Annotated in this window: 54 protein-coding genes and 2 pseudogenes (1 of these 56 only partly in view); 24 read left to right on the plus strand and 32 right to left on the minus strand. The window is 72.7% G+C overall.

The annotated features are described in order from the left end of the window. Window positions 1-94: 94 nt before the first annotated feature. Window positions 95-883: pseudogene (locus ACGF12_RS23560) on the plus strand (fatty acid desaturase family protein); the annotation flags it as partial. A 60-nt stretch (window positions 884-943) separates the two neighbouring features. Here ACGF12_RS23560 and ACGF12_RS23565 read toward each other — a convergent pair. The 4 genes from ACGF12_RS23565 to ACGF12_RS23580 form a co-directional block, all read right to left on the minus strand. Beyond that, window positions 944-2,107 (minus strand): methyltransferase domain-containing protein, encoded by a 1,164-nt coding sequence (locus ACGF12_RS23565; RefSeq protein ID WP_393033550.1) that lies wholly within the window; start codon window positions 2,105-2,107, stop codon window positions 944-946. A 12-nt stretch (window positions 2,108-2,119) separates the two neighbouring features. Further along, window positions 2,120-2,278 carry a hypothetical protein gene (locus tag ACGF12_RS23570; RefSeq protein WP_393033380.1) on the minus strand — a complete coding sequence of 53 codons (159 nt, stop codon included), beginning with the start codon at window positions 2,276-2,278 and terminating at the stop codon, window positions 2,120-2,122. 127 nt (window positions 2,279-2,405) lie between these two features. Then, on the minus strand, window positions 2,406-3,248 hold the full coding sequence (locus ACGF12_RS23575) for a helix-turn-helix domain-containing protein (RefSeq protein ID WP_393033383.1): 843 nt from the start codon (window positions 3,246-3,248) through the stop codon (window positions 2,406-2,408). Then, window positions 3,245-3,997 (minus strand): DUF6879 family protein, encoded by a 753-nt coding sequence (locus tag ACGF12_RS23580; RefSeq protein WP_393033386.1) that lies wholly within the window; start codon window positions 3,995-3,997, stop codon window positions 3,245-3,247. Before ACGF12_RS23580 ends, ACGF12_RS23575 begins: the two co-directional genes overlap by 4 nt. 177 nt (window positions 3,998-4,174) lie before the next feature. Here ACGF12_RS23580 and ACGF12_RS23585 point away from each other — a divergent pair, with 177 nt between their 5' ends. Next, window positions 4,175-4,714: a DUF6879 family protein gene (locus ACGF12_RS23585; RefSeq protein ID WP_393033389.1), complete on the plus strand. Its 540-nt coding sequence runs from the start codon at window positions 4,175-4,177 to the stop codon at window positions 4,712-4,714. Window positions 4,715-4,736: 22 nt separating this feature from the next. Then, a complete protein-coding gene (locus ACGF12_RS23590; protein ID WP_393033392.1) occupies window positions 4,737-4,883 on the plus strand; it encodes a hypothetical protein in 147 nt (48 codons plus the stop codon). 222 nt (window positions 4,884-5,105) lie between these two features. On the opposite strand, the gene ACGF12_RS23595 is transcribed toward ACGF12_RS23590, so the two are convergent. The 4 genes from ACGF12_RS23595 to ACGF12_RS23610 all read right to left on the minus strand — a co-directional run bounded on the left by ACGF12_RS23595 (window position 5,106) and on the right by ACGF12_RS23610 (window position 7,718). Then, window positions 5,106-5,789 (minus strand): alpha/beta fold hydrolase, encoded by a 684-nt coding sequence (locus tag ACGF12_RS23595; RefSeq protein WP_393033394.1) that lies wholly within the window; start codon window positions 5,787-5,789, stop codon window positions 5,106-5,108. A 106-nt stretch (window positions 5,790-5,895) separates the two neighbouring features. After that, complete coding sequence (locus ACGF12_RS23600) at window positions 5,896-6,603, minus strand: carbon-nitrogen hydrolase family protein (RefSeq protein ID WP_393033397.1); 708 nt, start codon at window positions 6,601-6,603, stop codon at window positions 5,896-5,898. A 67-nt stretch (window positions 6,604-6,670) separates the two neighbouring features. Continuing rightward, window positions 6,671-6,880, minus strand: a complete 210-nt coding sequence (locus ACGF12_RS23605; protein ID WP_393033400.1) for a DUF397 domain-containing protein — start codon at window positions 6,878-6,880, stop codon at window positions 6,671-6,673. Next, window positions 6,855-7,718 carry a helix-turn-helix domain-containing protein gene (locus ACGF12_RS23610; protein WP_393033403.1) on the minus strand — a complete coding sequence of 288 codons (864 nt, stop codon included), beginning with the start codon at window positions 7,716-7,718 and terminating at the stop codon, window positions 6,855-6,857. The genes ACGF12_RS23605 and ACGF12_RS23610 overlap by 26 nt, the downstream gene beginning before the upstream one ends. A gap of 235 nt (window positions 7,719-7,953) precedes the next feature. On the opposite strand from ACGF12_RS23610, the gene ACGF12_RS23615 reads away from it, so the two are divergent. Beyond that, window positions 7,954-8,313, plus strand: coding sequence for an ATP-binding protein (locus ACGF12_RS23615; protein ID WP_393033405.1), 360 nt, complete (start codon window positions 7,954-7,956; stop codon window positions 8,311-8,313). Beyond that, window positions 8,313-8,591 carry a hypothetical protein gene (locus tag ACGF12_RS23620; RefSeq protein ID WP_393033408.1) on the plus strand — a complete coding sequence of 93 codons (279 nt, stop codon included), beginning with the start codon at window positions 8,313-8,315 and terminating at the stop codon, window positions 8,589-8,591. The genes ACGF12_RS23615 and ACGF12_RS23620 overlap by 1 nt, the downstream gene beginning before the upstream one ends. 167 nt (window positions 8,592-8,758) lie before the next feature. Here the strand turns inward: ACGF12_RS23620 and ACGF12_RS23625 are convergent, their stop codons facing one another. Next, window positions 8,759-9,010, minus strand: coding sequence for a hypothetical protein (locus ACGF12_RS23625; RefSeq protein ID WP_393033411.1), 252 nt, complete (start codon window positions 9,008-9,010; stop codon window positions 8,759-8,761). 242 nt (window positions 9,011-9,252) lie between these two features. Between ACGF12_RS23625 and ACGF12_RS23630 the strand changes: the two genes are divergently transcribed. Together ACGF12_RS23630 and ACGF12_RS23635 are read left to right on the plus strand one after the other, a co-directional pair. Then, window positions 9,253-9,480 carry a hypothetical protein gene (locus tag ACGF12_RS23630; protein ID WP_393033414.1) on the plus strand — a complete coding sequence of 76 codons (228 nt, stop codon included), beginning with the start codon at window positions 9,253-9,255 and terminating at the stop codon, window positions 9,478-9,480. Window positions 9,481-9,750: 270 nt separating this feature from the next. Continuing rightward, entirely contained in the window at window positions 9,751-9,963 is a 213-nt protein-coding gene (locus ACGF12_RS23635; protein WP_393033552.1) for a cold-shock protein, read from the plus strand. Window positions 9,964-10,120: 157 nt separating this feature from the next. Here ACGF12_RS23635 and ACGF12_RS23640 read toward each other — a convergent pair whose 3' ends face one another. Then, entirely contained in the window at window positions 10,121-10,708 is a 588-nt protein-coding gene (locus ACGF12_RS23640; protein ID WP_393033417.1) for a TIGR03086 family metal-binding protein, read from the minus strand. Between the two features lie 65 nt (window positions 10,709-10,773). Between ACGF12_RS23640 and ACGF12_RS23645 the strand changes: the two genes are divergently transcribed. After that, a complete protein-coding gene (locus ACGF12_RS23645; protein WP_393033420.1) occupies window positions 10,774-11,556 on the plus strand; it encodes a DUF6597 domain-containing transcriptional factor in 783 nt (260 codons plus the stop codon). A 1-nt stretch (window position 11,557) separates the two neighbouring features. Here ACGF12_RS23645 and ACGF12_RS23650 read toward each other — a convergent pair whose 3' ends face one another. From ACGF12_RS23650 to ACGF12_RS23670, 5 genes are all read right to left on the minus strand, one after another. Next, window positions 11,558-12,244, minus strand: a complete 687-nt coding sequence (locus ACGF12_RS23650) for a VC0807 family protein (protein ID WP_393033422.1) — start codon at window positions 12,242-12,244, stop codon at window positions 11,558-11,560. 102 nt (window positions 12,245-12,346) lie between these two features. Beyond that, window positions 12,347-13,324 carry an ABC transporter substrate-binding protein gene (locus ACGF12_RS23655; RefSeq protein ID WP_393033425.1) on the minus strand — a complete coding sequence of 326 codons (978 nt, stop codon included), beginning with the start codon at window positions 13,322-13,324 and terminating at the stop codon, window positions 12,347-12,349. A gap of 138 nt (window positions 13,325-13,462) precedes the next feature. Then, on the minus strand, window positions 13,463-14,296 hold the full coding sequence (locus ACGF12_RS23660) for an ABC transporter ATP-binding protein (RefSeq protein ID WP_393033428.1): 834 nt from the start codon (window positions 14,294-14,296) through the stop codon (window positions 13,463-13,465). Continuing rightward, the gene (locus tag ACGF12_RS23665; RefSeq protein WP_393033431.1) at window positions 14,296-15,369 is read right to left on the minus strand and encodes a FecCD family ABC transporter permease; all 1,074 of its coding nucleotides are present in this window, start codon (window positions 15,367-15,369) and stop codon (window positions 14,296-14,298) included. The genes ACGF12_RS23660 and ACGF12_RS23665 overlap by 1 nt, the downstream gene beginning before the upstream one ends. Continuing rightward, a complete protein-coding gene (locus tag ACGF12_RS23670) occupies window positions 15,366-16,412 on the minus strand; it encodes a FecCD family ABC transporter permease (RefSeq protein WP_393033434.1) in 1,047 nt (348 codons plus the stop codon). Before ACGF12_RS23670 ends, ACGF12_RS23665 begins: the two co-directional genes overlap by 4 nt. A gap of 99 nt (window positions 16,413-16,511) precedes the next feature. Between ACGF12_RS23670 and ACGF12_RS23675 the strand changes: the two genes are divergently transcribed. Continuing rightward, complete coding sequence (locus tag ACGF12_RS23675) at window positions 16,512-17,141, plus strand: HAD family hydrolase (RefSeq protein WP_393033437.1); 630 nt, start codon at window positions 16,512-16,514, stop codon at window positions 17,139-17,141. Here ACGF12_RS23675 and ACGF12_RS23680 read toward each other — a convergent pair. Then, complete coding sequence (locus tag ACGF12_RS23680; protein ID WP_393033440.1) at window positions 17,138-17,380, minus strand: hypothetical protein; 243 nt, start codon at window positions 17,378-17,380, stop codon at window positions 17,138-17,140. The two genes, ACGF12_RS23675 and ACGF12_RS23680, sit on opposite strands and share 4 nt — an antisense overlap. A 477-nt stretch (window positions 17,381-17,857) precedes the next feature. On the opposite strand from ACGF12_RS23680, the gene ACGF12_RS23685 reads away from it, so the two are divergent. Continuing rightward, on the plus strand, window positions 17,858-18,241 hold the full coding sequence (locus ACGF12_RS23685; protein WP_393033443.1) for a cold-shock protein: 384 nt from the start codon (window positions 17,858-17,860) through the stop codon (window positions 18,239-18,241). Between the two features lie 52 nt (window positions 18,242-18,293). Here ACGF12_RS23685 and ACGF12_RS23690 read toward each other — a convergent pair whose 3' ends face one another. From ACGF12_RS23690 to ACGF12_RS23705, 4 genes are all read right to left on the minus strand, one after another. Next, window positions 18,294-19,148 carry a 1,4-dihydroxy-6-naphthoate synthase gene (locus ACGF12_RS23690; protein WP_393033446.1) on the minus strand — a complete coding sequence of 285 codons (855 nt, stop codon included), beginning with the start codon at window positions 19,146-19,148 and terminating at the stop codon, window positions 18,294-18,296. Continuing rightward, on the minus strand, window positions 19,141-19,902 hold the full coding sequence (locus ACGF12_RS23695) for a futalosine hydrolase (protein ID WP_393033449.1): 762 nt from the start codon (window positions 19,900-19,902) through the stop codon (window positions 19,141-19,143). Before ACGF12_RS23695 ends, ACGF12_RS23690 begins: the two co-directional genes overlap by 8 nt. A gap of 10 nt (window positions 19,903-19,912) precedes the next feature. Continuing rightward, window positions 19,913-20,443, minus strand: a complete 531-nt coding sequence (locus ACGF12_RS23700; RefSeq protein ID WP_393033452.1) for a hypothetical protein — start codon at window positions 20,441-20,443, stop codon at window positions 19,913-19,915. A gap of 74 nt (window positions 20,444-20,517) precedes the next feature. Further along, the gene (locus tag ACGF12_RS23705; protein ID WP_393033555.1) at window positions 20,518-21,861 is read right to left on the minus strand and encodes an MFS transporter; all 1,344 of its coding nucleotides are present in this window, start codon (window positions 21,859-21,861) and stop codon (window positions 20,518-20,520) included. A gap of 560 nt (window positions 21,862-22,421) precedes the next feature. On the opposite strand from ACGF12_RS23705, the gene ACGF12_RS23710 reads away from it, so the two are divergent. Continuing rightward, entirely contained in the window at window positions 22,422-23,306 is an 885-nt protein-coding gene (locus ACGF12_RS23710) for a DUF3027 domain-containing protein (protein WP_393033558.1), read from the plus strand. A 287-nt stretch (window positions 23,307-23,593) separates the two neighbouring features. Continuing rightward, a complete protein-coding gene (locus ACGF12_RS23715; protein ID WP_393033455.1) occupies window positions 23,594-26,890 on the plus strand; it encodes a sacsin N-terminal ATP-binding-like domain-containing protein in 3,297 nt (1,098 codons plus the stop codon). Window positions 26,891-26,893: 3 nt separating this feature from the next. Here ACGF12_RS23715 and ACGF12_RS23720 read toward each other — a convergent pair whose 3' ends face one another. The 3 genes from ACGF12_RS23720 to ACGF12_RS23730 are packed head-to-tail and all read right to left on the minus strand — an operon-like array spanning window position 26,894 to window position 29,996. After that, entirely contained in the window at window positions 26,894-27,103 is a 210-nt protein-coding gene (locus tag ACGF12_RS23720; protein ID WP_387617775.1) for a hypothetical protein, read from the minus strand. A 40-nt stretch (window positions 27,104-27,143) separates the two neighbouring features. Beyond that, window positions 27,144-29,600, minus strand: coding sequence for an HAD-IC family P-type ATPase (locus ACGF12_RS23725; protein ID WP_393033458.1), 2,457 nt, complete (start codon window positions 29,598-29,600; stop codon window positions 27,144-27,146). Window positions 29,601-29,651: 51 nt separating this feature from the next. Then, the gene (locus ACGF12_RS23730) at window positions 29,652-29,996 is read right to left on the minus strand and encodes a DUF2530 domain-containing protein (protein WP_393033461.1); all 345 of its coding nucleotides are present in this window, start codon (window positions 29,994-29,996) and stop codon (window positions 29,652-29,654) included. 188 nt (window positions 29,997-30,184) lie between these two features. Between ACGF12_RS23730 and ACGF12_RS23735 the strand changes: the two genes are divergently transcribed. Continuing rightward, window positions 30,185-31,645 (plus strand): NCS2 family permease, encoded by a 1,461-nt coding sequence (locus tag ACGF12_RS23735; protein ID WP_393033464.1) that lies wholly within the window; start codon window positions 30,185-30,187, stop codon window positions 31,643-31,645. A 72-nt stretch (window positions 31,646-31,717) separates the two neighbouring features. Here ACGF12_RS23735 and ACGF12_RS23740 read toward each other — a convergent pair whose 3' ends face one another. Then, window positions 31,718-32,179 carry a VOC family protein gene (locus ACGF12_RS23740; protein WP_393033467.1) on the minus strand — a complete coding sequence of 154 codons (462 nt, stop codon included), beginning with the start codon at window positions 32,177-32,179 and terminating at the stop codon, window positions 31,718-31,720. A gap of 131 nt (window positions 32,180-32,310) precedes the next feature. On the opposite strand from ACGF12_RS23740, the gene ACGF12_RS23745 reads away from it, so the two are divergent. Together ACGF12_RS23745 and ACGF12_RS23750 are read left to right on the plus strand one after the other, a co-directional pair. Further along, window positions 32,311-33,234 carry a DUF4231 domain-containing protein gene (locus tag ACGF12_RS23745; RefSeq protein ID WP_393033470.1) on the plus strand — a complete coding sequence of 308 codons (924 nt, stop codon included), beginning with the start codon at window positions 32,311-32,313 and terminating at the stop codon, window positions 33,232-33,234. Between the two features lie 231 nt (window positions 33,235-33,465). Continuing rightward, entirely contained in the window at window positions 33,466-35,178 is a 1,713-nt protein-coding gene (locus tag ACGF12_RS23750) for a hydrogenase maturation protein (RefSeq protein WP_393033473.1), read from the plus strand. Window positions 35,179-35,307: 129 nt separating this feature from the next. On the opposite strand, the gene ACGF12_RS23755 is transcribed toward ACGF12_RS23750, so the two are convergent. Together ACGF12_RS23755 and ACGF12_RS23760 are read right to left on the minus strand one after the other, a co-directional pair. Then, a complete protein-coding gene (locus ACGF12_RS23755; RefSeq protein WP_393033476.1) occupies window positions 35,308-36,168 on the minus strand; it encodes an MHYT domain-containing protein in 861 nt (286 codons plus the stop codon). Between the two features lie 293 nt (window positions 36,169-36,461). Beyond that, complete coding sequence (locus ACGF12_RS23760) at window positions 36,462-36,947, minus strand: VOC family protein (RefSeq protein WP_393033479.1); 486 nt, start codon at window positions 36,945-36,947, stop codon at window positions 36,462-36,464. A 122-nt stretch (window positions 36,948-37,069) separates the two neighbouring features. Here ACGF12_RS23760 and ACGF12_RS23765 point away from each other — a divergent pair, with 122 nt between their 5' ends. Both ACGF12_RS23765 and ACGF12_RS23770 read left to right on the plus strand, forming a co-directional pair. After that, on the plus strand, window positions 37,070-37,504 hold the full coding sequence (locus ACGF12_RS23765) for a MarR family winged helix-turn-helix transcriptional regulator (protein WP_393033480.1): 435 nt from the start codon (window positions 37,070-37,072) through the stop codon (window positions 37,502-37,504). A gap of 354 nt (window positions 37,505-37,858) precedes the next feature. Beyond that, on the plus strand, window positions 37,859-39,148 hold the full coding sequence (locus tag ACGF12_RS23770; RefSeq protein ID WP_393033561.1) for an MFS transporter: 1,290 nt from the start codon (window positions 37,859-37,861) through the stop codon (window positions 39,146-39,148). A gap of 70 nt (window positions 39,149-39,218) precedes the next feature. Here the strand turns inward: ACGF12_RS23770 and ACGF12_RS23775 are convergent, their stop codons facing one another. Further along, a complete protein-coding gene (locus tag ACGF12_RS23775; RefSeq protein WP_393033483.1) occupies window positions 39,219-39,737 on the minus strand; it encodes a GNAT family N-acetyltransferase in 519 nt (172 codons plus the stop codon). A 46-nt stretch (window positions 39,738-39,783) separates the two neighbouring features. Here ACGF12_RS23775 and thpR point away from each other — a divergent pair, with 46 nt between their 5' ends. Then, window positions 39,784-40,371, plus strand: a complete 588-nt coding sequence (thpR, locus tag ACGF12_RS23780) for an RNA 2',3'-cyclic phosphodiesterase (protein ID WP_393033486.1) — start codon at window positions 39,784-39,786, stop codon at window positions 40,369-40,371. 217 nt (window positions 40,372-40,588) lie between these two features. Here the strand turns inward: thpR and serC are convergent, their stop codons facing one another. Both serC and ACGF12_RS23790 read right to left on the minus strand, forming a co-directional pair. Further along, a complete protein-coding gene (gene serC / locus ACGF12_RS23785) occupies window positions 40,589-41,707 on the minus strand; it encodes a phosphoserine transaminase (RefSeq protein ID WP_393033489.1) in 1,119 nt (372 codons plus the stop codon). A gap of 151 nt (window positions 41,708-41,858) precedes the next feature. Then, a complete protein-coding gene (locus ACGF12_RS23790) occupies window positions 41,859-42,959 on the minus strand; it encodes a citrate synthase 2 (RefSeq protein ID WP_387617805.1) in 1,101 nt (366 codons plus the stop codon). A 417-nt stretch (window positions 42,960-43,376) separates the two neighbouring features. On the opposite strand from ACGF12_RS23790, the gene pdxH reads away from it, so the two are divergent. The 6 genes from pdxH (at window position 43,377) to ACGF12_RS23820 (ending at window position 53,032) form a co-directional block, all read left to right on the plus strand. After that, on the plus strand, window positions 43,377-44,009 hold the full coding sequence (pdxH, locus tag ACGF12_RS23795; protein ID WP_393033563.1) for a pyridoxamine 5'-phosphate oxidase: 633 nt from the start codon (window positions 43,377-43,379) through the stop codon (window positions 44,007-44,009). 110 nt (window positions 44,010-44,119) lie between these two features. Beyond that, complete coding sequence (locus tag ACGF12_RS23800; protein WP_393033493.1) at window positions 44,120-45,508, plus strand: TIR-like protein FxsC; 1,389 nt, start codon at window positions 44,120-44,122, stop codon at window positions 45,506-45,508. Then, complete coding sequence (gene fxsT / locus ACGF12_RS23805) at window positions 45,505-49,401, plus strand: FxSxx-COOH system tetratricopeptide repeat protein (protein WP_393033496.1); 3,897 nt, start codon at window positions 45,505-45,507, stop codon at window positions 49,399-49,401. The genes ACGF12_RS23800 and fxsT overlap by 4 nt, the downstream gene beginning before the upstream one ends. 225 nt (window positions 49,402-49,626) lie before the next feature. Then, window positions 49,627-49,809, plus strand: coding sequence for a hypothetical protein (locus ACGF12_RS23810; RefSeq protein WP_393033499.1), 183 nt, complete (start codon window positions 49,627-49,629; stop codon window positions 49,807-49,809). 40 nt (window positions 49,810-49,849) lie between these two features. Then, entirely contained in the window at window positions 49,850-52,234 is a 2,385-nt protein-coding gene (locus ACGF12_RS23815; protein WP_393033502.1) for an FxsB family cyclophane-forming radical SAM/SPASM peptide maturase, read from the plus strand. Between the two features lie 21 nt (window positions 52,235-52,255). After that, window positions 52,256-53,032 (plus strand): aminoglycoside N(3)-acetyltransferase, encoded by a 777-nt coding sequence (locus ACGF12_RS23820; protein WP_393033505.1) that lies wholly within the window; start codon window positions 52,256-52,258, stop codon window positions 53,030-53,032. 84 nt (window positions 53,033-53,116) lie between these two features. On the opposite strand, the gene ACGF12_RS23825 is transcribed toward ACGF12_RS23820, so the two are convergent. The 3 genes and pseudogenes from ACGF12_RS23825 to ACGF12_RS23835 all read right to left on the minus strand — a co-directional run. Then, the gene (locus tag ACGF12_RS23825; RefSeq protein ID WP_393033508.1) at window positions 53,117-53,626 is read right to left on the minus strand and encodes a hypothetical protein; all 510 of its coding nucleotides are present in this window, start codon (window positions 53,624-53,626) and stop codon (window positions 53,117-53,119) included. Window positions 53,627-54,001: 375 nt separating this feature from the next. After that, window positions 54,002-54,643 carry a hypothetical protein gene (locus tag ACGF12_RS23830; protein WP_393033566.1) on the minus strand — a complete coding sequence of 214 codons (642 nt, stop codon included), beginning with the start codon at window positions 54,641-54,643 and terminating at the stop codon, window positions 54,002-54,004. A 115-nt stretch (window positions 54,644-54,758) separates the two neighbouring features. Beyond that, a pseudogene (locus tag ACGF12_RS23835) lies at window positions 54,759-54,849 on the minus strand (DUF3574 domain-containing protein); its annotated part runs 332 nt beyond the window's last position; the annotation flags it as partial.

Genomic DNA, 54,849 nt, shown 5'->3' on the forward strand with positions numbered 1-54,849 from the left:
CATCCGAACCAACGGAACGAGCCTGCCTACCTGGCGGCCACTTCACTCCTGACGTGCGGAAACGTGACCCTACGTCCGGATTGGTAATCGCTTCTCACACGATCTGGCGCACCGCCAGGTGTTCAGCCGGCGCCTGCCGAGCGAGATCGGTGGCCGGATCGCCGCCAACCTGCTGATGGGCATGAGCTACGGCTGGTGGATGAACAAGCACACCCGCCACCACGCCAACCCGAACCACGAGGAACGGGACCCGGACGTCTCGCCCGACCTCGTCGTGTGGTCCCAGCGGCAGGCCCGGCAGGCGAGCGGACTCGCCCGGTTCATCGGCCGCCGGCAGGCGTACCTGTTCTTCCCGCTGCTCCTGCTGGAGGGCCTCAACCTCAGCTTCAACAGCTTCCGCGCGTTGCGCAGCCCGGTGGTGAAGCGGCCGCTGCTGGAGGGCACGCTGCTGGTCGTCCACTTCGCGGCCTACTTCGGCCTCGTCTTCGCTGCTCTGCCGCCCGGCAAGGCGGTCGCCTTCCTCGCCGTGCACCAGGCACTGCTGGGCGTCTACCTGGGCTGCGTCTTCGCGCCGAACCACAAGGGCATGCTGATGGTGACCCCGGAGATGCGGCTCGACTTCCTGCGCCGCCAGGTGCTCACCTCGCGCAACGTCCGTGGCGGCCCGGTCCTCGACTCGGTGATGGGAGGCCTCAACTACCAGGTGGAGCACCACCTCTTCCCCAGCATGCCGACCTCCGCACTCGGGCGGGCCGCCCGGATCACCCGGGAGTTCTGCGCGGAGAAGGGCATCCCCTACTACGAGACGGGCCTGCTCCGCTCGTACCGCGAGATCCTCGGCCACCTGCACCGGACGGGCGAGCCGATCCGCTCCGGCGGTTGAGGGGGGTGCGCAGTGGGAAGTCGGCGGGGCCGACTTCCCACTCCGGCCGGGTCGGCGTCCTCAACCCCGGGAGGGCACCGGGTTGTTCGGACTGTCCAGCCACACCGTCTGGCCGTCGGGCGTGACGATGAGCCCGAACCGGTCGAAGCCCGGGCGGCCCTGGGCGTCCCACCAGCGCCAGGCGGCCTCCACCTGGCCCCAGAGGCTGCGGGGGCCGGACTGGACGACCTCGTAGTCAGTGCGGTCGGGCTCCCAGTCGACGGTGGCCCAGGACGTGACGGCGGTGTCGTGCAGCCACAGGGTGTAGGTGCCGTCGGCGTACCGCTCGATCAGCGGGAAGGCTTGCGGCACCTGCACCCCGATCGCGAACATCGCCAGCCAGCCGCCGACCTCCTCCGGGGGCAGGCGAGTTGACGACTTCGCGCCGTCGGCCGGCCACGGGCCGGATAGGTACTCCAGACTGCCGGGCCGGGCGGTGCGCTGCTGGCGCAGCCGCATGAAGGCGGAGGACGCGACGAAGCGGCCGCACGCCGTGCCGTCGCCGGCGACGGTGAGCCGAACCACGGCTTCCCCGCCGTACTCGGGGCCCCAGGGGGCAACGATCACCCCGCCGGGCTTCGTCTGGGCGACCCAGGCGTGCGGCACCCGGCGGACCGAGCAGGTGGCGATCACCCGGTCGAACGGCGCGCCCTCCGGGTGGCCCTTCGACCCGTCGCCGACCACGAGCGTCGGCGAGTGCCTGGCACGTGCGAGCCGGAGCTGTGCCTCGGCGGCGTTGTCCTTGTCGACCTCGACCGTGACGACGTTCCCGGAGCCGAGGCGGTGGGACAGCAGGGCGGCGTTCCAGCCGGTGCCGGTGCCGATCTCCAGCACCCGGTGGCTGTCTTCCACCTCCAAGGCGGCGAGCATGGAGAACACCATGGTGGGCATGGAGTTGGACGATGTCGGCATGGTGCCCCGGCCGTCCCCGGTGTGCTCGCCGTCGTCCCACTGGGTGGTGAGCGGGACGTCGGAGTAGACGGCGTTCCACCAGCTGGTCGGGTCCGCGTGCCGGTTGACCGCCTCGCCTTGCCGCACCCCGTCACCTTGGCCGGGCCAGATCTGGGCCGGGACGAACCAGTGGCGCGGCACGGCGTTGTACGACGCCAGCCAGTCGGAGACGAGGGACCCGTTCGCGATGAGCGCGGAGGCCAGCCGGTCCCGGCCGGCCTCCGCTTCGTGCATCTCGCTCACGCGTCAGCGACCCGTCGCCGGACCGCTGCCGTCCGAGGTGTTGCCGCCTTCGTCGCTGCCGCCTCCGCCGTGCTTGTTGCCGCTGCTGGAGTCGTCCTGCTGGCCGCCACCCTGGCCGTTGCCGGACCCGCCGCCGTGCTTGCCATCGTTGGACATGGGCATGTGCTTCCCCTTTCGCGGCGGCACCGAACGCCGCCCTCGACCAGCACGGTAGGCGGCCGGCAAGTGCCGACGAGCGGGTGATTCTCGAATATTCCGGCACCCAGCAGGCGAGGTTCGCGGGGATTCTTCAGACGGTCCCGAGAGCTCTGCGGCACCGCGTGATGACCTTGTGAGCATCCGAGCCGTAGACGGCTGCGCCGGCCAGCGTCTCCCACACGCGCAGGTACAGCGCCACATTGTCCGGCTGGTCGAGCCACAGCTCCGCGTGCCAGTCCTCGACGATGACGAGCCGTTCGTCATGGATCCAAAAGGCGTTGGCAGGAGGCAGCTTGAGGGAAGCCTCGAACGGCACGATGCCCAGTGAGACGGTGTCCAGTCCGATCACGCCGCTGAGTCGGTCGAGTTGCGCGGCCATCACGGCCGGTGGGCAGATCAGGGCACGCAGGGTCGGCTCCCATATGACGACGTGGTACTTCCTGCCCGGCCGGTACAGGAGCTCTTGTCGCCGCATGCGGGCTCGGACGGCATCCTCGACATCGCGCGGCGACTGGCGGAGATCGACAAACGCGCTGAAGATGTGCCGGGCGTAGTCGGCTGTCTGGAGCAGGCCGGTGATCGTGGAGTTCTGCCATGCGCGCAGGACGGTCGAGCGTTCGTACTCGGCAGTCAGCGTATCCTGTACCGGTTTGTGCCCGGCGGCCAACTGCCGTCGCCAAGACCGGGTTCCTGACTCGAATGCCCTTAGCCTGGCTGACAGTTCGGCCGCAGTGTGCGGCTGTCCCACGACCTCGGCCCATGCCTTGAGGTCGTCGTGGGTGGCCGTCTGTCGGCCGGTTTCCAGCTTGCTGACCTTGGATTGCGCCCAGCCCAGCCGGTCGGCCAGTTGCCGACCAGTGAAACCGCCCTCGGCTCGCAGCTCACGGAGCCGCTGGCCGAGGGCGATTCTGGCTTGCTGGAAGTCGGTGCTCACACAGCGGACGGTACCCCAGCGCCGAATTCACGGCTTGGTGTGGCGTAGTGCCAGGCAGCGTCCCGAACCTGGCAGGCACGGGCCACCTGCACCGGGTCGGTGATCAGCTCGATCTCGGTCAGGTCGTCGTCGGCGTCGAAGTGCAGCAGAGCGATGACGCGGGAGTCGAACAGCCAGGCGTCTTCGTTCGGCAGGCCCAGCCGCTCGGCGTCGGCACGCCAGAGGTAACGGTTGTCCTCGCCGACGGCGTTGTTTCGTTCGGCGTTGTTGAGCAGGTACCGCTGTCCCAGGGTGGGCGGGTTGTCCATGATCCGCACCCGCTCGAACCGCTTGCCCAGGGCCGATTGTTCGCGGCGCGAGCGGCACCAGGGGTCTTCAAGGTCCCATTCGGGGTCCAGCCCGGCAACAAACCGGCGGTAGGTTTCGTGCTGCTCGTCGGAGCGGTACTGGCGGCGGGTCTCCAGCCGGAAAGCCGTGTGGTGGAAGGTCCTGAACATGTTCTCGAACTTGTCGTAGCTGATCAGTACGCGTTCCCGGTTGACGTCACGCGGCGCGAAGTCGGCGAGCAGCGCGCGCGGCACGGTCACGAACCCCTCGCCGGGTTTGATGTTGCGGAGCTGGGCGATCTCGGCAGGGTCGGTCACCAGGTCACCCTGCACGATAACCGCGCCGGTCGCCTCGTCTTCGTAGAGCGTCGGACATCCGTCGTTGTCCGAAGTGCTTCCGATGTACCGCAGTCGTCGGCTCATGGCCGCTCCCTTCGCTGTCGGTCAGGCGGAATCAGGATGCCGTGGAACCGCTCCGGAGCGAGCGCCGATTCTCGAATATTCGCTTAAAGGGCCGTAGTTGGGTGGCCGATCGGGTGCCCGACCTACTTGGATGAAGCTCTCGTTGTCGTGGCGCGTCGAGCCGAAGGAGCTACGCCAGTGCCGGAGTTCGTGCCTCAGCAGAAGATCAGCGAGTTCATCAACGACGGATTCGAGCACACCGCTTGGCGGTTGGAGACCAGGACCGGCTACCTCTCCGACAAGCAGATGTCCTCCTACTCCGAGTTCCTTCGCACGGGGGACACGGCGGGCGAGGTCGGGCACCCGTGGTTCGAGAACGTGCGCCGCATGGTCGGCAAGGGCAAGAGGTTCGAGCGGGTGCGTCTGGTGGACAACCCGCCGACCGAGGGGCAGCGGTATCTGCTGGCGTGTGCCCGGACCAACGTGGCGGCCGGCGAGGACATCCGCTACATGTGGCGTTCGGACGCCGAGGCGGCGGGCCTGGCCGGCCTGTCGGACTTCTGGCTCTTCGACTCCCGCACGGTCGCGCGCTTCCACTTCGAGGGGGAGCGCACCGTGGGCATGGAGCTGGTCACTGACCCGCCGGAGGCCCTTCGCGCCTGCCAGGCCCGTGAAGCTGCCTGGCAGCACGCATCCCGCTACGCGGAGTTCCGGGCTCAGGTGCCTTCCGCCATGTGAGCACCGACTTTCCGCTCTGGCCATGGCGATGCTGACGCTCCTGACCGCGCAGACCGCCCGCCGCTACCACGTGAGCGAGCCGCCCAGACCGGAACCCAGCTACCGGCTCACCACCTTCGGAGGTCTCACACCCGTCGGCTTGCGCCTGCGCGCCACCTCGCGCGGCTGAGGGCGGTCCTGCTGTCGGCTGGATGTGGCCACCGGTTCGCAGGCACGGACGATGCACGGAGCAGGAAGTCGGCCGGGCCGACTTCCTGCTCCGACGTGTCATCTATAGGGGCGTCAACCGGCGCGGCAAAGGCACCGCCGATCCATCCGCAGCGAAAAGGGGATCCGCTGGGGCGGCGGATCACCACCGGCAGCGGCATGAACATCCGCCCCGGCCACAGCACTACGAGCCCGCGGCCTCCGCCAGGACGCGGGCGAGATCGCGGGGGCGGGTGGCCATCGGCCAGTGGCCCGAGTCGAGGTCCACGTACTCGAGGTGGGTGACACGGGCGAGGTCGGGGCTCTCGCCGGCGGCGATCCACTCCTCTGCCTGGGCAGGGGTGAACTCGGGGCAGACGACCACGACGGGGACGTCGAAGCGGCGCACGTCGGTCAGGCGCATGACTCCCCTGGCGACCCCCTCGGGGACGGGGATGGCGGCGGACGCGAGGCGGTGCCGGGTCTCCTGGTCCAGGTCGGCGGAGTCCGCTCCTTCGAAGGGGCCCCAGCCCGGGAAGGGCATGGCGCCGTTCTCGATCGCGAAGTGATCGGCATAAGCCCGCCCGTCGGCGGCGGGGAAGCCGCCGATCAGTGCGACCTTGGCGACCTTCTCCGGACGCGTGTCCGCAGCCAGCCAGGCCAGGCTCGATGCGGCGGAGTGCCCCACCACCAGGGGCTTCCCGGGCGCCGCGTCAACGGCGGCGACCACTGCTGCCAGCTGGTCGTCGAGCGTCGCGGAGGCGGCGCCGTCACCCTGGCCGGGGAGGGTGAGCGGCACTGGACGGTGGCCGAGCGCGGTGAGTTCGGACACGACCTCGTCCCATGCGGATCCGTCGAGCCACAGGCCGGCGATGAGCAGGATGTCCATGGTTGTCCTCCCGGAGATCAGTCGCAGCTGGCTGCCAGCACGCTATCGGGAGGCTCTGACAACGGGCTCAGGCCACCCCGATCCGGCGACCTTGCCGGTCAGAGCACTAGAGGATGTCGGCGACGGCCACCGTGGTGGTGTGGTCGTCGGCCTCGGTGAGGAGCGCGCCACCGGGGGCCCACAGGGCGGCGCCGCCGCAGCCGGTCCACGGGCCCGACGGGCCGACGTGGTTGGCGAGGACGACGTGCATGTTCGAGTCCTTGGCGATGCCCGGGTAGAGGGTCGCCCGTTCGTGGATGCCGTTGCCGGTGCCGTAGAGGGAGCTGGCCAGGTGCACGTGGCAGCCGTCGGCGGCGCCTCGGGCGGTGAGGTCGGGGAAGTGGTTGTCGAAGCAGGTGGCGAGCGCGAAGCGGAGGCCGCCCAGTTCGAAGCGGCCGTCCTGGTCGCCTGCGGTGAAGATGCCCTGCTCGTTCTCGTAGAGGTGCTGCTTGAGGTAAGTGGTGATCAGCTCGCCGTCGCTGCCGTAGACGTACGTTCCGATGGCGGGCCGGGATCCGTCGGTGGGGACGGCGCAGTTGACGACGACCGCGATCCCGGTGGAGCGGAGGGTGTCCAGGCGGGCGTCGTCTGCGGTCACCCAGAGGTCGGGATCGGCGGCCGTGGCTTCGAGCTCGTACCCGGTCAGGGTGAGTTCGGGGAAGACGATCAGCTCGGCGCCCTGCGAGCGCGCTTGTCCGGCGAGGGCGACGAGCTGCCGGACGTTGGCGGGGATGTCGGCAGGGACGCAGGCCAGTTGGGCTGCAGCGATCTTCATGGCGGTCAGCATGGCACGGGCTGGGAGTAGGAAGTCGGCGAGACCGACTTCCTACTCCAGCAGTGCGTCAGACGTGGTGGTCGAACTCGCCGGCCTTGATGCCGTGGAGGAGCGCGGCGAGGGCGGTGGGGGTGGTGCGGAGGATGGTGTGGGCCTGGTCGGACTCGCGGAGTTCGACCAGGCCATCGGCCCTGCGTAGCTCCACACACTCGTTAGAAGCCCCGCTGAAGCTGGACTTCTGCCAGTCGGAGTTACGCATACTTGCCTCGCATTTCATCCCCAATGGATCGAATGAACTCCCGCGACTTGGCCTCGGAGAGGGCGGAGGAGTCCAGGAGCTCGAACACGCCTTGATGGCGGGCCATGCTTGCCTGGGAGTCGAAGAACAGGCATCCCACCGCAGTATCCATCTGGAGCGTGGCGAGCTCAGGCACGGGGCCCTCGACGAACATGATGTTCTCTCCGCCGCCGGGAAAGGTGTCGAGGTCGAACGGCACTACGCGCACGGAGATTCGGCCAGCCAGCGAGTCGTTGATCAGATGGTCGAGCTGATCGGCGAGAACACGAGGCCCTCCGAACTGCATCCGCAGCGCTGCTTCGTGGATGAAGGACACGTAGGGCATTCCGCCTTGCCGGACAGCCTCCTTCCGTCGCATGCGGAAGGAGGTTCTGGCATCGAGGTCGTGGCTGGGGATCCCGGGGGCGGAGCGGGAGAACACCGCAGATGCGTAGTCCTCGGTTTGCTGCAGGCCTGGGATGTAGGTAGTGGCCCAGGTTGAGATGCTTCGTGCGTTCGCCTCAAGCTCGGCGATGTCCAAGAAGTCGATGGACAGCGTCCCGCGATAGTCCTCCCACCAGCCCTTGCCGCGTTCTGAGGTCATGTTGGCCAGCGCATCGATCAGCGGCTGGTTGGTGCACATGCACGCGGCGGCGATGGTCCGCAGTCGCTCGACGCTGATTCCGCTCTTCCCGGTCTCCATCTGGGTTACCTGGGCGGCGTGGATGCTGAGTTGGCGTGCCAGCTGGCTGCCGCTGAGGCCAGCCTGCTCCCGCATTCTCCGCAGCTCAGTCCCCACCCGCCGTTGGCGCAGGGTCGGGTTCGGTCGAAGGGCCATGGCGTCCTCTCTGCGGGTAGTGAGATCAGTGTGCCCCACGTTAGAGGGAAGTTTTTCGCGAAGGTCTTAATCAAAAGACCGTGTGCGCTATGGTCGTTCTCACATCGATCCGACGGATCGTCAGTAACGCCTGCTATCAGGCGCCGCAGAGCAGCCATGCCCATGTGCCTGGCCTGGTTCACGGCGACGTGTGTCCGCCGGATCTTCCTTCCCAACCACGCCCGGGAGAACTCCCATGCGTCACCTCAACACGCCCTCCTTCGCCCTCACCCGCCAGTCCCTCCGCGACGCGATGATCCGCTCCGGCTGGCACCCCTCCGCCACCTTCGACGCCGAACTCGCCCTCGGCGAACTCCTCGTGAACGCCTGGCGGCACGGCCACACGCCCGCGCCGATCGTCCAGATCCTCTTCCTCCACAAGGTCCTCCGGGTCTCCGTCTCCGACGAGAGCCCCGTCCTCCCCGGCCTCCAGCCCCTCGCCCTCCTCGCCGAGTCCGGGCGGGGCCTCCAACTCGTCGCCGGCCTCACCAACCGCTGGGGCGTCGACCCGCAGGAGCGTGGCAAGTGCATCTGGTTCGAGCTGGACGCCGCCTGATGCCCGTTCCCCGCCGCCCGATGAAGCCGACCGATCCCCGGATCCCGGCCTACACCGACGACCACATCCGCGCGCTGCTCGCCGAACTCCAGGAGCGCGGCAAGAAGTTCGGCCTCATCTGGCCCTCCGCCGACACCGACAAGACCCTCGACGGCCGCGTCCTCGTCCGCTTCAACACGGCCCCGGCCTCCACCCTCCTCAACCTCCTCACCCTGCTCCTCGACGTCGAGCGGAACCAGGGCCGGGACCGGGGCCGGGGCACCTCGTGCGATTCCTGATCGCGACCGCGCTTGCGGTCCTGCTCGCCCTCGCGCTCGCCACGGTCGCGCTCGGCGTCGTCACCGCCCTGCGCGCGACCCCGCCCGACGAGGACGGCTGAGCGGAGGCATGGTGCGGGGGTGGCAGCTCGGAGTCATCACGAGGCGCCACCCCCACCAATTGATCGTCAGTTCTGGCAGCCGGCGATGCTGTTCAGCGGGGTGCAGTTGTTGGGCGTGTTCCTGATGACGCGGCTGTCGTTGAGCGTCACGGTGGAGCCGGTCTGGTTGTTGATGCCGCCGCCGGATGTGGCGGAGTTGTGAGTGACGGCGCTCTTGTCGAGGGTCAGTTTGCCCGAGTTGAAGATCCCGCCTCCGAGATTGCTGGCGCCGCCGCTGACCTCGATGCCGTGGAGGGTGAGGTCACCCGTCGAGGCCACCTGGAGGATGCGGAACAGGTTGGACGGGGCGCTGGTGGACCGCGATCGTCCCGCCGGGCCCGTTGAGGTTGTTGACAGCCGTGACGAGCCCGGCAGTGTCACCGCACGCGACAGTGGTGGGTGGTGCCGCGAACGCGGTGGAGGGGACTGCGGCCAGGCCCATGGTCAGCCCGAAACCGATCGCGGATCCCCGGAGGAGCATGTTCTTTACTGGGAGTTTCTCTCTCTGACGGCGCAGGCCCGTGGAAGGCCGTGGCGGCTGGGTGGACATCGACGCCAGCTCCCCGGTGGCCCTGCTCCGCCTCGCCGTCCTCAGCGCCTCCTCCGCCCAGGGCGCCGGCCTGCGGGCCGTCCCACTCGCCGACGCCGCCACCTACGCCCGCCTCGGGCTCATCGCCCGCCGCGACCAGCAGTCCCCGGCTGTCCGGTTGCTCCGCGCCAGGCTCCGGGCGGCCCTGCGCTCCGACTGATCGTCGTACAACTCACTCGGACGCGTGATCCTGCCACTCCACATGAATGTGCGAAGCGTGCGCACGCTGTACGGACGTGTTGCTCTGGCCGACGCTGGCGCACCTGTCCCGTGTCGCCGAACGTCGATCACGTGCCAACCGGCCTTGATGGGTGCGAGTTCGTGTCATCCACGATTGATCACGCCGACCATTGGCTGCGGCGCTCAGGTAGCAGGGCGGAAAGTGGTGTGATTGGTGCTGACCATCACCCTCGGCGAGATCGGTGGAACCATGAGTGATCGACAGTCCGGCACCGTGAAGTTCTTCAATGACGAGAAGGGCTACGGCTTCATCACCCCTGACGGAGGAGGGGACGACCTGTTCGTCCACTTCAAGGCCATCGAGAGTGACGGCTTCAAGTCCCTCAAGGAGGGGCAGCGGGTGTCCTTCGTCGCTGCACGCGGGCAGAAGGGCATGCAGGCCGAACAGGTCCGCCCCGAATAGCCTCGCCGGCTCACGTGGCCGCGTCCGAGAGTCCCGCGGTTCTCCCGGACGCGATCGCGTACACCGTCGGACGCCCCGTGGTGCCGGCGGTCAGCCATCACGGCCCGCTCGCCGACAGTGGCGGCGGGCGGGCCAACTCCCCGTGCATGCCCGGCGCTCAGGCCTTCCAGCGCGGATCGCGCCCGGAGGCGGCCAGCGCGCGGTCCCACGCCGAGGCGCCGTCCGGCACCGCAACGGCCTCGGCGAAGCCCGCGTACTGGCGGTACAGCTCGGCGTTCTCCTCGACGATCTCCAAGGTCAACAGAGCGAGTTCCTCGTCGACCGCGATCTCCCCGCCGACCGCCCGCGCGACGTCCCAGCCGTGCAGCACCAGCTCCAGGATCAGCATCCGGGCGATCCCCACCGCCGGAACCGGCGATCCGCCGAGGTCGACGTCTCCCTCCCAGGTGGCCGGCTCGCCCCAGGCCGCGACGGCCCGCTCCAGCTGCGCCGCGTAGGCGGAGCGCCAGTCGGCGTCCACGGTGAAGTCCCGGGCGATCAGCTCCTCGGGCAGCTCGGCCCGCCTGGCCCGGTGCTCCAGGCCGTGCGAGGTGTAGAGCACCCAGTGGTTGATCAGCGCGCGCGTGTCGAACTCCCCGCAGGGCGTCGGCGCGTCCAGCCGCTGCCCGGCCGGGACGGCGGCGGCGACACCGGCCGCAGCGGAGGCGGCGCGGGCCAGGAAGGGGTGCATCGGGTGAGCGTTCATGCCCCGATCCTGCGCCGGGCCGCACCGCGAGGTCTTGAAGAAACGCGACGACTAGCCTGGCCGCCATGGACTCTCCCGATCTCGGCCGAGGCGTGCTCCACCCCGCCAGGGCCGCCGAGCTGATCAGCGTGGAGCGGCTCGCGCCCGCGCCCGCCGTGGCGCGCTTCGTGGAGTTCTACTGGCTGGTCCGCTGGGACCTGACCGGCCTGCCCCCGTACGAGCAGAAGGTGCTCGCCCACCCCAACGTCCACCTGGTCTTCGAGGCCCCGCAGGCCCGCGTGTACGGGGTGGACCGCTCGCTCTTCGTCCGCCGCCTGGAGGGTGCCGGGCACGTGCTGGGCGTGAAGTTCCGCCCAGGCGCCTTCCGGCCCTTCGCCGGGCACCCGGTGAGCGCCCTCGCCGACCGGTCCGTCCCGGCCGCCGAGTACTTCGGACCGGAGGCGGACCGGTGCAACGCCCGGATCCTCGACGCACCGAGCGCCGAGCGGGCCGAAGCCTTCCTGCTGCCCCGCCTCCCCGCGCCCGACCCGGTCGCCGAGGAGGTCGCCGCCGTGGTGGACCGGATCACCGGCTCCCCGGACCTGTTCCGGGTGGACGACCTGGCCCGCGAGCTGGGCGTGACCGTCCGCAGCCTCCAGAGGCTGTTCGCCGAGTACGTCGGCGCCTCCCCGAAGTGGGTGCTGCGCCGCGCCCGGCTGCACGAGGCCGCCGAACGGGCGGCGACGGAAGGGGGGGTGGACCTGGCGGCGCTGGCCGTGGAACTCGGCTACGCCGACCAGGCCCACCTCACCCGGGACTTCACCGCAGCGGTCGGCATCTCCCCGGCCCGCTACGCGAGTTCGCGCTGAATCAGGCGGTGGCCGCAGCCGCCTCGGCGGCGGCCCGGCCCCGGGCGCTGGAACGCTTTGCGTAGACCATGGTGAAGTACACCAGCCCGCCGAGCACCACGAACGGGAGGATGTTGTTGATCGCCACCACCGTGCCGTGCGAGAGGGTGTAGACGAACACGATCCGCAGCGCGGCCTCCAGGATGAAGGCGATGCCCCATACGACGGTCAGGTTGCGCTGGACCCGCCGGAAGTTCTCGTACTGCCACATGGAGTTCCACCAGGCGACCATCTCGGGCGTGCCGTCCGTGGCGAACTTGCGCCCGAAGAAGAACATGATCGGCTTCGGTGCGGCCAGCGACACCAGGTAGAACACGCCGAGCAGGCCGGAGACGAAGGAGTCCTTGGCCAGCAGCATCTTCGGGTCGGTCGGGCCGATCAGCGCGACGATCAGGCTCAGGGCGACGAAGACCAGCGAGACGATGGCGAACTCGTCGATCCGGCGGTGCCAGGCCAGGTAGATCGCGGTGTCGACGACCGGTCCGAGGCCGGAGAGCAGGATGGCGGTGGACTCGCTGTAGCCGTGGTCGTGCAGCTGGTTGTAGATCATGATCGGCGCGACCACGTTGAACGCGATGCTGATCAGCCAGCCGAGTGCGGCGGCCTTCCCCTTGCGGTCGGGAGCGGTCGGAGCTACCGCAGTTGACATGGTGTTTCCCCCGGGGTGGATGTGACGATGGCGGCCCATTGTGGCGGAAGCGACGGTTGGTCGCACAGCCCTCACTGAGTCGACTTGTCGTCAGTGGACGGACTACGCCCCGGGGAAGCCGAGGAAGCGCTGCAGCTCGTCCAGCATGAAGTTGGCGCCCGTGTACCCGATCCCCTGGAACCACAGTTGGTCGTCCACCGGGAACGCCCGGTGCGCCTTCACCGCCCCCAGCGCCTGCCAGCCCGGGCTCGCCAGCGTCGCGCTGGTGCCCGCCCGCTCCGGATCGCCGTAGGTCGCGTACAGCAGCAGGTCGCCGTCGGCCTTGCCGATCTGGTCCGGCGGAATCTCGAAGTCCGACTGGTCGACGTTCTGCGGATCCGGCCGCCCGACCCCGGCCTCGGCGAGCACGCTCCCGGGGAAGCTCTGCCTCCCGAACAGCCGGATCCCGCCGCCCTCCGTGAACCGCACCAGGCTCACCTTGCGCCCCGACAGCTTCGCCGCCGCCAGCGCCTGCGCCACCTGTCCGGCGTGCTTCTGGTACGCGGTGGCGAAGGCCGCGGCCGCCGCCACCCGGCTCAACGCCTGGGCGTGCAGCTGGAAGTTCGCCTTCCACGGGGCCCCGGTGGTCTGGGTGAGCACGGTCGGGGCGAGCGCGCTCAGCTGCCCGTACCGGTCGCCGTCGCGGGTCTGGTTGGAGAGGATCAGGTCCGGCCGCAGGGCCCGTACGGCGGCGAGGTCCGGTGCGCCGGCCGGGCCGACCAGCCGGATGTCCGCCGTACGGGAGACCGGCCAGTACTCCGGGAAGCGGGTGTCGGCGGCCGGGAGCGCGGCGCCGACCGGGGTGATGCCGAGCGTCAGCGCGGAGTCGAGCACATCGGTGTCCAACACGACCACCCGCAGCGGCTCGCCGGGCACCAGCACCGGCCCGGTCGCGGCGTTCACCGTGACCGGCGGCGCCGGGTTGGGGGAGGGGGTCCCGAGGTTGTCGGTGGTCGGCGGGGCCGACTGCCCGGACGTGCACGCCGCGAGCGCGGCCCCGCCGAGGCCGGCGAGGAACGTGCGGCGGGCGATCCGGGGCATCGGCGGGTCCTCCGGCGTAGGCGGTGCGGCAACGGGCGGGAGCGTGTCGATTATGTCCGAAATGATGCCTAAAGTGCTATTGAGCGGCCACGAATGGCGCAGGAGTCCGGACATGTCGTCAGGCGGCCACGCATGCCGTCAGGCGTCCGCAGCTTCCTCGAGGGCTTCCTCCGCCGCCACCCACGGAGCACCCGGAACGACCAACGGCGTGCCCGTCACCGGATCCGGCACCACCACCGACTCCAGCCCGAACACCTCCCGCACCAGCTCCGCCGTCACCACCTCCCCGGGCGCGCCCTGCGCCACCACCCGGCCGTCCCGCATCGCCACCAGGTGATCGGCGTACCGGGCGGCCTGGTTGAGGTCGTGCAGCACGGCGACGACCGTCCGGCCGCGCTCGACGTTCAGCCGGCGCACCAGGTCCAGCACCTCCACCTGGTGGGCGATGTCCAGGTAGGTGGTCGGCTCGTCCAGCAGCAGGATGTCCGTGCCCTGGGCGAGCGCCATCGCGATCCAGGCGCGCTGGCGCTGCCCGCCCGACAGCTCGTCCATGCTGCGCTCGGCCAGCTCCGCCGTGGAGGTGCGCTCCAGCGCCTCCGCGACCGCCGCCTCGTCCTCCGCCGACCACTGCTGCCACCAGCTCTGGTGCGGCTGGCGGCCCCGGGAGACCAGGTCCGCCACCGAGATGCCCTCCGGGGCGGTCGGCGACTGCGGCAGCAGGCCGAGCCGCTGGGCGATCCGCTTGGTGGGGATCCGCGCCAGCTCCAGCCCGTCGAGCAGCACGGCGCCCCGGACGGGCCTCAGCAGCCGGCCGAGGGCGCGCAGCAGCGTCGACTTGCCGCAGGCGTTCGGGCCGACGATCACCGTCACCCGGCCGTCGGGGATGCGGACGTCGAGGCCCTCGACGACCGTGCGCGCCTCGTAGGCCAGGGTGAGGCCCCGGGCCTCCAGGCGGTGCGTCCTCGGGGTCATCAGGAACCTCCACGGCGGATGGGGGTACCCCCGAACGGAGTTTGGGGGAGGATGAGCAGCCACATCAGGTACGGCGCGCCGACCATGCCGGTCACCACGCCCACCGGCAGCTCGGTCGGGGCGAGCAGACGCCGGGCGATCAGGTCGGCGAGCACCACGACGAGCGCGCCGGTCAGCGCCGAGCAGAACAGCGGGATCTGCGCCGAACGGGCCAGCCGCAGTGCGATCTGCGGGGCCATCAGCGCGACGAAGTCCACCGGCCCGGCGGCGCCGGCCGCGCAGGAGGCCAGCACGATGCCCAGCAGTGCCATGCCCAGCCGGATCCGGTCCAGCCGCAGGCCGAGGCCGACGGCGGTGGCGTCGTCGAAGGAGATCGACCGCTGGGCACGCGCCGCCCACAGCGCCACCGGCAGGGCCGCCAGCAGCACCCAGGCCAGCCGGCCGGCCTGGTCGTAGCCGGAGCCGTTCAGACTGCCGGTCATCCAGACCTTGGCGGCCTGTGCCTGGAAGCCGTCGCCCTTGGTGAGGAAGACCGAGGTGAGGGAGGACAGCGCCACGCTGATCCCGATGCCGATCAGCACGAAGCGCTGCGCGTGCAGCCCGCGCCGCCAGGCCAGCGCGTACACCAGCAGTCCGGCCACCAGCCCGCCGCCGACCGCCGCGTACGGCGCCTGCCCGGTGGAGCCGACCACCCCGTACGCCATCAGCCCGACGACGGTCGCGGTCGCACCCCAGGTCACGCCCACCACATCGGGGCTGGCCAGCGGATTGCGGGCGACGGTCTGGACCAGCGCCCCGGCCAGCCCGAGCGCCGCCCCGACCAGCAGCCCGACCACCACCCGCGGCAGCCGGAACTCCCCGACCACCAGCTCGTCGGGGCTCGGCCGACCGAGCACCACCTTGACCACCTCGCCGGGCGAGACGGTCGACTCGCCGAGGCAGAGCGAGGCGACGACGGTCGCGGCGAGCACGACGAGCAGCCCGACGGCGGCGGCCGCGGAGCGCCGGTGGAGGAGGAGGGACGCCCGCCCGGCCCGCACCACGGAGTACCCGCGCAGGGACACCGACGTCATGCCGCCACCACCTTCCTGCGCCGGACCAGTGCCACCAGCACCGGCACTCCGACCAGTGCCGTCATCACGCCGGCCGGGACCTCCGACGGCGGGAAGAGCACCCGGCCGAAGGTGTCGGCGAGCAGCAGCAGGGCCGGGCCGAGGACGGCGGAGAAGGCGAGGATCCAGCGGTGGTCGGCGCCGGCGACGGCGCGGGCGGCGTGCGGGACGGCGAGGCCGACGAAGGCGATCGGGCCGGCCGCGGCCACCGCGGAACCGGTCAGGACGGTGGCACCGAGGGCGCCGACCGCGCGGACCAGGCCGGTCTTGGCGCCCAGGCCCTTGGCGGTGTCCTCGCCGAGCGCCAGCGCGTCCAGGCCGCGGGCCACCGCGACCACCAGCAGGGTGCCGACCGCGAGGAACGGCAGCAGCTGCCGGGCGACGTCCGCCGTGCGCCCGGAGAGCGAGCCGACGTGCCAGAAACGGAACTGGTCCATGGTGGCCGCGTCCGTGGTCAGCACCAGGGCGTTGAGCGAGGCGATGAAGGCGGACATCGCCGAGCCGGCCAGCGCCAGCTTGATCGGGGTCGCCCCGCCCCGGCCGCGCCCGGCGAGGCCGTAGACCAGCACGGTGGCGATCACCGCGCCGGCGAAGCCGAACCACACGTACCCGGTGAGGGTGGAGACGCCGAAGCCGGAGATGGCGACCACCACGCCCGCCGCCGCGCCCTGGGAGACGCCCAGGATGCCCGGGTCGGCGATCGGGTTGCGGGTCAGGCCCTGCATCACGGCCCCGGCCAGGCCGAGCGCCGCGCCGACGGCCAGCCCGACGACCGTCCGCGGCAGCCGCAGCTCCCGGATCACCACGGCGTCGGCGCTGTCGCCGCCGTGCAGCAGCGCGTGGAGCGTCCCGGAGAACGGGATGGTGCGGCTGCCGACCGCCAGGCTCAGCAGTACCGCGACGGCCAGCGCGGCCAGCGAGGCGGCGAGCCACAGTGCTCGGCGGCGGGGTGCGCGCCGCGTTCCCGGTGGTGCGGTGGTGTGTGGTGCGGTGGTGTCGGTCATGAGCCCTCTCCGCAGACAACTCAGGTAAACCTAAGTTCCGTCCGGAAGCCGGGGCAAATTCCTTCGTCGCCCTCGGTGCCCGTTGGATAGCCTGGCGGCATGCCCGTGATCCCCACCGCCCCGCTCACCGTCGGTTTCGACCTCGACATGACGCTGCTGGACACCCGTCCGGGTATTCGCGCGACCTACGAGGCGCTCTCCGCCGAGACCGGAACGTACATCGACGCCGACCTGGTGGTCACCCGGCTCGGCCCGCCGCTGTTGAACGAGATCCGCAACTGGTTCCCGGAGGACGAGGTGGAGCGGGTCGTCGCCCGCTACCGCGAGCTGTACCGGGACCTCGCCTTCGCCCCGACCGTGCCCCTCCCGGGCGCGCACGCCGCCGTCGAGGCGGTCCGCGCCCACGGCGGCCGGGTCGCGGTGATCACCGGCAAGTACGAGCCGAACGCCCACCTCCACCTGGAGCACGCCGGGATGGCGGCGGACATCGTGATCGGCGACCTCTGGGCGGAGACCAAGGGCGAGGCGCTGCGCGCGCACGGCGCGAGCATCTACGTCGGCGACCACCTCGGCGACATCCGGGGCGCCCGGCACGCGGAGGCGGTCGCGGTCGGCGTGGCCACCGGCCCGTACGGCGCGGACGAGCTGCGCGAGGCCGGGGCGGACGTGGTGCTCGCGGACCTCACCGGCTTCCCGGAGTGGCTCGACCGGCACCTCGGGGCGAACTAGGCGGGCTGCCGGGGCTCCACCCGGCGGCGCTGCGCCCGGGCGTTCAGGAACAGCCCGGTCAGCGCGGACAGGAAGGCGGCCGGCATCAGCATGCTCAGCCAGTACATCGCCGTCGGCAGCGGCGTCAGGTGCAGGAACAGCGGGACGAAGGTGACCATGGTGGCGAGCGCGCCGAAGGCGAAGACGACCGTCCCGGCCTTGACGTACACGTCGCCGGGGTCGGCGCTCTGGCTGCTCACGACTGCTCACTCCTCCGGGGCTGCGCTGGGTGCCCCCAGTCTGGCAGAGCGGCCGCCGGGGCGGCCCACCGGAGCGGGTCGGTCACGTTGCGCAGTTTCCCGGCAGCGATGCGTTTTGATCCCTGCTGGGCGGGGGTATGCAGGGGGTGCCGAGGGGCGCTGCAGGTGCGTCCCGTGTCCTCAGACCCGGGGGTGTGAGCCGATGGACTGTGCCGAGAAGCGTCCCGGCCGTGCCAGTACCGGGTCGCCCGTGGCCGCGAGATCCCCGCGCTCCCGTCGCCCCGGGCGGGCCTCGGAACGCGACTCCTTCGCGGAACGCGGATGAGGCAGTGACGGGCCGTTAGTCTGCTCCCGACGACGCGCTGACCGTGAGCGCCCATGGGCGTCGAGCCGAGGTCGGCCGTCCTTTTTCCCACACCACCCAGTGATCCCCGGCCAGGGCCGGGATCCCTCACACCCATTCGAGGACTGTTCGAGATGCCCACCGGCCAGGTCAAGTGGTTCAACGAGACGAAGGGCTTCGGCTTCCTGTCGCGCGACGACGGTGACGACGTCTTCGTCCACACCAAGGCGCTGCCCGCCGGTGTCACCGTGCTGAAGCCGGGCCAGCGGGTCGAGTTCGGCGTGGTCGCCGGCCATCGCGGGGACCAGGCGATGGCCGTGCAGCTGCTGGAGGCGCTGCCGTCGGTGGCCGCCGCCCAGCGCAGGAGCGCCGACGACATGGCGCCGATCGTCCAGGACCTGATCACCACCCTGGACGCGGTGCTGCCAGGCCTCCAGCGCGGTCGCTACCCGGCCAAGCCCACCGGCCAGAAGCTGGCCGGCCTGCTGCGCGCGGTGGCCGACCAGTTCGACGTCTGAGGCGCCCCGGCGCCCTCGCGTTCGGGTGCCCTGGAGTCCCTGGAGTCCGGGGCTACCCGAACGCGAGCGCACCCGGGTCGAGCGGGGGCACCAGCCCCTCCGCGGCGGCCCGGGTGAGCAGCGCGCGGACGGCCTCGTAGCCCTCCTCGCCGAGGTCGGCGGTGAACTCGTTCACGTACAGCCCGATGTGCTGGTCGGCGACCGCCGGGTCCATCTCCTGGGCGTGCGCCAGCACGTACTCGCGGCTGGCCGCCGGCTCCGCCCACGCTTGGCGGACGGAGGCGCGGATCGTGTCGGCGAGGGCGCGCAGCCGCTCGGCGCCCAGTGAGCGCTTGGCGACGATCGCGCCGAGCGGGATCGGCAGGCCGGTCCGCTCCTCCCAGGCCTCGCCCATGTCGGCCAGGCTGTGCAGGCCGTACTGCTGGTAGGTGAAGCGGGCCTCGTGGATCACCAGGCCGGCGTCCACCCGGCCGTCCCGGACGGCGGGCATGATCTCGTGGAACGGCAGCACGACGATCTCGCCGAAGCCGCCCGGTACCGCCTCGGCCGCCCAGAGCCGGAACAGCAGGTAGGCGGTGGAGCGCTCGGACGGCACCGCCACCGTCTTCCCGGCGAGCTCCGCGGGCGAGCCCACGCCCGGCAGGGTGAGCACCAGCGGGCCGCAGCCGCGCCCGAGCGCGCCGCCGCAGGGCAGCAGGGCGTACTCCTCCAGGACCCAGGGCAGCGCGCCGTAGCTGATCTTCAGCACGTCCAGCTCGCCGCGCTCGGCCAGGCCGTTGGTGATGTCGATGTCGGCGAAGGTCACCTCGGGGACGTCCGCCCCGGGCACCAGGCCGTGCGCCCAGGCGTGGAAGACGAAGGTGTCGTTCGGGCAGGGCGAGTACGCGATGCTCAGCCGTTCAGCCACGGCCGGCCTCCTCGATCAGTTCGGCGACGGGCAGCGCGGCGAAGGCCCGCTCCAGGGCGGCCAAGGCCTCGCCGATCCGCCAGGCGGCCCGGTCGCGCGGGCCCACCGGGTTGGACACGGTCCGCAGTTCGAAGGCCGGCACGCCGTACCAGGCGGCGGCCTCGGCCACGCCGAAGCCCTCCATCGCCTCGGCGGCGGCGCCCGGATGCCGGGCGGCCAGCTCGTCGGCCCGCCCGGCGCTGCCGGTCACGGTGGAGACGGTCAGCACCGGGCCGGCCACGACGTCGATGCCCTGGGCGTCCAGCGCCCGGGCGGCCAGCGCCACGGCGGCCGGGGCAGGGGTGTGCCGGGTGGTGCCGAAGCCCAGCTCGGTGACGGCGGCGAAGCCCTCGGGAGTCTCGGCACCGAGGTCGGCGGCCACGATCGCGTCGGCCACCACGGTGGCGCCGACCGGGGCGTGCGGGGCGAAACCGCCGGCGATCCCGGCCGAGGCGACCAGCCCGTACGGACCGGCGGCCAGCGCGGCGGAGGCGCCCGCCGCAGCGGCGCCCGGGCCGACCCCGGCGGCCAGCACGTCCACCGGAGCACCGTGCGCCCGGTGCAGCACACCCCCCTGCAGCGGCAGGGCGGCGGCCCCGCCGGGCAGGCCGCGCAGGACGGCCTCGGCCTCGGCGGGCACCGCGACGACGACGAGCAGCCGGGCCCGCCCGGGGCCCGACCGCTCGGGGTGCGCGTCGGTGACGTGCGCGCTCATCGCAGGATCGTCAGCTGGTCTGGGTGTTCAGCTGGAAGTACCAGACGGCGATCGGGTTGTCCGAGTTCTTGTCGCCCTCGACCACGGTGACCACGGTCTTGCCGCTGGCGTTCAGCGCCTTGCTGGCCTGCTGGGTGCCGGAGAAGGTCGGGCCCTGGGCGTACGAGAACAGGCTGTAGCGGCCGCCCTGGCTGGTCGAGCCGCCGTTGGTGAAGGCCCACCAGCCGGACTTGGCCACGTTCGGGCTGACGCCGACGCCGAGCCGGTCGCTCGCCGTCACGTCGCGGGTCGGCAGGGTGCCGTTCTTCAGCGCCTCGGCGGCGTCGTCCTGGCACTTCTGCTGCATGTCCTCGGTGATCGGGCTGCCGCCGTTCCAGCACAGCGGGTCAGCGGTGATCGAGGAGTTGCCGACCGTCAGGGTGGCACGGTGGGAGTTGTGCTCGGTCTGGCCGGCGGCGATCGCGACGGAGGTGCCCACCGTGGCGGCGCCGACCACAACGACGGCGCCGATGGCGGCGATGGCACGGGCATTGAGGCTCATGCGTCAGAATCTACCGGGCCGGGCCGATCACGCTACGCGGGGGTCGGCCACCGCGTGTTGCCCCACCGCCGGATTCAGGCCACCCGTGGCGCGGCCGGGTGCCGCCACCGGCCCAGCCGCAGCAGCGAGTGGACCGTCCACAGCAGCACCAGACCGACCACCGCGGCCGCGATCGACAGGCCCAGCACCCCGTTCAGCGGCAGCAGGATGCCGACCCCGCCGCCCGCCACCCAGCACAACTGCATCAGGGTCTCCGAACGGGCGAACGCCGAGGTCCGCACCGCCTCCGGGACGTCCCGCTGGATCAGCGCGTCCAGCGCCAGCTTGCCCAGCGAGGCCGCCATCCCGGCCAGGCCCGCGACCAGAACCACCGTCACCACGCCGTACCAGAGCGCGGCCGCCGCCGTCACACAGGCCGCCAGCAGCAGCATCGCGGTGACCGTCGCCTCCGGGCCCCGGGTGCGCAGCCAGGAGCCCAGCACCGAGCCCAGCGCGTTGCCGACCCCGGCCGCCAGCGCCACCAGGCCCAGCGCCACGGTCGGCCGCAGGCCGCCGATCGGGTCGGTGCGCAGCAGGAAGGCCAGGAAGAACACCAGGAAGCCGACCAGCCAGCGCATCGCCGCCATCGCCCGCAGCGCCAGCACCACCGAGGGGCCGACGGTGCGCAGCGAGGCCTTCACCTTCGGCGGCTTGTGGTGGATCAGGTGCGAGCCCTCGCCGTGCACCTCGGCGTGCAGGACGGCCCGCTGCTCGCCCTTCGCCGAGTCGACCTCGTGCGGCAGGTGGAAGGCCATCAGGGTGCCGATCACGAACACCAGGAAGGCGCCGCGCAGCGGCCAGCTCGGCCCGATCAGGTGCAGCAGCCCGCCCACCGCGGCCGCCACGCCGGTGGCCAGCAGCCCGGCCAGGGTGACCCGGGAGTTCGCCTTCACCAGGGACAGCCGGCTCGGCAGCAGCCGGGGCACCACGACGCTGCGCACCACCCCGTACGCCTTGGACGCCACCAGCACGCCCAGCGCCTCCGGGTAGAGCGCGATACCGCCGCCGGAGATCACCCCGGCCATCGTCCAGGCCAGCGCGGCCCGGGCCAGCATCGACATCGCCATGGCCGCCCGGCGGCCGTGCGGGATCCGGTCCAGCAGCGGGCCGATCACCGGGGCCAGCAGGGCGAACGGGGCCATGGTGATCAGCAGGTAGAGGGCGACCCGGCCGCGGGCCTGGCCGGTGGGGACGGAGAAGAAGATGGTGGAGGCCAGCGCGATGGTGATCAGCATGTCGCCGAAGGAGTTCAGCGCGTGCAGCTCGATCAGCTTGGCGAGGCCGGACTCGCCGGCGCCCTCGGCGGAGGTGGCCCGGCGGATCCGGCGGCCGGTGCCGTGCACCAGCTTGCCGACGCGGATGCCGGTGGCGGAGGCGATGCGGACCAGGAAGTGGCGGCGGGGCTCGGGGAGCTCCTCGTCCAGGTCGTCGTCGAGGGTGGGGAGGTGACGGGTGCGGGCGTCGTCCGGAACGTCCTGCTTCTCCAGGCTGACCCGGGCGGTGGGCGCCTCGGCACCGTCCTCCGACCGCGGTTCGCCCGCAGCGGGAACAGGAGGTCGGTGTCGCGGCACGGCGTCCGCCTCGCCGGGGCTGACGGCCGGCGAGGGGCGCAGTGCGTGCTGCGACGGGTTGTCGTCCGCCACAAGGCCATCCTGCCCCAGATTCGCCGTGGCGACGCGGGATTCCGGTCCGCTCGGCGCGGTCGCGGAACGCTCGGCTCCGCCCCGGACTGTGCCGGGGTGCCGACCGGCGGGTAGCCTGCCCAAGGTCCGCTCGCCGGGGCGCCGGGCGCCGGCAGGCCGGTCGAGCGGCGCGGTCGGTACCCGCGGCGGCCCCGGGTCGCGCAGAATGGACGAGGGACTACCGAGCCGCGACGGAACAGGCAACACGCCGTGGGTGACAGAAGAACTGGGAGAGAATCGACGCCGTGAGTGCTGCGATGCGAAGCCGTACCCCCGACCGGCTCTGTGCCGAGGCCGTCGAACTCGCCCGTCAGGCTGCCGAGGAGGCCGTCGGACCCGAGGCGGTCGGCCCGCACCTGGGCGTCCAGGCGGACGCCGACCGCGTCGTCACCCACAGCTTCGACTGCCTGGACGCCGCCTACCGCGGCTGGCACTGGGCGGTCACCGTGGCGCGGGCGCCGCGGGCCAAGAACGTCACCCTCGACGAGGTCGTGCTGCTGCCCGGCCCCGACGCCGTGCTGGCCCCGGAGTGGGTGCCGTGGAGCGAGCGGCTGCGCCCGGGCGACATGGGCCCCGGCGACCTGCTGCCCACCGGCGCCGACGACGCGCGGCTGGAGCCCGGCTGGAGCGGCGAGGACGAGCCCGCGCCGAACTCCGCGGTCGCCGCCCTCGCGGCGGAGGAGGACGTGGTCGTCACCGACCCGCACGTCCAGCTCGCCCCGGCCCGCGCCCAGATCAACGCCGTCGCCGAGGAACTCGGCATGGGCCGCAGCCGGGTGCTCTCCCGGCTCGGGCTGCACCTGGCCGCCGACCGCTGGGAGAAGTCCCACGGCCCGCAGACCCCGATGGCCCAGGCGGCGCCCGCCGCGTGCGGCAGCTGCGGCTTCCTGATCCCGATCGGCGGCTCGCTCGGGCAGGCCTTCGGCGTGTGCGGCAACGAGTTCGGCCCGGCCGACGGGCAGATCGTCTCCTTCGCGTACGGCTGCGGCGGGCACTCCGAGGCGGCCGTCATCCCGGCCCCGCCGGCGCCGTCCGAGCTGATCCTGGACGAGCTGGTGGTCGAGCCGCTGCAGCTCCACCCGGACCGCGCCTCCGGCTCGGTCGAGCCGGACGCCCCGGCGGAGGAGCTCGGCCACTCCTGAGCCGGCACTGCCCTGAGCCCGGGCGTTCCTGAGCCCGCGTCGCTCGACGGCCCGTCCCACCGAACCGGCGGGACGGGCCGCGGCGTTCCCGGGCATCCCCCGTGCCGCGGGCGACCGGCCCCCTCCGCGCCCCGGCCTGCCGACCTGGGACGCCCCCGGCTCACGGCCGTTGGCCTGCGGATCTTCCGGGTACGGGCGCAGTCGGGCCGGGCCGTGGTCGGGAGTAGTCGGTGGGGCAGGGAAGAATGCCTCTACGACGTACAGGGCGGCGGAAGGCGGCAGGTCCAGTGGAACCTCGGATCATCGGCAGCGGCACGGACGAGCACCTCGCGGACCCGTTCGGGAGCGCCGCGCTGCGGCGCCGGGTGCTGGACGCCTGGGCCGCTTCGCCGGCCCGGTTCCGGGAGGACGCCAACGCCGAGGAGGAGCTGGCGCTCGGCGGCTACCGCGACCGCCTGGTCGTCGAGTTGGCGCAGAACGCGGCCGACGCGGCGGTGCGGGCCGGGCGCGGCCCCGGGCGGCTGCGGCTGACCCTGGCCGACGGCGTGCTGGCCGCCGCCAACACCGGCGCCCCGCTGGACGCGGCCGCCGTCGAGTCGCTGTCCACCCTGCGCGCCTCCTCCAAGCGCGGTGAGGAGCCCGCCGTCGGCCGGTTCGGCGTCGGCTTCGCCGCCGTCCTCGCCGTCACCGACGAGCCCGCCGTGCTGGGCGCCGCGGGCGGGGTGCGCTGGTCGCTCGGCGAGGCCCGGGCGCTGGCCGCGGCGCAGCCCGCGCTGACCGACGAGCTGCGCCGCCGGGACGGCCACGTGCCACTGCTGCGGCTGCCGTTCGCGGCCGAGGGTCCGGCTCCCGAGGGCTACGACACCGTGGTGGTGCTGCCGCTGCGGGACGTCGCCGCCGAGGACCTGACCCGCCGGCTGCTGGCCGGCATCGACGACGCGCTGCTGCTCACCCTGCCCGGCCTGGCCGAGGTGGTGGTGGAGACCCCGGACGGCACCCGGACGCTCACCCGCAGCGCCGCCGAGCCGCGCCCGGACGGCGTCACCGAGGTCACCGTCACCGACGACGCGGGCGGGCTGCCGCGGCGGACGGTCTGGCAGACCGTCGGCGCCTCCGGCCGGCTGGACGCCGAGCTGCTCGCCGACCGGCCCACCGAGGAGCGCACCCGCCCGTACTGGACGGTGACCTGGGCCGTCCCGGTCGCCGAGGACGGCGCCCCGCAGCGGCCCGCGATCGAGCCGGTGCTGCACGCGCCCACCCCCAGCGACGAGCCGATCGGCCTGCCCGCGCTGCTGATCGCCTCCTACCCGCTGGACTCCACCCGTCGGCACCTCGCCCCCGGCCCGCTCGCCGACTTCCTCACCGAGCGCGCCGCCGACAGCTACGCCGAGCTGCTGCGCGCCCGCGGCGCCGACCTGGGCTCACTCGGCCTGGTGCCGGGCCCGCTCGGGCAGGGCGCGCTGGACAACGCGCTGCGCGCGGCCGTGCTGTCCCGGCTGCCCGGCACGCCGTTCCTGCCCCACCCCGGCGTCGTCGAGGAGGGCACGCCCGCGCTGCGGCCCCGGGACGCGACGCTGCTGGAGGGCGCGGACGGCTCGGTGGTCGAGGCGCTGGCGCCGATCTTCCCCGGGCTGCTGCCGGCCGGGCTGGAGCGCCGCACCGAGCTGCGGGTGCTGAACGTGCGCCGGGTGCCGCTGGCCGAGGTGGTCGACCAGCTCGGCGGCCTGGACCGCGACCCGGCCTGGTGGCGCAACCTGTACGCGGCGCTCGGCGCGGCCGACCCGGAGGCGCTCGGCGCGCTGCCCGTGCCGCTCGCGGACGGGCGGACCGTCACCGGTCCCCGGCGGGTGCTGCTGCCCTCCGAGGACGCCGACTGGGCGGCCTTCCCCGGCTACCCCGAGACGCTGGCCGGGGCGCTCGCCGCGCTCGACCTGCGGCTGGCCCACCCGGAGGCCGCCCACCCGCTGCTGGCCAAGCTCGGCGCCGGCACCGCCACGCCCGCCGGGGTGCTGGACACCCCCGAGGTGCGGGCCGCCGTCGCCCGCTCGTACGAGCTGGCCGAGGACGACCTGGACGCCGCGCTCGAACTGGCCGACGCCGTCCTGGCCCTGGTGAAGGCCGCCGCCCCGGCGCCCGACGAGCACCCGTGGCTGGCCCGGCTGGCGCTGCTGGACGACGAGGGCGAGCCCGCCCGCGCGGGCGAACTCGTGCTGCCCGGCAGCCCGTTCGCCGCCCTCGCCCGCGAGGAGGACGCCGGCTGGGTGGACGACGAGATGCTGGAGCGCTGGGGCCCCGAGGTGCTCACGGCCGTCGGCGTGCTGGCCGACTTCGTGCTGGTGCGCGCCGAGGACGTGGTGCTCGACCCGGACGACCTGGAGCGCCTCGACCCGACCGCGCCGGCCGACCGGGCGGCCGGCGGTCACCCCACCGGCCTGCTGGACGAGGCGCCGGACGGGCTCGCCGACTGGGCCGAGGACGCCCTGGAGGCGCTGCACGCGGACGAGGTGGTCGGCGTGCCGCCGGTGGCCGCCGAGCTGCTGGCCGTGCGCGACCTCGACCTGGTGGACGACGACGCCTGGCCCGAGGCGCTGGCCGCGCTCGCCCGCCCGCCGTACCGGGAGGCCGTGGTCAACCCGGCGCGCACCCTGCTGCCGGACGGCTCCTACGCCGACCTGCCGCCGTACACCGCCTGGTGGCTGCGCGACCACCCGGTGCTGGGCGGCCGCGAGCCCGCCGGACTGCGCGCCGCCGGGGCCGACCCGCTGCTGCGCGGCCTGTACGACGAGGCGCGCACCACCCTGGACGAGCAGTTCCTGCACGCGCTCGGGGTGCGCACGACGCTGGCCGCGCTGCTCGCCGAGACCCACGGCCCGGACGAGGTGCTGGACCGGCTCACCGACCCGGACGCCGAGGTCGGGCACCGCCAACTGCACGGCATCCACAGCGCGTTGGCCCGGGTCGAGCGTGAGCGGATCGAACCGCTGGACGTGGTGCGGGCGCTGCCGCCGCTGGATCCGGACACCGGGCGCCGCCCGGACCGCACGGTGGTGGTGGACGCCACCGAGGCGGTCGTCGCCGACGCCCCCGACCTGGTCCAGCTCCTGCACCCGTACCCGCTGCTGCCGGTCGCCCCGGCGCTCGCCGCGGACCTCGCCGAGCGGCTGCACGTGTCGCTGGCCAGCGAGGTGGCCGGCGGCCGGGTGCTCTCCGAGGGCGTGCTGCACCGGGTGCCGGCCGTGGTGCGGGAGCTGCTGCCCGGCTGCCCGGTCGCCTACGAGGAGCACGAGGAGCTCCTGGTGGTCGGCCCGGACGGCGGGGAGGCCGCGGTGGACTGGCGTTGGGACCCGGAGGCGGACGCCCCGGAGCCGCCGTACGATCCGGAGCTGGCCGAAGCCGCCGACGAGGACGACGAGTTCGAGATCCCGCCGGTGCCCGGACTGCTGCACGCGGCCACCCCGGAGGGCCTGGCGGCCGGGCTCGCCTGGTCGGTCGGGCAGTGGCACCGGCGCTTCGAGGTGCTGGCCGCGCTCAGCGAGCCGGACCGGGCGTACGAGCTGTCCGCGGCCCGCGACTTCGAGGGCTGAGTCTCAGCCGTTGCGCGGCTTGAGCCGCAGGTAGACGGTGGTGGTGACGGTCAGCCAGACCGCGCCGAGCGTCACCATCGCCGCTGCCTTCAGTGCGGGCGTGGGCCTGACCGCCAGGCCGACGCCCGCCATCGCCAGCGCCGTCAGCCCGGCCGCCAGCAGCCCGCCCAGGAAGGCGATGAACGCCTCCAACTCCCCACCCCTGCGCGCCATTCGGCACCCCCTTTCAGGGAGATGCTAAGCGCAGGGGCGGTCATTCCATGCCGCGACGCTTCATCCAGCGCCAGGCGGACTCCAGCGCCACGCCGCAGATCAGCGCGATGCCGACGCCCGTCCACGGGTCGCGCCCGTTGACCAGGGAGAGCTCGAAGAAGTCGGACAGCGCCGGGACCAGCAGGACCAGGGCGAACGCGCCGCCCATGGTGGCGATCAGCAGCAGCCGCCACCAGTTGTACGGACGGGCGACGATGGCGAGCACCCAGATGGCGATCAGGAAGAGCGTCAGGGTGGCCACGCTGGTGTCGCCCTTGAGGTCGGTCGCGTGGTCGGAGCGGGCCAGCGCGTAGGCGACGAAGGTGCCGGTGCCGGCGATGACGCCGCCGGGGATCGCCAGCCGCAGGACGCGCTTCACGAAGCCGGTGCGGGCCCGCTCGTTGTTGGGGGCCAGGGCCAGGAAGAAGGCCGGCACGCCGATGGTGAGGGTGGACAGCACGGTGGAGTGCCGGGGCAGGAACGGGTACGGCGAGTGGGTGAAGATCACCAGCAGCGCCAGCAGCACCGAGTAGACCGTCTTCACCAGGAACAGCCCGGCGACCCGCTCGATGTTGCCGATCACCCGGCGGCCCTCGGCGACCACCGAGGGCATGGTCGCGAAGGAGTCGTTGAGCAGCACGATCTGGGCGACCGCCTTGGTGGCGTCCGAGCCGGTGCCCATCGCCACGCCGATGTCGGCGTCCTTGAGCGCGAGCACGTCGTTGACGCCGTCGCCGGTCATCGCCACGGTGTGGCCGCGGGACTGCAGCGCCCCGACCAGCTGGCGCTTCTGCTGCGGGCTGACCCGGCCGAAGACGCTGGTCCGGTCGGCCGTCTCGGCGAGCTGCTCGGGGTCCTCCGGCAGGGTGCGGGCGTCCAGCGGGCGGTCCGCGCCGGGCAGGCCGAGGTGGCCGGCCACCGCGCCGACCGAGACCGCCGCGTCCCCGGAGATCACCTTGGCCCGGACGTTCTGGCTCTCGAAGTAGCGCAGGGTGTCGGCGGCGTCCGCGCGCAGCCGCTGCTGGAGCACCACCAGGGCGAGCGGGGTGAGGTCGGCCGCCGGGTCGGGGGAGTCCAGCGGGACGGGCGTACGGCCGAGCAGCAGCACCCGCAGGCCCTGGGCGCCCAGCTCGTCCACCTCGGCGAGCGCCGGGTGCCCGGCGGGCAGCAGCACGTCGGGGGCGCCGAGCAGCCAGCTGGCCTCGCCGCCCTGCGGCTCCAGCAGCTGGACGCCGCTCCACTTGCGGGCGGAGGAGAACGGCATCGCCTCGATCACCCGCCAGCCGTTGCCGCCCGGGCCCCCGCCGTCGCCCCGCCCGTACGCGTCGATCACGGCCTGCATGGACGGGTTGGGGCGGGCGTCGGCGCAGGCCATCACGGCGAGCGCGTGCTTGATGGCGTCCGGCTCGACCGGGGCGGGCTCGCCGTTGGAGATCACCCGCAGGTCGATCACGTCCATGCCGCCCTCGGTGAGGGTGCCGGTCTTGTCCAGGCAGACGGTGTCCACCCGGGCCAGGCCCTCGATCGCCGGGAGCTCCTGGACCAGGCACTGCTTGCGGCCGAGCCGGATCACGCCGATCGCGAAGGCCACCGAGGTCAGCAGCACCAGGCCCTCGGGGACCATCGGCACGATGCCGGCCACCATCCGGCGGACGGCCTCGCGCCAGTCCCGGCCCTCGACGGCCAGCTGGCTGATGATCAGGCCGAGCGCGGTGGGGATCAGCAGGTAGGTGATGAACCGCAGGATGCTGTTGATGCCGCTGCGCAGCTCCGACTTCACCAGGGTGAACTTGCTGGCCTCCTCGGCCAGCTGGGCCGCGTAGGCCTCGCGGCCGACCTTGGTGGCGGTGAAGGCGCCCGCGCCGGCCACCACGAAGCTGCCGGACATCACCTGGTCGCCGGGCTGTTTGAGGACCGGGTCGGGTTCGCCGGTGAGCAGCGACTCGTCGATCTCCAGGCCGTCCGCCTCGGTGACGTCGCCGTCCACGATCACCTTGTCGCCGATGCCGAGCAGCACGGTGTCGTCGAGGACGATCCCGGAGACGGCGACCTGCTGGACGGCGCCGTCCCGGCGGACCTGGGGGCGGGCCTCGCCGATCAGCGCCAGGCTGTCCAGGGTCTTCTTGGCGCGCAGTTCCTGGAAGATGCCGATCGCCGTGTTGGCCACGATGACCAGGCCGAACAGGCCGTCCTGGATGGGGCCGACGACCAGGATGATCCCGAACATGACGCCGATGATCGCGTTGAACCGGGTGAAGACGTTGGCCCGGACGATCTCCTTGGCGGACCGGCTGGACCGCACCGGGACGTCGTTGACCTGGCCGTTCGCGACACGTTCGGCCACCTCGGCGGTGGTCAGTCCGCCGCGCCGCCCGGGCAGCAGCCCGAGGGGGTGCGCGCCGTCGGGGTGGTTTCCGTCGGGCGGCTGCTCTTCCGGGGGTTGGGCAGGCTCCGTCATGGCACCGACTCTACGGGTGCCTTATGTCCGATGCGTGTTACTAAAGGACTATTAGTCCGACTGGGCGGCCGGGCCGGTGTTGCCGCCGGTGTTGCCGTCGGTGCCCGTGCCGCCGCCGGTGCCGTCGCCGTCGGCCTCGCGCAGGGCGGCCTCGGCGGCGCGGCTGCGGGCGATCGCGTCCCGGCGGGCGCGGCAGTACCAGAGGCCGATCAGGCCGAGCAGGCCGCCGGAGAGGCAGATCCAGGGCCAGCTGCCGTGCTTGTGGTCGGAGAGGGTGCCTTGGAAGGGGAGCAGGACGAGGAAGGCGACGAACCACAGCACCGTGCCGCCGCCGACGATGGCGACGTCGTTGGCCTCCAGCGGAGGGGGCGAGGGGTGCGGCGGCGTCTTGGGCATGGGGCCTAGCGTACGGTGCGGCGGGGGCGCGGCGGGGCCCCTGGGGGCGCTCCGGGACTCCCTGCGGGCTCTACGCGCGAAGATAGCGCGTGTGCGATCCGGAAACCATACTTAAAGGTCCACGCCCGGCCACCGTCGCCACGGGCGGTCCCCCCTCTCCTCAGCACCCCCACAGAGGACGCCCAGCCATGCCAGTGGTCCAGCCGACCACCGAGTCGCCCGAACCCGCCGACGTCGCGCCCCAGCCCCCCACGGGCGCACTGGACCGCTACTTCCGGATCAGCGAGCGCGGCTCCACCCTGCCGCGCGAGATCCGCGGCGGTGTCGCCACCTTCTTCACCATGGCGTACATCCTGGTGCTGAACCCGATCATCCTGGCCAGCGCCACGGACATGACCGGGGCCCACCTGAACAGCGCCCAGCTGGTCACCGCCACCGCGCTCACCGCGGGTCTCACCACCCTGCTGATGGGCGTGGTCGGCAACGTGCCGATCGGCCTGGCGGCCGGCCTCGGCGTCAACACCATCGTGGCGCTGCAGCTCGCGCCCAAGATGACCTGGCCGGACGCCATGGGCATGGTGGTGCTGGCCGGCTTCGCGATCATGCTGCTGGTCGCCACCGGCCTGCGCGAGCGGGTCATGAACGCCGTCCCGCTCGGCCTGCGCAAGGCGATCGCGATCGGTATCGGCCTGTTCATCGGCCTGGTCGGCCTGGTCGACTCCGGCTTCGTCACCCGCATCCCGGACATCGCCCACACCACCGTCCCGCTGCAGCTCGGCGGCAACGGCCACCTGCTCGGATGGCCGGTGCTGGTCTTCGTCTTCGGCCTGGTGCTCACCCTGATCCTGGTGATCCGCAAGGTGCCCGGCGCGATCCTGATCAGCATCGCGAGCTCCACCGTGCTCGCCGTGGTGATCGACAAGGTGGTCGACATCCCGGCACTCAAGTGGGGCCTCACCGTCCCGACCTGGCCCGGCAACCCGGTGGCCGCCCCGGACTTCGGCCTGGTCGGCAAGGTCAGCCTGTTCGGCGGCTTCGAGAAGGTCGGCGTGCTCACCGGCCTGCTGTTCGTCTTCACCGTGCTGATGTCCTGCTTCTTCGACGCGATGGGCACCATCCTCGGCGTCGCCGACGAGGCCCACCTGCTGGACCGCAACGGCGACCTGCCGGGCATCAACAAGGTCCTGATGGTCGACGGCATCGCCACCGCGGCCGGCGGCGCCACCTCCGCCTCCGCCAACACCTGCTTCGTCGAGTCCACCGCCGGCGTCGGCGAGGGCGCCCGGACCGGCTTCGCCTCGATCGTCACCGGCCTGCTCTTCATGGTGGCGCTCTTCCTCACCCCGCTGGCCACCATGGTCCCGGCCCAGGCCGCCACCCCGGCGCTGGTCACGGTCGGCTTCCTGATCCTGGCGAACTCCGTCAAGGAGATCGACTGGGCCGACTACTCCATCGCGATCCCGGCCTTCCTGACCATCGTGATGATGCCGTTCACCTACTCGATCACCAACGGCATCGGCTTCGGCTTCATCGCCTTCTGCATCCTGCGCGTGGCCGCCGGCCGCGGCCGCAGCGTTCCGGCCCCGCTGTACGCGGTGGCGGCGGTGTTCGCCTTCTACTACCTGATGCCGGCCTTCGGCCTGCTCTGACGGCCGTACGGCCCGCTCCGCGGCCCCGTCCTCCGGTCCTGGAGGGCGGGGCCGCGTCGTGCCCGCGCCGGGTCAGTGGACGCAGAACTCGTTGCCCTCCGGGTCCTGCATGACGGTCCATTCGCCGGCCGGCTCCTTGACGTCCCGGAGCGCGGTGGCGCCGAGGGCTTCGAGCCGGGTGACGGTGGCCGTGCGCTCGCCCGGGCCGGGGTGGACGTCCAGGTGGAGGCGGTTCTTGCCGCGCCCGGTCTCCGGGACGGCCTGGAAGAGGACGCGGCGCCCGAGGCCGGTGTCCGAGGCGGGGTCGTACGGGTCCTCGGGGTGGCGGACGGCGGCGAGGGTGCGCCAGGCGGGGCGGCCGTCCAGCTCGGTGAGGTCCTCCGGGGTGATCGCGCCGGCGCCGAGCAGGCGGGTGATCAGGGTGCTGTGGTCCTCGACGGTGTAGTCGAGGGCGGCGCCCCAGAAGGCGGCCTGGCGGTGCGGGTCGGTGCAGTCGACGACGAGCTTCCAGTGCAGCGGCATGTAACTGTTCATATCGGTTACGAGACGGCGCGGGCAATCACCGACGGTCGGAGGATCGCGCCGAAGCTGTCAAAAAGGCGACCGTGTAGGGCAATTGGCGGTGGGCATACTGCCTGGACGGAGACGGGGAGGGGACTCGACCGATGGTGCAACAGGATCCGCCCGGGGGTGTTGAGGCGCGGCTGCTGCCGGAGTTGTTCTGGCGGGCGGACAAGGCCTCGCTGGACGGCCAGCGCGAGACGCTGCGCTGGCACCGCGGACTGATCGCGATGCTGGTGATCGCCGCGCTGATCGGGTCGCTCCCGGGCCCGGACCACAAGGGCGACAGCGATATCAAGCCACTGTTCTCGGTGGCCGCCTTCCTGATCGCCGGCTACTTCTGGTCCCGGCTGCGCCGCGGCAACCCACAGGGCCGCTGGTACGAGGCGCGGGCGGCGGCCGAGTCGGTCAAGACGCTGGCCTGGAAGTACAGTGTCCGGGCCCGGCCGTTCGGCGGCGAGGCCGAGTCGGTGGACGCCGACCGCGGCTACCTGCTCCAGGTCGAGGACGTGCTGCGGGCCTTCGAGGACCCGGAGATCGTGCCGCCCGGCGCCGTCCCGGAGATCACCGAGGAGATGCGGCGCGCCCGCGCCGACAGCCTGATCGCCCGGCGCACCCTCTACCTGCGCACCCGGGTGGAGGGACAGCGCACCTGGTACCGCTCGCGGGCCGAGTCCTGCGAGTCCCAGGCGGTCTCCTGGGGGCTCGGCATCGCGGCGCTGATCATCATCGGCGCGGCGGCGGCGATCGCCCAGGCCACCGGCGCCCTCGAAGTGCACATCTTCGGCGCCAGCTCGGCCGCGGCCGCCGCGATCATCGCCTGGACGCAGCTCAAGCAGCTGCGCCCGCTGGCCGCCGCCTACCAGCTGGCCGCGCGCGAGCTGGAGAACGTCGGCAACCAGCTCTCCGACCTCGACCTCAAGACGCCGGACGCCGAGGAGCGCTGGGCGCGGCTGGCCGCCGAGGCGGAGGACGCGGTCTCCCGCGAGCACACCACCTGGCGGGCCCGCCGGGCGTTCCCGCGCTAGGGGCGCCCGGGCGCCTTCCGGCCGGGCTGGTGGGGTCCTCCCGGCCGGGTCCGCCAGTCCAACTCCGGGAAGAGGCTGGGGAGATCCGGCGAAGCACGGGCCACGCCGGGGCCACAGGTGTGCGGGGTGCGTGAGGGTAGGGCGGCAAGGGCCGGACCGTGACCATTACGTGTCCATGCCCTGGTTTCATCGCCTCCGCGCGCACCCGAAGTACCTGCCCGGAGGCCCCCCTTGCGCATTCTCCTGATCGCGACCGCGTTCAACAGCCTGACCCAGCGCGTCCACACCGAGCTGCGCGAGCGCGGCCATCAGGTGGCCGTCCAACTCGCGCTCGGTGACGACCAGATGCGGGCCGCGGTGGCCCGGGTCGACCCGGAGCTGATCCTCTGCCCGATGCTCACCAAGGCCGTCCCGGCGGACATCTGGTCCACCCGGACGGTCCTGATCGTGCACCCGGGCCCGAAGGGCGACCGCGGCCCCTCCTCGCTCGACTGGGCGATCACCGAGGGCGCGCCGCGCTGGGGCGTCACCGTGCTGCAGGCCGTCGAGGAGATGGACGCGGGCGACATCTGGGCGTCCGTCGACTTCCCCGTCCCCGACTGCGGCAAGAGCGAGCTGTACCGGGGCGAGGTCGCCGACGCCGCCGTCGAGGCCGTCCTGCTGGCCGTCCAGCGGTACGAGGGAGGGCTGTTCACCCCCGAGCCGCTGGACTGCACCCGTCCGGACGTCCGCGGCGAGCTGCGGCCCCTCCTGCGCCAGGAGGTCCGCCGGATCGACTGGGAGCAGGACGACACCGCCACCGTGCTGCGCAAGCTGCGCGCCGCGGACTCCCAGCCCGGCGTCCTGGACGAGCTGTACGGGCGGGAGTTCTTCCTGCACGGCGGCCACCCCGAGGACGAGCTGCGCGGCCCGCGGCCCGGCGCCGTCATCGCCACCCGGGACGGCGCGATCTGCCGGGCCACCGTGGACGGCGCGGTCTGGATCCCGCAGCTGCGCCCGCGCCGCACCCCCGGCGGGCCGGTCACCTTCAAGCTGCCGGCCGCGACGGTGCTCGCCGACGAGCTGCACCGGGTCCGCGAGGTGCCGGTGACCCCGGTCGAGGCCGCCCGCCGGGACACCTGGTCGGAGCTGCGCTACCGCGAGGACGGCGACGTCGGCTACCTCGAATTCGCCTACGCGGGCGGGGCGATGAGTACCGAGCAGTGCCGCCGGCTGCTCGCCGCCTACCGGATGGCCGCCGGTCGCCCCACCTCGGTGCTGGTGCTCGGCGCGCCCCGGGACTTCTACTCCAACGGGATCCACCTCAACGTCATCGAGGGCGCGGCCTTCCCGGCGCTGGAGTCCTGGGAGAACATCAACGCGATGGACGACCTGGTCGAGGCGATCCTGACCACCGGTGACAAGCTGACCGTCGCCGCGCTGGCCGGGAACGCTGCGGCCGGCGGCCTGATGCTGGCGCTCGCCGCCGACGAGGTGTGGTGCCGGGAGTCGGCGGTGCTCAACCCGCACTACCGGCTGATGGGCCTGTACGGCTCCGAGTACTGGACGTACACCCTGCCCGCCCGGGTCGGTGCGGAGCAGGCCGAGCGGCTCACCACCGAGGCGCTGCCGGTCGGGGCCGAACACGCCCGTCGGATCGGCCTGGTGGACCGTACGACCGGCGGGGACGCCGCCGAGTTCCGCCGCTGGGTGGCCCGGGAGGCCGCCCGGCTGGCCGACTCGCCGGAGCTCACCGGGCGGCTGGTGGACAAGAAGCGCCGCCGCGCCGAGGACGAGGAGGCCAAGCCGCTGGCCGAGTACCGGGCGGAGGAACTGCGCCGGATGCACGCCAACTTCTACCGGGCGGGCGAGCCGTACCACGGGCTGCGGCGGGACTTCGTGCGCAAGGTCTGCCCGGTGGCCACGCCGGAGCACCTGACCGGGCTGCTCGGGCAGCCGGAGTAGTCGGAGCAGTCAGCCGGAGCAGTCAGCCGGAGGCTCAGCGGTGACGCGGCGACGCGGCGACGAACGAATCGACGTCCGGCCGGGGTGGGGGACCCGGCCGGACGTCGTTTCGTTCCTGGCTGCCCCGGTTCAGCGCCGGGCGCCCGCCTCGCCCACCGGCCGCCGCTGTTGCTGCGGCGGCACCCGGCCGGGCTGCCCGGCCTTCGGGGTGAAGGAGGCGCGCGGCGGCAGCGGGGCGGCCGGGCCGACCAGCAGCGGCTGCGCGGAGGTCTTGCTCGGCGAGACCGCGAAGGCCAGCGCGCCGAAGAACACGTAGCAGCCCAGTCCGACCCCGAGCGGGAAGATGAACTCCAGCGCCATCACACCGTCCGCGGTGGAGTGCGAGTAGTCCAGCTGGACCGACAGCGCCGCCATGCCGGTGTAGTGCATGGCGCACACCGCCACGCCCATCACCGGCGCGGCCGCCAGGACGGCGAGGGTGCCGCGGATGTTCAGCGCGGCCCAGAGCGCGGCCGTCGCCGCGACCACCGCGATGGCGATCGAGCCGGCCACGGTGAGGTGGTCGTAGCCGAGGTGGCCGGGCAGCACCATCGCGGCCATGCCGAGGTAGTGCATCGCGGCGACCCCGAGTCCGGTGGTCAGCCCGCCGATCAGCAGGGACAGGACGGGACGGCTGCGCCAGTACCCGACGGTGAACAGCCCGATGCCGACGACGGCGACGGCGACCAGCAGGCTGAGCACGGTCAGCCCGGGCTGATAGGTGATGTCGACGCCGCTGACCGAGAAGCCGAGCATGGCGATGAAGTGCATGGACCAGATGCCGGCACCGAGCGAGGTCGAGGCGAACAGCAGCCAGACGACCCGGCTGCGGCCCTTCGAGATGAGCGCCCAGCGGGCGCTGCGCAGGGCGACGAAGGCGCCGAGGCAGGCGACGAAGTACGAGACCGCCGGTGTCACCCAGCCGTGGTCGGCATGATGGATCTCACCCAAGAGAGCTCCCTGGACGGATGCGGGGATGCGGGCGCCAGGGCTCGGGCGGAGACGGGGGACCGGGGGACCGGGGGCGGGGGAACGCGCGGAGACGGGCGCGGAGGGGGCTCCGCCAAGGGGAGACCTGGCGTGTGGTGCCCCTGACAACGGGGACAGTATCCACTGCCCGGTGGTCGCACAAGGTTCGTGTTTTTCGTGAAGTCCCAGGTCAGCGTGGACCTTTACGTGTCCTGCAAGATCTTGGCACCAAGCCCTGACACCGCCTGCGCACGGCCCCCAGGCCCGTTTGTCGGTTACTCCAGCGGGGCTAGCCCGAACGGGTGGCCGGCCGGGTCGATCAGCACCTTGAGCGTGCGGCCGTGCTGGTAGCTGGGCTCGGTCGCGCCCAGTGCGAGGGCCTTGGCGGTCGCCTCGTCCAGGTCGTCGACGTAGAAGTCGAGGTGGAAGTGCTTGCTGCCGTCCGGCTCGGTCCACGGCTCGGGCCGGTAGCCCGCCACCCGTCCGAAGCCCAGCGGGCTGCCGCCCTCCGGGTTGTCCAGGATCGCGAAGTGCTCGTCCACGTGCCGGGTCTCCCAGCCCAGGAGCTCGCCGTAGAAGGAGGCCAGCGCGACCGGGTCGGCGCAGTCGATGGTGACCATGGCGAGCCGGGCGAAGCCGCTGTCGTCCTGCCCCTGCGGCCCGGACCGCCCGGGCTGCCCGGACGTGGCGGACTGCTCGTACGGCGCGGGCGGCGCGTACGGCACGTACGGCCCGGTTTGCTCGGCGGCGAGATCGGACATGGCTGGTCGGGCCTTCCTGGAGTCGGGAGTGGTGACCCATGACCAATATGGCACCGGGTCGATCTTCCGGCGCGGCGGGAACCCGTTTTTCCTTAGCGAGAGTAATGACGTAAGCTAAGGAGATGCCCGAGATGTCCGAGCAGGACCTCGCAGCGATCTCACAGCTGCGGTCGTCCACGATGCGCCTCTCCCGACGACTCAAACACCAGCGGGTGGAGGAGTCGCTGAGTCCCACCGAGATAGGGGTGCTGGGCACCCTCGCCCGGTGCGGGAAGGCGACACCGGGTGAGCTCGCCCGGAAGGAGCACGTACAGCCTCCTTCGATGACCAGGATCGTCGCGATGCTGGAGGAGAAGGGGCTGGTGCGGCGCGAGCCGCACCCCGAGGACCGCCGCCAGGTGGTCGTCAGCAGCACCGAGCAGGCCGAGGCGATCCTCGCGGAGAGCCGTCGGCGCCGAAACATCTGGCTCGCCGAGCTCGCCCAAGGGCTCGACGACGAGGAGTGGGCCGTCCTCCGGGAGGCCGCGCCCGTGCTCTACAAGCTCGCACACCTCTAGGCACACCGAACCCGGCCGGCCAAGCCGGGAGAAGAAGGAGTCCGCATCACCGCAGGACCGACCACCGACACCAGGAGCGCGACGGCCACCGCCAGGGCCGTCGCGCCGCGAGGGGAGACCACAGTGACACCGCCGGCCGCAGCCAGCGCCGCCGCCATCCGTACCGACGACCCGACCACCGACCCCGCCGCGGACAGTGCCGCGGCCGCCGACGCCCAGGCCCCCGCCCCCAGCGGACTGCCCGGCAGCGGCGACGACGACCCCGACGAACGCACCGCGGCGGACCCCGCCGCTCAGAGCCGAACCCAATCGGCCGCATCTCCGACCGGAGCCCGCTTCACGAGGCCCGGGGGGATGTTCTCCTCCCTGCGCGTTCGCAACTACCGCTACTACTTCGCCGGCCAGGTGGTGTCCAACACCGGCACCTGGATGCAGCGGATCGCCCAGGACTGGCTGGTGCTGAGCCTCACCGGCAGCCCGCTCGCGGTCGGCATCACCACCGCCATGCAGTTCCTGCCGATGCTGCTGCTCGGTCTGTTCGGAGGCGTGCTCGCCGACCGGATGCCCAAGCGCCGGCTGCTGATCTACACCCAGGGCGCGATGGGCCTGCTCGCCGCGGGCCTGGCCGTGCTGACCGTCGGCGGCATCGTGACGCCGTACTACGTGTACGGCTTCGCGCTGCTGCTCGGCCTGGTCACCGTGGTGGACAACCCGACCCGGCAGGCCTTCGTCTCCGAGATGGTCGGGCCCAAGGACCTCGCCAACGCCGTCAGCCTGAACGCCGCGAACTTCCAGGCCGCCCGCCTGGTCGGCCCGGCCGTCGCGGGTCTGCTGATCGCCGCGGTCGGCAGCGGCTGGGCGTTCGCCGTCAACGCGCTGTCCTTCGCCGCCGTGATCGGCGGGCTGCTCGCGATGCGGGAGAGCGAGCTGCGCCCGACCGAGCCGATCGCCCGCGAGAAGGGCCAGCTGCGCGAGGGCCTGCGCTACGTGAAGGAGCGGCCCGAGCTGCTCTGGCCGATGGTGCTGGCCGGGTTCATCGGCACCTTCGGCTTCAACTTCCCGACGCTGCTGTCCGGTTTCGCGTACGACACCTTCAAGGTGGGCGCCGGGCAGTACGGCCTGCTGAACACCGCGATGGCGGTCGGCTCGCTGGCCGGTGCGCTGCTCGCCGCCCGTCGGGGCGCGCCGCGGCTGCGCCGACTGGTCGGCGCGGCGCTGGCCTTCGGCACGCTGGAGGTGGTCGCGGCCTTCGCGCCCGACTACTGGACCTTCGCGCTGCTGCTGATGCTGATCGGGGTGTTCGGGCTGAGCTTCAACACCTCGGTCAACTCCACGCTGCAGCTGGCCACCGACCCCGAGATGCGCGGTCGGGTGATGGGCCTGCTGGTGCTGGTCTTCACCGGCGGCACGCCGATCGGCGCCCCGATCGTCGGCTGGGTCACCGCCTCGTACGGGCCCCGGCTCGGCCTGCTGGCCTGCGGCGTGGTGTCCGCGCTGGCGGCCGCCGCGGTCGGCGTGGTGCTGGCCCGCAGCGCGGACCTGCGGGTGCGCTTCGACCTGCACCCGGGTCGTGGCGGCCGGGTGGTGGCCGTCGTGCCGCGGGCCCGCACGGCGAGCAAGTCGGAGCTGGTTCCGGCCTGCTGACCGGTCGTCAGGAAAGTCGGGATCGCCAGGACCCCCGGGGGATTGCCCCCCCCGGGGGTCCTGCCGTGCGTCAGAGGCGGATGGCCAGCACCTGGCCCGGCCAGATGCCGGTCGGCTGCTCGACCTCGAAGGTCTCGGTCTCGGTGAAGCCGAGCGCCCGGTACTGGGCGACCAGCCTGCGGTCCGCGCCGCCGTAGCAGTCCACCCGCAGCAGGCCGATGCCGCGCCGGCGGGTCTCCTCGATCGCGTTGGCGATCAGCGCGGCGCCGATGCCGGAGCCTTTGCGGCTGCGGTCGGTGACCAGGTTGCGGACGTACAGCTCGCGCTCGTCCACGGCGGGGATCCACCGGCCGCGGTCCTCGGAGAGCACGCAGCAGCCGACCGTGCGGCCGTCGTCGTCCACGGCGAGGCGGATCAGGAAGGGCTCGGCGGCGTACGAGGAGACCTGGTCGACCCGGGCCTGGTTGGTACTGAACGGTTGGTCGCCCCACTGGCCGGTGCGGCCCTGGCCGGCCAGCCAGGACACGGCGCCGTCGAGCAGGGACAGGATGTCGGGGATGTCCGCGAGGCCCCCGTTGCGGATCTTCATGGATAACCGTTCTACTCCAAACGGCCGATCGAGGGAAGATTGGCCCATGAGGTTGTTCGTGGCGGTCCTCCCACCGGTCACGGCTCTGCAGGGGCTCGCCGACGCCGTCGCCCCGGTGCGAGGGCTGCCCGGGGCGGACCGGCTGCGCTGGACCACCGCCGAGGGCTGGCACCTCACCCTGGCCTTCCTCGGCCAGGTGCCGACCGAGCGGCTGCCCGAGCTGGAGACCGGCCTGGCCGCCGTCGCCGAGGTGCACCCGGTGCACCGGCTGCGGATCGCGGGCGCCGGCCGGTTCGGCGACCGGGTGCTCTGGGCCGGGGTGGAGGGCCAGACCTGGGCGCTGCGCCGGCTCGCGGAGGCGGTCGCCGAGGCCACCGACGAGGCGACCGGGGACACCGACGCCTTCGCCTTCCACCCGCACCTCACGCTGGCCCGGGCCGGCTCCCACCGCGGCCAGCGGCGGGCCGTCCAGCGGGTTGCCGCGGCCGAGCTGGACGCCCTGGCGGCGGCGCTGGCGGAGTACCAGGGGCCGGAGTGGGAGGCCGCCGAGCTGCACCTGATGGAGAGCCGCCAGGACGGGGGCGCCACCCACTACGCGTCGCTGCGTTCCTGGGCGCTGGCCGACTGGAGCTGAGGGCTAGGGTCGGCTCGCTGGTGAGCCGGAGGTACGCTCGTTGACCGTGGACCCAAAGACTCGCATGCGTATCGTGACCGGCACCCTGCTGCTCCTGCTGGTCATCGTGCTGATCAGCTCGCTGGCCGGCAAGTAGGACCGGAACGGCGTGAGGGCCACCGCCCGCAGGCGGTGGCCCTCAGTCGCGCTCAGGTGGCGCGTCGTGCTCGGGAGGCGGTCAGAGCTGCTCGACCACGTAGTCGATGCACTGGGTGAGCGCCTCGACGTCCGCCGGGTCGATCGCCGGGAACATCGCGATGCGCAGCTGGTTGCGGCCCAGCTTGCGGTACGGCTCGGTGTCCACGATGCCGTTGGCACGCAGTGCCTTGGCGACCGTGGCGGCGTCCACCGACTCGTCGAAGTCGATGGTGCCGACCACCTGGGAGCGCTCGGCCGGGTTCGCCACGAACGGGTTGGCGAAGGAGGACTTCTCGGCCCAGGCGTACAGCCGGGACGAGGAGTCGGCCGTACGGGCGACGGCCCAGTCCAGCCCGCCGTTGCCGTTCAGCCACTCCAGCTGGTCGGCCAGCAGGAACAGGGTGGCGATCGACGGGGTGTTGTACGTCTGGTCCTTCGACGAGTTGTCGATGGCCGTCGGCAGCGAGAAGAACGGCGGGACGTAGCGGCCGGAGCCGGCGATCTCGGCGGCGCGCTCCAGGGCGGCCGGGGAGAAGGTGGCCAGCCACAGACCGCCCTCGGAGGCGAAGGACTTCTGCGGGGCGAAGTAGTAGACGTCGGTCTCGGTGATGTCCACCGGCAGGCCGCCGGCGCCCGAGGTGGCGTCCACCAGGACCAGCGAACCCTCGTCCGCGCCCACCGGGCGCTTGATCGGCATCGCGACGCCGGTCGAGGTCTCGTTGTGGGTGAGGCCGTAGACGTCCACGCCCGCCTCGGCGACCGGCAGCGGGTGGGTGCCCGGGGCGGTCTTGATCACGGTCGGCTCGGCCAGCCACGGCGCGGCCTTGACCGAGGAGGCGAACTTCGAGGAGAACTCACCGAAGTCCAGGTGCTGGGACTTCTCCCGCACCAGACCGAAGGCGGCGATGTCCCAGAAGGCCGTGGAGCCGCCGTTGCCGAGGACGACCTGGTAGTCCTCCGGCAGCGAGAAGAGGCTGCTCACGCCCTCGCGCACGCGCTTGACCAGGTTCTTGACCGGGGCCTGGCGGTGCGAGGTGCCGAGCAGGGAGGCCTGGGTGGCGGCGAGGGCACTCAGTGCCTCGGGGCGCACCTTGGACGGTCCGCAGCCGAAACGGCCGTCTGCGGGCTTGATGTCAGCGGGGATCTGGATCTGAGCCACGCGCGCAGCCTACCGGCCGGGGGCTCGCCCGGGGTACGGTCGTCCGCCCGCTGAGACTGTGATCTTCGCTGCCTGCCGGACGCCGACAGCGGGTCCGGCCGAGGCCGGACCCGCTGGTCAGAGGTGGTGCACGGGGACGCGCTCAGCGCGTTCAGCGGGCGATGGCGTCCCAGCCCTCGATCTCCTCGGGGCGGCGCGGGCCGGGGCCCACGTAGCGCGCGGAGGGGCGCACGAGGCGACCGGTGCGCTTCTGCTCCAGGATGTGCGCCGACCAGCCCGCCGTGCGCGCGCAGGTGAACATCGAGGTGAACATGTGCGCCGGGACCTCGGCGAAGTCCAGCATGATCGCGGCCCAGAACTCGACGTTGGTGGCCAGCACGCGGTCCGGGCGGCGGTTGTGCAGCTCCTCCAGCGCGGCCTTCTCCAGCGCCTCGGCGACCTCGAAGCGCGGCGCGCCGAGCTCCTTGGCGGTGCGGCGCAGCACGCGGGCGCGCGGGTCCTCGGCGCGGTAGACGCGGTGGCCGAAGCCCATCAGCCGCTCGCCCTTGTCCAGCGCGTCCTTGACCCACTTGGTGGCGTCGCCGGTGCGCTCGATCTCCTCGATCATGCCCAGCACGCGGGACGGCGCGCCGCCGTGCAGCGGGCCGGACATCGCGCCGACCGCACCGGAGAGCGCGGCCGCGACGTCGGCGCCGGTGGAGGCGATGACCCGGGCGGTGAAGGTGGAGGCGTTCATGCCGTGCTCGGCGGCCGAGGTCCAGTAGGCGTCGACGGCCTTGACGTGCTTCGGGTCCGGCTCGCCGCGCCAGCGGATCATGAACCGCTCGACGACCGTCTCGGCCTTGTCGATCTCGCTCTGCGGGACCATCGGCAGGCCCTGGCCGCGGGCGGACTGGGCGACGTAGGACAGCGCCATCACGGCGGCGCGGGCGAGGTCGTCACGGGCCTGCTCGGCGGAGATGTCGAGCAGCGGCTTGAGGCCCCAGACCGGGGCGAGCATGGCGAGCGCGGACTGGACGTCGACCCGGATGTCGCCCGAGTGCACGGGGATCGGGAAGGGCTCGGCGGCCGGCAGGCCGGGGTTGAACTTGCCGTCCACCAGCAGGCCCCACACGTGGCCGAAGGAGACGTGGCCGACCAGGTCGTCGATGTCGACACCGCGGTACCGCAGCGCGCCGCCTTCACGGTCGGGTTCGGCGATCTCGCTCTCGAACGCGACGACTCCCTCAAGCCCGGGTACGAAGTCGGACATACGACGGCTCCTTCAGTTCTGCGATCGGTGCTCCGCCGTGGTGGGGCGGCGCGCCAGTGACCGAATCGTGGTTGGCACTCGGTGCCAGAGTGACAGGCACGGGGTGCATTGCGCCATACACCACCATGGTGATGTTGCCCGCGGGCCCGGTTGACTCTTCCGCCGAGGGTCGGTCGTGCCCGGGAGAGACCCGGAACCAAACACCTGGTTCCGGACAATTCCCCGTACGGCGGGCGGCCAAGCGGTGGCGAGTCACCATATCTCCGGCCGGGGTTTGTCCTGAGGTAGCGGTGCCGGTTGCTTGTCGTACGGGATGATGTTGGCGTGCAGACCCCGGAACGCGCCCAGTCGACGCCCCTGAGCCCCGCCAGCCGGACCCTGGCCGACGAGCCCCGCCCCGGTCCGGACCTCACCGTGATGCGCAAGCACTACACCCACGAGGGCCTGGTCGAGGAGCGGCTCGCGCCCGAGCCGATCGGTCAGTTCACCCGCTGGTTCCTCGACGCGGACGACGCCGGGGTGGTGGAGCCCAACGCCATGGTGCTCTCCACCGCCGACGCCGAGGGGCGGCCCAGCTCGCGCACCGTCCTGCTCAAGGGCTACGACGCGCGCGGCTTCGTCTTCTACACCAACTACGGCTCCCGCAAGGGCTCCGAACTCGCCGCGAACCCGCACGCCGCGCTGCTCTTCCCGTGGATCGCGCTGGCCCGCCAGGTGATCGTCCAGGGCCGGGTCGAGAAGGTCGGCCGGGACGAGACCGCCGCCTACTTCCGCACCCGCCCGCACGGCTCCCAACTCGGCGCCTGGGCCAGCGAGCAGTCCAGCCCGGTCAGCGGCCGGGACGTCCTCGAACAGCGCTACGCCGAACTGGAACGCCGCTACCCCGAGGGCGAGGGCGTCCCCGTCCCGCCGTTCTGGGGCGGCTACCGGGTGGTCCCGGAGAGCGTCGAGTTCTGGCAGGGGCGCGAGAACCGCCTGCACGACCGCCTCCGCTACACCGCCGACCCCTCCCGCCCGACGGGGTGGCGGGTGGAGCGCCTCTGCCCGTGAGGGCGGGGGCGGATTCGGCCACCCGCTTCGGTGCCCCACTCCGATTCCGGCCAACTCCCCGGTACGGTAGGCCGGTCGGCTGACCACGGGGTGTTGTGGACGGGGGTGCGGTGGAGCCGTTCTTCTTCTTCAGCTACGCCCATCGGGACCACCTGGCCGGTGGCTCCTTCGTGGACCAGTTCTTCAGCGATCTGAAGGACGAACTGGCCCGACTGGAAGCGACCGCAGGCCCCGACGGCCTCGGCTACCGGGACACCGAGCGGCTGCGCCTCGGCGACGACTGGGAGCAGCAGCTCTCCGGGACGGTGGCCGGCTGCCGCGCCATGGTCGCGCTGTACTCCCCGGCGTACTTCGCCAGCCCGTACTGCGGCAAGGAGTGGACCGCCTTCCACGAACGGGTGTTACGGCACCGGGAGTTGACCGGACGTACGGTCCCCGCACTGATCCCGGTGCTCTGGGAGCCGCTGCCCGAGGGGCTGCCGGCCGAGGTGCTGCGGATCCAGTACGTCCAGCACGACCTGGGCGAGGCCTATGCCGCCGGTGGGCTGCGGGCCCTGCTACGAGCGGATCCCTACGGGCCGGACTACCTGCGGGTGATCAAGGTGATCGCGGAGCGGGTGCGGGAGGCGGCCGGGCAGTACCTCGGCGAGCTGCCGTCCCTGGACCTGGGCACGGTGGAGGGCTGCTTCCCGGTGCCCGCCACGGAGCTGCCGCCGACCCGGCCGGGCCTGGTCCGGTTGTTCGTGGCGGCCGGGCGGGCCGGGCGTGGTGACGGTGCCTCAGGAGCGGGCGGAGGGGGCGGCTGGTACGGGCCGCGGCCCTGGGACTGGGCGCCCTACTACCCGCCGACCATGCCCTCGCTGGTGGTCCAGGCCCAGCAGGCGATCACCCGGGCCGGGCACATCACCACCCTGGACGAGGTCGGCCCCGGACTCGCCGGGGACCTCGACCGGGCCCGGGAGAACAACCAGGTCAGTGTGCTGCTGGTGGACCCGTGGTCGGCCGGACGGGAGCCGTACCGGCAGGCGCTGCGCGAGTACGACGACCAGAACCACCCGGTCACCGGCGTCCTGGTGCCCACCGGCACCGACGACCCGCCCGAGGGGCCGGCCCGCGCGCAGTTGTGGGGCGGGGTGCGCGCGGTGTTCCCGCGCAACTGGTTGCACCGTTCCGGGCCGGAACCGCTCTTCCGGGTGAAGGTGTCCCGGGAACGCTTCGAGAGCGAACTCCTGCGAGCCGTGACGGTCGCCCAGAACCGGCTGCTGGACGAGGCGGACGAGGGCGAGGACGGCGACCCGTACGCCGTCCGGGCCTCGTTCGGACTCGAACCGGGGGCGCCGACGATGCCCGGGCTGGCCATCCCGGCCGGGCGACCGGAGCCGCGGCCACTGCCGCCCCGGCCGAGCGCCCCACCGAGACCCGTCGTCAACCCGCCGAGGTCCGCCGCCGAACCCCGGTCCGCCACCAACCCGCCGAGCCGAGGAGAGCCGCAGTCATGACCGCCGACCAGGCCCTGCCGACGGCCGTGGAGGCCGCCGCCGCCCCGCCCGCGACCGGCTCGATCGTGACCTTCTACTCCTTCAAGGGCGGCACCGGCCGGACCATGGCGCTGGCCAACCTCGGCTGGATCCTGGCCAGCCAGGGCCTGCGCGTCCTGGTGGTGGACTGGGACCTCGAAGCCCCCGGCCTGCACCGCTACTACCACCCGCTGCTGATCGACCCCGAACTGCGCGGGACCCCCGGCCTGATCGACCTGCTGCGCGGCTACGTCGACCAGGCTCTGCCGCGCCCCGCCGACGCACCGGCCCTCGGACCGCGCGAGTGGCTCGGCGCACCCGGCCGGCTCGACGAGCACCTGTGCGGCCTCGCCCTCGACCTGCCGGCCGGCGGCCGCCTCGACCTGATGCCGGCCGGGCGGCAGGACGGCACCTACTCGGCGGCCGTCACCAGCTTCAACTGGCGCAGCTTCTACACCCGCAGCGACATCCGCGGGTCCGAGTTCCTGGCGGCCCTGCGCGAGCAGTGGACCAGTTCGTACGACTACGTGCTGATCGACAGCAGGACCGGGGTCAGCGACACCTCGGGCATCTGCACCGTGGTGCTGCCCGACACCGTGGTCGACTGCTTCACCCTCAGCGCCCAGAGCATCCGGGGCGGCGTCGACGCGGCGCACGCCATCGCCGAGGCGGACATCCGCGACATCCGGGTGCTCCCGGTGCCGATGCGGGTGGAGGAGACCGAGCGGGCCGGGCTCGCGGCCGGACGCGACTTCGTCCGGGAGGCCTTCGCGCCCTACCTGGACCGCTGGCTCGGCACCGAGCACACGGACGCCTACTGGCGGGACGTGGAGGTGCCCTACAAGCCCTTCTACGCCTACGAGGAGGTGCCGGCCACCGTCGCCGACCGGCCCCGGCAGCACCGCAGCCTGCTCGGCGCGTACGAGCGGCTGGCGGACTGGCTCACCGACGGCCGGGTGCGTGAGCTGCGGCCCGTCCCGGACCGGGTCCGCCGGCGGCTCTACGCGGCCTACCTGCGGCCCGGACGGTCCAGGTCCCGCCGGGTGTACCTGAGTTACGCCCCCGGGGACCGGATGTGGGCGGAGTGGGCCGCCGCGGTGCTGACCGGGTTCGGCTACCTGGCCACGCTCCACAGCGCCGCCGTCCCGCCGGACGCCTCCGGCGCGCTGCCGGAGGCCGACGGACCGCTGGACGGGGACGGGCGGATGCTGGCCCTGCTGTCGCCCGAGTACCTGGCCCTGCCGCGGGCGGGCGAGCTGTGGCGCCGGTTCGGCGACGGCGAGGAGGGCGCGCTGGCGGCGGTGTCGGTGGCCGCCGGGCCGCTGCCGGAACCCTTCGACGGGCGGGCGGTGGTCGAACTGGCCGACTGCGTGGCCGAATCGGCGGAGTCCCGGTTGTTCGAGCTGCTCGGACCGCCGCCCGGCGTCGGCCGCTGGGTCGAGTCCGAGGAGGAGCCGGCACCGCCCGCCCGCTTCCCCGGCGGCCGTCCGGCGGTGCACTCGCTGCCGCCGCGCGACCCCGCGTTCACCGGCCGCGGCGGCCTGCTCGAACGGCTGCGCGACCGCTTCACCGGGCGGCCCGCCGCCATACCGGTGCAGGTGCTGTACGGCATGGGCGGGGTCGGCAAGTCGCAGACCGCCGCCGAGTACGCGCACCGCTTCGCGGCCGGGTACGACGTCGCCTGGTGGATCCGGGCCGAGGAGCCCACCGACGTCCCGCGGCAGCTCGCCGAACTCGCCGCCACCCTCGGGCTGCCCGCCGACGGGAACGTCCAGCGCGTCGCCCGCGAGCTGCTGGTCCACCTGGACCAGGGGCGGCCGTACGGACGCTGGCTGCTGGTCTTCGACAACGCCGAGGACCCGGACCGGCTCGCGCCGTGGCTACCCGCGGGGACCGTGGACGGGCACGTGCTGGTGACCTCGCGCAACCGGCGCTGGGCCCGGCACTCCGGCCGCACCGAGGTCGACGTGTTCGACCGGGCGGAGAGCGTGCGGCTGCTGCGGCGGTTCAACCCCGCGATCCGGCCGGAGGAGGCGGAGCCGATCGCCGACCGGCTGGGCGACCTCCCGCTCGCCGTCGACCAGGCCGCGCGCTGGCTCCAGGAGACCCCGATGCCGGCCGCCACCTACCTGCAACTGCTGGACGGCGCGCTCACCGAGGTGCTCGACCGCCCCGTCCCGGGCGACGGCCCGGCCGCCATCGCCGCCACCGCCCGGATCGCCGGCGCCGACCTGCGCCGGATCAACGCCCCGGCGACACGACTGCTGGAGCTCTGCGGCTTCCTCGGACCGGATGCCATCCCGATCGAGCTGTTCTACAGCGAACCGGCCGTCGGGGTGATCCGGCCCCCGCGGGGCGAGGACGAACGGCTGGCGATCGGGGAGATCCTGCGCACCGTCAACCAGTACGGCCTGGTCCGCTACGACGCCGAGGGCGGCGGGACGCTCGCGGTGCACCGGATCGTCCAGGCACTGCTGCGCGACCAGGTGGCCGAGGCCGACCGGCCCACGGTCCGGGCCGCCGTGCACGGAGCCCTGGCGCTGGTCGGCTCCGGGAACCCGGACCGGGCGGAGGACTGGCCCGGGTTCGCGGCGCTGCTGCCGCACCTGGGGCCGTCCGGGGCGGTGGAGAGCGCGGACCCGGAGGTGCGGCGGTGGATCACCGCGTCGGTGCGCTACCTGCGTCACCGGGGGCTGCTGGAGGAGGCGTGCGAGCTCGCCGGGCGGGCGCTGGCCGATTGGGGCGGGGAGGAGCTGACGGCGCTGCTGCTGCGGGTCGAGCTCGGCAACGTGCTGCGGCTCCAGGGTGCGGCCCAGGAGGCGTACCGGATCGACCGGGAGGCGTGGGAGCGGCTCACCGAACTGCTCGGGCCCGACCACGTCCACACCCTCGCCGCGGCCGGCGGCCTCGGCGCAGACCTGCGCCAACTTGGCCGCTACACCGAGGCGCAGGCGCTCGACCGGCGGACGCTGGAGGCCGCCGAGCGGGTTCTCGGGCCGAACCATCCGCGCACCATGATGAGTCTCAACAACCTGGGCGTCTCCGACTTCGTGTCCGGCGACCTCGACCGCGCCTTCGAGGGCCACTCGACCGCCATGGCCCGGCAACGGGCGGCTTTCGGCGAGGACGACCTGTACCCCCTCCAGTCCGAGACCAACCGGGCCCGCGCCCTGCGCGAGGCCGGCCGGTACGAGGAGGCGCGGGCAGCGCTCTCGGACGTCGTCGAGCGCTTTCGAGCACGCTACGGCGAGGACCACGACAACACCCTCAGGGCCCTGCGCCACCTCGGCGGCGCCCTGCTGAGGCTCGGCCGGTACGAGGAGGCGCGGGCCGCCGACGAGGAGGCGCACCGTCGACTGCTGGCCCGGCACGGCGCCGACTACCCGGCGACCGCGGCCGCCGCCGGCAACCTCGCCGCCGACCTCGCCGAGCTGGGCGAGACCGGGCGGGCGGTCGAGCTGGCCCGGGCCGCGTTCGAATACCACCGGGACCACCTGGGCGAGGAGTACCCGACCACCCTGCTCGCCGCCGGCAACCTCGCGGTGCTGCTGCGGCGGGACGGCCGCACCGAGGAGGCCGTGGCGCTGTCCGGGCGGGTGCTGGAGGGGCTGCGGGAACGGCTGGGGGAGCGGCACCGGTACGTCGGGGCGGCGCTGCTGAACCACGCCAACTCGCTGCTGGCCGCGGGTGATGCGGACGGCGCGCGGGAACTGGACGAGCGGGCCGCGGCGGTGCTGACGGACTCACTGGGGCCGGACCACCCCGACACCCGGGCGGCGCTCGGCAACCTGGCCCTGAGCCGGGCGGGCCGTGAAGCCGGCGCCTCCGGCACGGCCGGACGGGCGGACATCTTCGTGGAGGCGCCACCGGTGTGATCGAGGTCCGACCTGGTGAGCGCCCCTGCGCCGGTCAGGTGCTTTCGCGCGACCGCCGAATGGATGAACTTTTGACGAGAGTTCGCTGTATGAGTGGGGTAACGGGCAGTTAGGGCTGTGTAAGGGAGCGCCGTGGCTTGCACGTCCGCAGTACCCTTGCGACCAAGCCGAGGTATATACCCGGCGGTGCTTCTCTCTAACCCCCATCGTGGAAGAGAATCGAACATGACACCCGCACTGGACACCACGCCACGCACCGAACTGACGGAGACCCAGGCGTCTCGGGTCGACGATCGGCCGTCACTGGCCGATTTCGCCCAGCTCGGCGCCGAAGAGCTCTATGCGACCATCCGACGAGCCCTCCCTGACGCCGGCGTGCCGGTCGCGGCCTTCAACTCCTGCATCTGATCGGCCGGCCATCCGTCACCTGAGCTGAATCCGATTGACCATGACGCCAACTCCCCGGCCCTTCAGCCAATTCGTGGTGAAGGTCCACAGCCGGTGTGATCTCGCCTGTGATCACTGCTACGTGTACGAGCACGCCGACACCAGTTGGCGGCGACGCCCCAAGGTCATCGATGAAGAAGTGCTGAACATCATCGCCGAGCGGATCAGCGAGCACGCGGCCGCCCACCGGCTGCCTGTTGTCCGGGTCGTCCTGCACGGGGGAGAACCCCTGCTCGCCGGCCCGGACCGGTTGCGCCATGCCGCCGAGGCGCTCCGGGCGGCACTGCCGCCCGGCTGCGCACTGGACCTGCGCATCCACACCAACGGCGTCCAACTCTCCGACGCCTACTGCGAACTCTTCGCCGAGCTGGGCGTGAAGGTCGGCATCTCGCTGGACGGCGACCGGGTCGCCAACGACCGTCACCGGCGTTTCGCCGACGGGCGCAGCAGCCACCCGATGGTGCTGCGGGCCGTTGAGCTGCTGCGCAGGCCCGAGTACCGACACCTGTTCGCCGGGCTGCTGTGCACCATCGACATCGAGAACGACCCGGTCGCGGTCTACCGGGCGCTGGTCGAGCTGGAGCCCCCGGCCGTCGACTTCCTGCTGCCGCACGCCACCTGGGAGGAGCCGCCGAAGCGCACCCCCGGCGGCGGCGAGGCCCCCTACGGCGACTGGCTGCTGGCAGTGCACGCGCGGTGGGAGGCGGACGGGCGCCCGTTCGCCGTCCGTACCTTCGAATCGGTGCACCGGACGCTGCACGGGCTGAGCAGCCTCACCGAGTCGCTCGGGCTGGAGCCCTCCGACCTCGTCGTCCTGGAGACGGACGGCAGCTTCGAACAGGCCGACAGCTTGAAGACCGCCTACGACGGCGCTCCCGAGACCGGGCTCGACGTCTTCTCGCACAGCCTCGACCAGGTGGCGCTGCACCCGGGCGTCGTCGCCCGCCAGTCCGGGCTGGCCGGGCTGAGCGCGACCTGCCGGGCCTGCCCGGTGGTGCGCAGCTGCGGCGGCGGCCTGTACGCCCATCGGTACCGGGCCGACACCGGCTTCGACAATCCCTCCGTCTACTGCGGTGACCTCATGAAGCTCATCACTGAACTGACCGACAGGACCGAGCCCGTGGTGCCTGCACAGAGCGGCGAACCGGTGCTGCCGGACGCCCTCGACGAGCGGCAGCTCGACCAGCTCGCGCGCGGCTACGGGGACGAGGAGACCGTGCGGGCGTTGTCCCGCTCCCAACTCTCGCTGACCCGGGCGATGCTGGCCGCCGCCTGGGACGCCTCCGGGCGGGGGCGGGCCGAGGCGTGGGGGTTGCTGTCGGAGCTGGACGGCGCGGCGCCCGCGGCCGTGGACGCGGTGCTGGCGCATCCGTACGCGCGGGCGTGGGCGGCGCGGCGGCTGGCTGGGGATCTGTCGGTCGGGCTGGGGGAGTTGGCGGCGCTGGCCGCCGCGGCGGCGGTGCGGGCCGGGCGCGGGGACAAGGTCGCGGTGCCGGTGCGGGGCGGGTGGCTGCACCTGCCGACGCTGGGGCGGATCGCGGTGCCGGACGGGGAGACGGTGGTCACCGGGCTGGCGGACGGGTTCGAGGTGCGGGCCTCGGACGGGTCGGTGTTCACGGCGCTGGACCAGCCGCTGCGGCGGGTCCGCCTGGCGGGCGGCTGGACGGTCGCGCTGGAGGACGTCGACCCGCTGCGGGACAGCCACGACCACGCCTGCGCCGAGCGGCTGTCGGACGGCGAACTGCTGGGCTGGACGGGTGCGTTGCGGGAGTCCTGGGAGCTGCTCGGGCGGGACCTGCCCAGGTACGCGGAGGGCATCCGGGCGGGGCTGGCGACGGTGACGCCGTTGCGGCCCGGGCCTCAGGGCCGGGACGTCAGCTCGGCGGCCCGGCAGGCGTACGGCGCGGTGGGCATCGCCCGGCCCGCGACGGCGCCGACGCTGGCGCTGCTGCTCGCGCACGAGTTCCAGCACGTGAAGCTGGGCGCGGTGCTGGACCTGTTCGATCTGTACGACCGGGCCGACGACCGACTGTACTTCGCCCCCTGGCGGCCCGATCCGCGCCCGCTGGAGGGGCTGCTCCAGGGGACGTACGCGCACCTGGCGGTGACCGAGTACTGGGGCACCCGGTCGGCCGCGTACGACGGGCTGCCGGGCGAGGCCGCCGACCGGGCGCGGGCGCAGTTCGCGCTCTGGCGGCGGTACACGGCGGAGGCGGTCGAGCGCCTGGCCGAGTCGGGGACGCTGACCGCGCTCGGTCGGCGTTTCGCGGACGGGATGCGGGAAAGTGTCTCCCCGTGGCTCGCGGTGCCGCTGCCGGCGGAGGCGGAGCGGGGCGCCGAGCGGGCGCGCCGGGAACGTGGTCAACTCCCGCTTGCCGGAGCCTGATCCGGATTCGAAGGAGCTGCTGTGCTGTCTGCCGCCGTCCTCGCCGATCGGTTCGCCCGGCTGGGTGTCCGTCCGGGCATGGTGCTGCACGTCCAGGCGTCGCTGCGAACGCTCGGGCCGGTCGAGGGCGGGGCGGGCGGTGTGGTCGACGCCCTGCTCGAAGTCCTGGGCACGGAGGGGACGTTGGTGGCCTACACCGCCACGCCCGAGAACTCCTCGACCTCGCGGATCTACCAGGCCGCCGTCGCCGGGCTGTCCCCGGCCGAGGCCGAGGCCTATCGGGAGCGGATGCCGCGCTTCGACCCGGCCGCCACTCCGGCCTCCCCGACCATGGGCGCGCTGTCCGAGGAGATCCGCACCCGGCCGGGCGCCCTGCGCAGCGGTCACCCGCAGACCTCCTGGGCGGCGGTCGGCCCGTTGGCCGCGGAGATCACCGCCCACCATCCTCTGACGTCCCACCTTGGCCCGGATTCCCCCCTGGGCCGCCTCTACGACCTCGATGCCCGGGTGCTGCAACTCGGCGTCGGGATGGCCCGCTTCACCGCTTTCCACCTCGCCGACCTGCGCCAGCCCGGTGTGCAGGTCCGTGAGTACCGCTGCGTCGCCCCCGAAGGCTGGACCACCTTCCAGGCCCCCGACCTGGACGATCTGCACTTCGCCGACCTCGGTACCCGCGTCCTCGCCGCCGCCACCGGCGTCACCTCCGCCCGTATCGGCACCGCCGACTGCCGCCTCGTGCCGGTCCGGGAGGCCGTCGACCTCGCCGACCGGTTCCTCCGCACCCCCACCGACACCTGATCCCGCCGTCCCCCGGTCACCCGTCGCCGTGTCGTGAAGAAGCCCCCGCCGGCCTTCACTGGGCGGGGGCGGAGCCAGGGGCAGTCAGTGGTCGAGGTCGACCGTGAAGCGCCTCGTACCCGGAGCGATCGTGTCGGCGTGGATCTGGCCGCGAGCCCGGTCGAACTCCCCGGTGCCTCCGGTGATCCCGTTGTCGAACGACGGGGGAGGGCCCGGGTTGAGGAACCCGAGGACGAACCCCTGCGAGGAGAGCTGGCCGCCCGGGAGGTTGTAGGTCACGGAGCACTCCTCGGCGCCGCCGTTGTCGACCCGGGTGGTGACGCAGGTGCCGCCGGTTTCACCGATCTGCTTGCCGTCCTGGTCGAAGAGGATCGAGCGGAAGACGGCCCGATCACCCTGGGCGGGGGCGCCGCCGGGGTTGACGGGGAAGTAGGTCTCCTCAGCGAGGTGGCCGATGAGTGTGAAGGTCCGGTCCTTGCCCTTGGCGGGGGCGGAATCGGTGTCCGTTCCGGCGGCGGCCGCGACGGGGGCGCAGGCGAGAAGAGTGGCCAGGGCAGTGGCCGTGCCGAGACAGGCTGCTCTGATGGGGCGCATCGTGGCTCCAGAGGCTGATGTTCACGGGTGGTCGGATGACGAGCGGTCATCCGATCGCATTCATAACCTCGCTTCTTCCGCCGCCCGGAACGTCCTGGCGCGACCCACCGGCAGGTCCGACCGATCGGACCAACCCGACCTTCTCCCGGCTGGTCGGCCTGTTCGTGCGCCCCGGCGACGCCGCCATAGCGTTCACTCTCAATCCATTGCAACGTGCGGGATGGGTGTCGTTGCATTTCCGACAGTTCCGTTGCAATGATTTATCGACTCTGAGCTGCGGCAATGGAAATGTGTTCTGCTGACCTCGGGCCTCACCCGGTTGCCCGTCGCCGCTTCGGCATCGTCGAAGCGGCGGTGTTGCTTCGAGTCCGAGGTTCAGTGGCCGGGCTTGTAGTCGCGGTTCCCGCCGACGACGGCGCCGAAGGCCTTCTCCACCCACTGGGCGCAGTTCTTGCAGGGCGGCGCGACCCTCTCGTTCACATCGACGGTCCTGAGCAGGTAGAACTTGGGGTTGAGCCCCTTGGTGACCATCTTCATGTAGAGGTGTGCCTCCGCGCAGTTGTGCGGCGGCCAGCCCTCCTGTCGCTCGATGTCCGCCCATGGCGGCCGCCACCCCTTGCCGACGGCGGACTCCTGGGCCGTTTCGGAGACTTCCTTGGCCTCCTGGGTGCCCCGCTGACCCCGCGAGAAGGTTTCGTAACCGCTGGTCGCCGTGATCGGCTCCTCGTCACGCTTCTTCCCGCCCTTGCCGCTCCTCGGCCTCAGCGGGGTCGCCGAGGCGAACTTCGTCGAGGGCTTCTGCGCGGCGACCTTGTCCATCTGGGCTCCGAGCGTCTTCTTCCTGCCCCTGGCACGCTGGAGCGCGTGGCCCACCGCGGTGTTGCCCACGGTTCGTTGGAGGGCGGCAGCCGCGGCCGGCGTCATGGGTGTGTCCCGGACGCGGGTTGTAGTGGCCTCGGGGCATCTGCGCAGCTGTGGCCGGGTCTTGGGCTCGGGCTTCCTGTCGTAGTCGCGCACGCCCACAAGGGTCATCGTTGGGACACGAGCAAGGGAAGGCCCGCGAGGGCAGCGTTGGCTGCCCTCGCGGGCCGGGGCAAGGAGATCCGACGGGTCTGCGCTGGAACGACGCCTCGACCGGCTCGTCCACCCGGCCCACGGACTCCTGTTGGAAGCGCTGGTCGTAGGCGCGGCGGATCTCCTCGACGGCGGCGCCCGCCGGCTTC

Origin of the sequence: Kitasatospora sp. NPDC048296, assembly GCF_043201815.1 — a bacterium.
In the GTDB taxonomy this organism is placed as follows: Bacteria; Actinomycetota; Actinomycetes; order Streptomycetales; family Streptomycetaceae; genus Kitasatospora.

Coding starts and splice junctions, on each gene's coding strand:
- ACGF12_RS23565 (WP_393033550.1), bottom strand. CDS start 2,107: ATGCACGAAGCGGAGGCCGGCCGGGACCGGCTGGCCTCCGCGCTCATC.
- ACGF12_RS23570 (WP_393033380.1), bottom strand. CDS start 2,278: ATGCCCATGTCCAACGATGGCAAGCACGGCGGCGGGTCCGGCAACGGC.
- ACGF12_RS23580 (WP_393033386.1), bottom strand. CDS start 3,997: ATGAGCCGACGACTGCGGTACATCGGAAGCACTTCGGACAACGACGGA.
- ACGF12_RS23590 (WP_393033392.1), top strand. CDS start 4,737: ATGGCGATGCTGACGCTCCTGACCGCGCAGACCGCCCGCCGCTACCAC.
- ACGF12_RS23595 (WP_393033394.1), bottom strand. CDS start 5,789: ATGGACATCCTGCTCATCGCCGGCCTGTGGCTCGACGGATCCGCATGG.
- ACGF12_RS23600 (WP_393033397.1), bottom strand. CDS start 6,603: ATGAAGATCGCTGCAGCCCAACTGGCCTGCGTCCCTGCCGACATCCCC.
- ACGF12_RS23605 (WP_393033400.1), bottom strand. CDS start 6,880: ATGAAATGCGAGGCAAGTATGCGTAACTCCGACTGGCAGAAGTCCAGC.
- ACGF12_RS23610 (WP_393033403.1), bottom strand. CDS start 7,718: ATGGCCCTTCGACCGAACCCGACCCTGCGCCAACGGCGGGTGGGGACT.
- ACGF12_RS23615 (WP_393033405.1), top strand. CDS start 7,954: ATGCGTCACCTCAACACGCCCTCCTTCGCCCTCACCCGCCAGTCCCTC.
- ACGF12_RS23620 (WP_393033408.1), top strand. CDS start 8,313: ATGCCCGTTCCCCGCCGCCCGATGAAGCCGACCGATCCCCGGATCCCG.
- ACGF12_RS23635 (WP_393033552.1), top strand. CDS start 9,751: ATGAGTGATCGACAGTCCGGCACCGTGAAGTTCTTCAATGACGAGAAG.
- ACGF12_RS23640 (WP_393033417.1), bottom strand. CDS start 10,708: ATGAACGCTCACCCGATGCACCCCTTCCTGGCCCGCGCCGCCTCCGCT.
- ACGF12_RS23645 (WP_393033420.1), top strand. CDS start 10,774: ATGGACTCTCCCGATCTCGGCCGAGGCGTGCTCCACCCCGCCAGGGCC.
- ACGF12_RS23650 (WP_393033422.1), bottom strand. CDS start 12,244: ATGTCAACTGCGGTAGCTCCGACCGCTCCCGACCGCAAGGGGAAGGCC.
- ACGF12_RS23655 (WP_393033425.1), bottom strand. CDS start 13,324: ATGCCCCGGATCGCCCGCCGCACGTTCCTCGCCGGCCTCGGCGGGGCC.
- ACGF12_RS23660 (WP_393033428.1), bottom strand. CDS start 14,296: ATGACCCCGAGGACGCACCGCCTGGAGGCCCGGGGCCTCACCCTGGCC.
- ACGF12_RS23665 (WP_393033431.1), bottom strand. CDS start 15,369: ATGACGTCGGTGTCCCTGCGCGGGTACTCCGTGGTGCGGGCCGGGCGG.
- ACGF12_RS23670 (WP_393033434.1), bottom strand. CDS start 16,412: ATGACCGACACCACCGCACCACACACCACCGCACCACCGGGAACGCGG.
- ACGF12_RS23675 (WP_393033437.1), top strand. CDS start 16,512: ATGCCCGTGATCCCCACCGCCCCGCTCACCGTCGGTTTCGACCTCGAC.
- ACGF12_RS23685 (WP_393033443.1), top strand. CDS start 17,858: ATGCCCACCGGCCAGGTCAAGTGGTTCAACGAGACGAAGGGCTTCGGC.
- ACGF12_RS23695 (WP_393033449.1), bottom strand. CDS start 19,902: ATGAGCGCGCACGTCACCGACGCGCACCCCGAGCGGTCGGGCCCCGGG.
- ACGF12_RS23700 (WP_393033452.1), bottom strand. CDS start 20,443: ATGAGCCTCAATGCCCGTGCCATCGCCGCCATCGGCGCCGTCGTTGTG.
- ACGF12_RS23710 (WP_393033558.1), top strand. CDS start 22,422: ATGCGAAGCCGTACCCCCGACCGGCTCTGTGCCGAGGCCGTCGAACTC.
- ACGF12_RS23720 (WP_387617775.1), bottom strand. CDS start 27,103: ATGGCGCGCAGGGGTGGGGAGTTGGAGGCGTTCATCGCCTTCCTGGGC.
- ACGF12_RS23725 (WP_393033458.1), bottom strand. CDS start 29,600: ATGACGGAGCCTGCCCAACCCCCGGAAGAGCAGCCGCCCGACGGAAAC.
- ACGF12_RS23730 (WP_393033461.1), bottom strand. CDS start 29,996: ATGCCCAAGACGCCGCCGCACCCCTCGCCCCCTCCGCTGGAGGCCAAC.
- ACGF12_RS23735 (WP_393033464.1), top strand. CDS start 30,185: ATGCCAGTGGTCCAGCCGACCACCGAGTCGCCCGAACCCGCCGACGTC.
- ACGF12_RS23740 (WP_393033467.1), bottom strand. CDS start 32,179: ATGAACAGTTACATGCCGCTGCACTGGAAGCTCGTCGTCGACTGCACC.
- ACGF12_RS23745 (WP_393033470.1), top strand. CDS start 32,311: ATGGTGCAACAGGATCCGCCCGGGGGTGTTGAGGCGCGGCTGCTGCCG.
- ACGF12_RS23760 (WP_393033479.1), bottom strand. CDS start 36,947: ATGTCCGATCTCGCCGCCGAGCAAACCGGGCCGTACGTGCCGTACGCG.
- ACGF12_RS23765 (WP_393033480.1), top strand. CDS start 37,070: ATGCCCGAGATGTCCGAGCAGGACCTCGCAGCGATCTCACAGCTGCGG.
- ACGF12_RS23770 (WP_393033561.1), top strand. CDS start 37,859: ATGTTCTCCTCCCTGCGCGTTCGCAACTACCGCTACTACTTCGCCGGC.
- ACGF12_RS23775 (WP_393033483.1), bottom strand. CDS start 39,737: ATGAAGATCCGCAACGGGGGCCTCGCGGACATCCCCGACATCCTGTCC.
- thpR (WP_393033486.1), top strand. CDS start 39,784: ATGAGGTTGTTCGTGGCGGTCCTCCCACCGGTCACGGCTCTGCAGGGG.
- ACGF12_RS23790 (WP_387617805.1), bottom strand. CDS start 42,959: ATGTCCGACTTCGTACCCGGGCTTGAGGGAGTCGTCGCGTTCGAGAGC.
- pdxH (WP_393033563.1), top strand. CDS start 43,377: ATGCGCAAGCACTACACCCACGAGGGCCTGGTCGAGGAGCGGCTCGCG.
- fxsT (WP_393033496.1), top strand. CDS start 45,505: ATGACCGCCGACCAGGCCCTGCCGACGGCCGTGGAGGCCGCCGCCGCC.
- ACGF12_RS23810 (WP_393033499.1), top strand. CDS start 49,627: ATGACACCCGCACTGGACACCACGCCACGCACCGAACTGACGGAGACC.
- ACGF12_RS23815 (WP_393033502.1), top strand. CDS start 49,850: ATGACGCCAACTCCCCGGCCCTTCAGCCAATTCGTGGTGAAGGTCCAC.
- ACGF12_RS23825 (WP_393033508.1), bottom strand. CDS start 53,626: ATGCGCCCCATCAGAGCAGCCTGTCTCGGCACGGCCACTGCCCTGGCC.